This window comes from Ralstonia mannitolilytica, from assembly GCF_905397375.1.
GTDB classification, from domain to species: domain Bacteria; phylum Pseudomonadota; class Gammaproteobacteria; order Burkholderiales; family Burkholderiaceae; genus Ralstonia; species Ralstonia mannitolilytica.
In genome coordinates this window covers 55,167-110,831 of sequence record NZ_CAJPVG010000002.1, presented here as the reverse complement: position 1 = coordinate 110,831, position 55,665 = coordinate 55,167, and the positions used below count along the sequence as shown (strand labels likewise).

50 protein-coding genes, 1 tRNA gene and 2 pseudogenes (2 of these 53 running past the window's edge) are annotated in these 55,665 nt (G+C 65.2%); 21 read left to right on the top strand and 32 right to left on the bottom strand.

The genetic code is table 11. The features are described from left to right. From ribD to KHN96_RS06070, 6 genes are all read left to right on the top strand, one after another. A protein-coding gene (gene ribD / locus KHN96_RS06095) for a bifunctional diaminohydroxyphosphoribosylaminopyrimidine deaminase/5-amino-6-(5-phosphoribosylamino)uracil reductase RibD (protein WP_045786243.1) crosses the window boundary here: on the top strand, nucleotides 1-1,017 show its 3' portion. The gene continues 96 nt to the left of window position 1, outside the view; the window shows 1,017 of its 1,113 coding nt (coding positions 97-1,113); its start codon lies off the left edge, out of view; it ends in the stop codon at nucleotides 1,015-1,017. A 5-nt stretch (nucleotides 1,018-1,022) separates the two neighbouring features. Then, nucleotides 1,023-1,658, top strand: coding sequence for a riboflavin synthase (locus KHN96_RS06090; protein ID WP_045786242.1), 636 nt, complete (start codon nucleotides 1,023-1,025; stop codon nucleotides 1,656-1,658). A gap of 131 nt (nucleotides 1,659-1,789) precedes the next feature. Next, complete coding sequence (gene ribBA, locus KHN96_RS06085) at nucleotides 1,790-2,920, top strand: bifunctional 3,4-dihydroxy-2-butanone-4-phosphate synthase/GTP cyclohydrolase II (protein WP_045786241.1); 1,131 nt, start codon at nucleotides 1,790-1,792, stop codon at nucleotides 2,918-2,920. 92 nt (nucleotides 2,921-3,012) lie between these two features. Further along, complete coding sequence (gene ribH / locus KHN96_RS06080) at nucleotides 3,013-3,507, top strand: 6,7-dimethyl-8-ribityllumazine synthase (RefSeq protein ID WP_045786240.1); 495 nt, start codon at nucleotides 3,013-3,015, stop codon at nucleotides 3,505-3,507. A gap of 29 nt (nucleotides 3,508-3,536) precedes the next feature. After that, entirely contained in the window at nucleotides 3,537-4,004 is a 468-nt protein-coding gene (gene nusB, locus KHN96_RS06075; RefSeq protein ID WP_045786239.1) for a transcription antitermination factor NusB, read from the top strand. Between the two features lie 47 nt (nucleotides 4,005-4,051). Further along, complete coding sequence (locus KHN96_RS06070) at nucleotides 4,052-5,236, top strand: pyridoxal phosphate-dependent aminotransferase (protein WP_062737760.1); 1,185 nt, start codon at nucleotides 4,052-4,054, stop codon at nucleotides 5,234-5,236. Nucleotides 5,237-5,316: 80 nt separating this feature from the next. Here KHN96_RS06070 and KHN96_RS06065 read toward each other — a convergent pair whose 3' ends face one another. Continuing rightward, on the bottom strand, nucleotides 5,317-6,498 hold the full coding sequence (locus KHN96_RS06065; protein ID WP_045786237.1) for a lytic transglycosylase domain-containing protein: 1,182 nt from the start codon (nucleotides 6,496-6,498) through the stop codon (nucleotides 5,317-5,319). Nucleotides 6,499-7,037: 539 nt separating this feature from the next. Here KHN96_RS06065 and ubiD point away from each other — a divergent pair. The 3 genes from ubiD (at nucleotide 7,038) to KHN96_RS06050 (ending at nucleotide 12,325) form a co-directional block, all read left to right on the top strand. Beyond that, complete coding sequence (gene ubiD, locus KHN96_RS06060) at nucleotides 7,038-8,549, top strand: 4-hydroxy-3-polyprenylbenzoate decarboxylase (RefSeq protein ID WP_062737761.1); 1,512 nt, start codon at nucleotides 7,038-7,040, stop codon at nucleotides 8,547-8,549. 129 nt (nucleotides 8,550-8,678) lie between these two features. Then, entirely contained in the window at nucleotides 8,679-10,190 is a 1,512-nt protein-coding gene (locus KHN96_RS06055; protein ID WP_062737762.1) for an NAD-dependent succinate-semialdehyde dehydrogenase, read from the top strand. Nucleotides 10,191-10,270: 80 nt separating this feature from the next. Then, nucleotides 10,271-12,325, top strand: a complete 2,055-nt coding sequence (locus KHN96_RS06050; protein WP_062737763.1) for an acetoacetate--CoA ligase — start codon at nucleotides 10,271-10,273, stop codon at nucleotides 12,323-12,325. Between the two features lie 282 nt (nucleotides 12,326-12,607). On the opposite strand, the gene KHN96_RS06045 is transcribed toward KHN96_RS06050, so the two are convergent. The 4 genes from KHN96_RS06045 to KHN96_RS06030 all read right to left on the bottom strand — a co-directional run bounded on the left by KHN96_RS06045 (nucleotide 12,608) and on the right by KHN96_RS06030 (nucleotide 18,262). Continuing rightward, nucleotides 12,608-12,805 (bottom strand): hypothetical protein, encoded by a 198-nt coding sequence (locus KHN96_RS06045; protein ID WP_062737764.1) that lies wholly within the window; start codon nucleotides 12,803-12,805, stop codon nucleotides 12,608-12,610. Nucleotides 12,806-12,945: 140 nt separating this feature from the next. After that, on the bottom strand, nucleotides 12,946-13,932 hold the full coding sequence (locus KHN96_RS06040) for a PoNe immunity protein domain-containing protein (protein WP_062737765.1): 987 nt from the start codon (nucleotides 13,930-13,932) through the stop codon (nucleotides 12,946-12,948). Nucleotides 13,933-13,943: 11 nt separating this feature from the next. Next, nucleotides 13,944-15,491 (bottom strand): hypothetical protein, encoded by a 1,548-nt coding sequence (locus KHN96_RS06035; RefSeq protein ID WP_062737766.1) that lies wholly within the window; start codon nucleotides 15,489-15,491, stop codon nucleotides 13,944-13,946. Further along, nucleotides 15,488-18,262 carry a type VI secretion system Vgr family protein gene (locus KHN96_RS06030; RefSeq protein ID WP_062737767.1) on the bottom strand — a complete coding sequence of 925 codons (2,775 nt, stop codon included), beginning with the start codon at nucleotides 18,260-18,262 and terminating at the stop codon, nucleotides 15,488-15,490. The genes KHN96_RS06035 and KHN96_RS06030 overlap by 4 nt, the downstream gene beginning before the upstream one ends. Before the next feature lie 484 nt (nucleotides 18,263-18,746). On the opposite strand from KHN96_RS06030, the gene KHN96_RS06025 reads away from it, so the two are divergent. From KHN96_RS06025 to KHN96_RS06015, 3 genes are all read left to right on the top strand, one after another. Continuing rightward, the gene (locus KHN96_RS06025) at nucleotides 18,747-19,460 is read left to right on the top strand and encodes a hypothetical protein (RefSeq protein WP_147282534.1); all 714 of its coding nucleotides are present in this window, start codon (nucleotides 18,747-18,749) and stop codon (nucleotides 19,458-19,460) included. Nucleotides 19,461-19,622: 162 nt separating this feature from the next. Then, nucleotides 19,623-19,696, top strand: a tRNA-Gly gene (locus tag KHN96_RS06020). Nucleotides 19,697-19,934: 238 nt separating this feature from the next. Continuing rightward, nucleotides 19,935-21,788 carry a tyrosine-type recombinase/integrase gene (locus tag KHN96_RS06015; protein ID WP_023085019.1) on the top strand — a complete coding sequence of 618 codons (1,854 nt, stop codon included), beginning with the start codon at nucleotides 19,935-19,937 and terminating at the stop codon, nucleotides 21,786-21,788. A 35-nt stretch (nucleotides 21,789-21,823) separates the two neighbouring features. Here KHN96_RS06015 and cadR read toward each other — a convergent pair whose 3' ends face one another. Beyond that, complete coding sequence (gene cadR / locus KHN96_RS06010) at nucleotides 21,824-22,267, bottom strand: Cd(II)/Pb(II)-responsive transcriptional regulator (RefSeq protein WP_013721909.1); 444 nt, start codon at nucleotides 22,265-22,267, stop codon at nucleotides 21,824-21,826. Nucleotides 22,268-22,348: 81 nt separating this feature from the next. On the opposite strand from cadR, the gene KHN96_RS06005 reads away from it, so the two are divergent. From KHN96_RS06005 to KHN96_RS05995, 3 genes and pseudogenes are all read left to right on the top strand, one after another. Beyond that, complete coding sequence (locus KHN96_RS06005) at nucleotides 22,349-24,751, top strand: heavy metal translocating P-type ATPase (protein WP_013721908.1); 2,403 nt, start codon at nucleotides 22,349-22,351, stop codon at nucleotides 24,749-24,751. Then, complete coding sequence (gene lspA / locus KHN96_RS06000) at nucleotides 24,748-25,827, top strand: signal peptidase II (RefSeq protein WP_013721907.1); 1,080 nt, start codon at nucleotides 24,748-24,750, stop codon at nucleotides 25,825-25,827. The genes KHN96_RS06005 and lspA overlap by 4 nt, the downstream gene beginning before the upstream one ends. A gap of 3 nt (nucleotides 25,828-25,830) precedes the next feature. Next, a pseudogene (locus KHN96_RS05995) lies at nucleotides 25,831-26,064 on the top strand (Tn3 family transposase); the annotation flags it as partial. Here KHN96_RS05995 and KHN96_RS05990 read toward each other — a convergent pair. Beyond that, on the bottom strand, nucleotides 26,009-26,635 hold the full coding sequence (locus KHN96_RS05990; protein WP_025991876.1) for a substrate-binding domain-containing protein: 627 nt from the start codon (nucleotides 26,633-26,635) through the stop codon (nucleotides 26,009-26,011). The pseudogene KHN96_RS05995 and the gene KHN96_RS05990 overlap by 56 nt on opposite strands. 106 nt (nucleotides 26,636-26,741) lie before the next feature. Between KHN96_RS05990 and KHN96_RS05985 the strand changes: the two genes are divergently transcribed. Further along, nucleotides 26,742-27,041, top strand: a complete 300-nt coding sequence (locus tag KHN96_RS05985; protein ID WP_003282197.1) for a helix-turn-helix domain-containing protein — start codon at nucleotides 26,742-26,744, stop codon at nucleotides 27,039-27,041. A gap of 26 nt (nucleotides 27,042-27,067) precedes the next feature. On the opposite strand, the gene mobH is transcribed toward KHN96_RS05985, so the two are convergent. The 3 genes from mobH to KHN96_RS05970 form a co-directional block, all read right to left on the bottom strand. Next, nucleotides 27,068-28,918, bottom strand: a complete 1,851-nt coding sequence (gene mobH / locus KHN96_RS05980; protein WP_115044019.1) for a MobH family relaxase — start codon at nucleotides 28,916-28,918, stop codon at nucleotides 27,068-27,070. A gap of 203 nt (nucleotides 28,919-29,121) precedes the next feature. Beyond that, entirely contained in the window at nucleotides 29,122-30,042 is a 921-nt protein-coding gene (locus KHN96_RS05975) for a nucleotidyl transferase AbiEii/AbiGii toxin family protein (protein ID WP_045786225.1), read from the bottom strand. After that, nucleotides 30,035-30,793 (bottom strand): type IV toxin-antitoxin system AbiEi family antitoxin domain-containing protein, encoded by a 759-nt coding sequence (locus KHN96_RS05970; protein ID WP_181817645.1) that lies wholly within the window; start codon nucleotides 30,791-30,793, stop codon nucleotides 30,035-30,037. The genes KHN96_RS05975 and KHN96_RS05970 overlap by 8 nt, the downstream gene beginning before the upstream one ends. A 229-nt stretch (nucleotides 30,794-31,022) precedes the next feature. On the opposite strand from KHN96_RS05970, the gene KHN96_RS05965 reads away from it, so the two are divergent. Beyond that, nucleotides 31,023-31,385 (top strand): DUF3742 family protein, encoded by a 363-nt coding sequence (locus tag KHN96_RS05965; RefSeq protein WP_425314432.1) that lies wholly within the window; start codon nucleotides 31,023-31,025, stop codon nucleotides 31,383-31,385. A gap of 28 nt (nucleotides 31,386-31,413) precedes the next feature. Here the strand turns inward: KHN96_RS05965 and KHN96_RS05960 are convergent, their stop codons facing one another. The 16 genes from KHN96_RS05960 to KHN96_RS05885 all read right to left on the bottom strand — a co-directional run bounded on the left by KHN96_RS05960 (nucleotide 31,414) and on the right by KHN96_RS05885 (nucleotide 45,478). Then, nucleotides 31,414-32,946 carry a conjugal transfer protein TraG N-terminal domain-containing protein gene (locus KHN96_RS05960; RefSeq protein ID WP_115044025.1) on the bottom strand — a complete coding sequence of 511 codons (1,533 nt, stop codon included), beginning with the start codon at nucleotides 32,944-32,946 and terminating at the stop codon, nucleotides 31,414-31,416. A gap of 15 nt (nucleotides 32,947-32,961) precedes the next feature. After that, nucleotides 32,962-33,315 (bottom strand): hypothetical protein, encoded by a 354-nt coding sequence (locus tag KHN96_RS05955; protein ID WP_003292115.1) that lies wholly within the window; start codon nucleotides 33,313-33,315, stop codon nucleotides 32,962-32,964. Then, nucleotides 33,312-34,718, bottom strand: coding sequence for an integrating conjugative element protein (locus tag KHN96_RS05950; RefSeq protein WP_115044027.1), 1,407 nt, complete (start codon nucleotides 34,716-34,718; stop codon nucleotides 33,312-33,314). The genes KHN96_RS05955 and KHN96_RS05950 overlap by 4 nt, the downstream gene beginning before the upstream one ends. A 10-nt stretch (nucleotides 34,719-34,728) precedes the next feature. Continuing rightward, nucleotides 34,729-35,673, bottom strand: coding sequence for a TIGR03756 family integrating conjugative element protein (locus KHN96_RS05945; RefSeq protein WP_016446146.1), 945 nt, complete (start codon nucleotides 35,671-35,673; stop codon nucleotides 34,729-34,731). After that, nucleotides 35,670-36,119 carry a TIGR03757 family integrating conjugative element protein gene (locus KHN96_RS05940; RefSeq protein WP_115044029.1) on the bottom strand — a complete coding sequence of 150 codons (450 nt, stop codon included), beginning with the start codon at nucleotides 36,117-36,119 and terminating at the stop codon, nucleotides 35,670-35,672. The genes KHN96_RS05945 and KHN96_RS05940 overlap by 4 nt, the downstream gene beginning before the upstream one ends. A gap of 164 nt (nucleotides 36,120-36,283) precedes the next feature. Continuing rightward, complete coding sequence (radC, locus tag KHN96_RS05935; RefSeq protein ID WP_003140985.1) at nucleotides 36,284-36,778, bottom strand: RadC family protein; 495 nt, start codon at nucleotides 36,776-36,778, stop codon at nucleotides 36,284-36,286. A gap of 195 nt (nucleotides 36,779-36,973) precedes the next feature. Beyond that, complete coding sequence (locus KHN96_RS05930) at nucleotides 36,974-37,717, bottom strand: DsbA family protein (RefSeq protein WP_115044031.1); 744 nt, start codon at nucleotides 37,715-37,717, stop codon at nucleotides 36,974-36,976. 13 nt (nucleotides 37,718-37,730) lie between these two features. Then, complete coding sequence (locus KHN96_RS05925) at nucleotides 37,731-40,619, bottom strand: conjugative transfer ATPase (protein ID WP_115044033.1); 2,889 nt, start codon at nucleotides 40,617-40,619, stop codon at nucleotides 37,731-37,733. Beyond that, the gene (locus tag KHN96_RS05920; protein ID WP_023083166.1) at nucleotides 40,619-41,053 is read right to left on the bottom strand and encodes a TIGR03751 family conjugal transfer lipoprotein; all 435 of its coding nucleotides are present in this window, start codon (nucleotides 41,051-41,053) and stop codon (nucleotides 40,619-40,621) included. The genes KHN96_RS05925 and KHN96_RS05920 overlap by 1 nt, the downstream gene beginning before the upstream one ends. Next, nucleotides 41,034-42,467, bottom strand: a complete 1,434-nt coding sequence (locus KHN96_RS05915) for a TIGR03752 family integrating conjugative element protein (protein ID WP_115044035.1) — start codon at nucleotides 42,465-42,467, stop codon at nucleotides 41,034-41,036. Before KHN96_RS05915 ends, KHN96_RS05920 begins: the two co-directional genes overlap by 20 nt. Next, nucleotides 42,457-43,371 (bottom strand): TIGR03749 family integrating conjugative element protein, encoded by a 915-nt coding sequence (locus KHN96_RS05910; RefSeq protein WP_073672131.1) that lies wholly within the window; start codon nucleotides 43,369-43,371, stop codon nucleotides 42,457-42,459. The genes KHN96_RS05915 and KHN96_RS05910 overlap by 11 nt, the downstream gene beginning before the upstream one ends. Then, on the bottom strand, nucleotides 43,368-44,060 hold the full coding sequence (locus tag KHN96_RS05905) for a PFL_4703 family integrating conjugative element protein (protein ID WP_010792125.1): 693 nt from the start codon (nucleotides 44,058-44,060) through the stop codon (nucleotides 43,368-43,370). The genes KHN96_RS05910 and KHN96_RS05905 overlap by 4 nt, the downstream gene beginning before the upstream one ends. After that, nucleotides 44,057-44,467: a TIGR03750 family conjugal transfer protein gene (locus tag KHN96_RS05900; protein ID WP_029133614.1), complete on the bottom strand. Its 411-nt coding sequence runs from the start codon at nucleotides 44,465-44,467 to the stop codon at nucleotides 44,057-44,059. Before KHN96_RS05900 ends, KHN96_RS05905 begins: the two co-directional genes overlap by 4 nt. Before the next feature lie 12 nt (nucleotides 44,468-44,479). Beyond that, complete coding sequence (locus tag KHN96_RS05895; RefSeq protein WP_017244833.1) at nucleotides 44,480-44,854, bottom strand: TIGR03745 family integrating conjugative element membrane protein; 375 nt, start codon at nucleotides 44,852-44,854, stop codon at nucleotides 44,480-44,482. A gap of 22 nt (nucleotides 44,855-44,876) precedes the next feature. Then, on the bottom strand, nucleotides 44,877-45,116 hold the full coding sequence (locus tag KHN96_RS05890) for a TIGR03758 family integrating conjugative element protein (protein WP_003294214.1): 240 nt from the start codon (nucleotides 45,114-45,116) through the stop codon (nucleotides 44,877-44,879). Next, nucleotides 45,113-45,478, bottom strand: a complete 366-nt coding sequence (locus KHN96_RS05885; RefSeq protein WP_115044037.1) for an integrative conjugative element protein, RAQPRD family — start codon at nucleotides 45,476-45,478, stop codon at nucleotides 45,113-45,115. The genes KHN96_RS05890 and KHN96_RS05885 overlap by 4 nt, the downstream gene beginning before the upstream one ends. 31 nt (nucleotides 45,479-45,509) lie before the next feature. Here KHN96_RS05885 and mads1 point away from each other — a divergent pair, with 31 nt between their 5' ends. Genes mads1 through KHN96_RS22750 form a run of 4 tightly spaced genes read left to right on the top strand, consistent with a single transcriptional unit; the run spans nucleotide 45,510 to nucleotide 51,193 of the window. Then, nucleotides 45,510-45,902, top strand: coding sequence for a methylation-associated defense system helix-turn-helix domain-containing protein MAD1 (gene mads1, locus KHN96_RS22995; protein WP_425314431.1), 393 nt, complete (start codon nucleotides 45,510-45,512; stop codon nucleotides 45,900-45,902). Nucleotides 45,903-45,960: 58 nt separating this feature from the next. Next, nucleotides 45,961-48,834 carry an SNF2-related protein gene (locus KHN96_RS05875; RefSeq protein ID WP_115044039.1) on the top strand — a complete coding sequence of 958 codons (2,874 nt, stop codon included), beginning with the start codon at nucleotides 45,961-45,963 and terminating at the stop codon, nucleotides 48,832-48,834. After that, nucleotides 48,831-50,222 carry an SIR2 family protein gene (locus tag KHN96_RS05870; protein WP_244855845.1) on the top strand — a complete coding sequence of 464 codons (1,392 nt, stop codon included), beginning with the start codon at nucleotides 48,831-48,833 and terminating at the stop codon, nucleotides 50,220-50,222. Before KHN96_RS05875 ends, KHN96_RS05870 begins: the two co-directional genes overlap by 4 nt. Further along, nucleotides 50,219-51,193 (top strand): helicase HerA domain-containing protein, encoded by a 975-nt coding sequence (locus KHN96_RS22750; RefSeq protein WP_342345732.1) that lies wholly within the window; start codon nucleotides 50,219-50,221, stop codon nucleotides 51,191-51,193. Before KHN96_RS05870 ends, KHN96_RS22750 begins: the two co-directional genes overlap by 4 nt. Here KHN96_RS22750 and KHN96_RS05860 read toward each other — a convergent pair. The 6 genes and pseudogenes from KHN96_RS05860 to KHN96_RS05835 form a co-directional block, all read right to left on the bottom strand. Continuing rightward, nucleotides 51,142-51,477: pseudogene (locus tag KHN96_RS05860) on the bottom strand (IncC plasmid conjugative DNA transfer DtrJ family protein); the annotation flags it as partial. The gene KHN96_RS22750 and the pseudogene KHN96_RS05860 overlap by 52 nt on opposite strands. After that, a complete protein-coding gene (traD, locus tag KHN96_RS05855; RefSeq protein WP_115044041.1) occupies nucleotides 51,474-53,630 on the bottom strand; it encodes a type IV conjugative transfer system coupling protein TraD in 2,157 nt (718 codons plus the stop codon). The pseudogene KHN96_RS05860 and the gene traD, both read right to left, overlap by 4 nt. A gap of 8 nt (nucleotides 53,631-53,638) precedes the next feature. Continuing rightward, on the bottom strand, nucleotides 53,639-54,172 hold the full coding sequence (locus tag KHN96_RS05850; protein WP_058130954.1) for an integrating conjugative element protein: 534 nt from the start codon (nucleotides 54,170-54,172) through the stop codon (nucleotides 53,639-53,641). Then, nucleotides 54,169-54,789, bottom strand: coding sequence for a lysozyme family protein (locus KHN96_RS05845; protein ID WP_058130953.1), 621 nt, complete (start codon nucleotides 54,787-54,789; stop codon nucleotides 54,169-54,171). Before KHN96_RS05845 ends, KHN96_RS05850 begins: the two co-directional genes overlap by 4 nt. Beyond that, a complete protein-coding gene (locus KHN96_RS05840; protein WP_115044043.1) occupies nucleotides 54,774-55,493 on the bottom strand; it encodes a TIGR03759 family integrating conjugative element protein in 720 nt (239 codons plus the stop codon). The genes KHN96_RS05845 and KHN96_RS05840 overlap by 16 nt, the downstream gene beginning before the upstream one ends. A 9-nt stretch (nucleotides 55,494-55,502) precedes the next feature. Then, nucleotides 55,503-55,665: the 3' portion of a hypothetical protein gene (locus tag KHN96_RS05835; protein WP_115044045.1), read on the bottom strand. Its footprint extends 485 nt past the window's final position; 163 of the gene's 648 nt are visible here — the last part of the coding sequence; its start codon lies off the right edge, out of view; it ends in the stop codon at nucleotides 55,503-55,505.

Below are 55,665 nucleotides of genomic sequence, written 5' to 3'. Positions count from 1 at the left end.
GTGATCGTGCGCGGCGACACCGTCATCGGCGAAGGCTATACGCAGCCCGCCGGCCAGGATCATGCAGAAATCCAGGCCATCAAGGATGCCCAATCGCGCGGCGAAGATGTGCGGGGTGCCACCGCCTATGTGACGCTGGAGCCCTGCAGCCATTTCGGCCGCACCCCGCCCTGCGCGGATCGGCTCGTCGAAGCGGGTATCGCCCGCGTGGTGGCCGCCATGGAGGATCCGAACCCCGCCGTCTCCGGGCGCGGCCTGCAAAGGCTGCGGGATGCCGGCATCGACGTGCGTTGCGGCCTGCTGGAGCGTGAGGCGCGCGAGTTGAACATCGGCTTCGTCTCGCGCATGACGCGCGGCACGCCGTGGGTCCGCGTGAAGGTCGGGGCATCGCTGGATGGCCGCACGGCGCTGGACAACGGCATCAGCCAATGGATCACCGAAACCGAAGCGCGTAACGACGGGCACCGCTGGCGCGCCCGTGCATGCGCCATCCTCACCGGCATCGGCACAGTGCGCGAAGACAATCCTCGCCTCACGGTGCGGGCCGTTTCCACCCCGCGCCAGCCACGCCGCGTGCTGATCGATTCCCAGCTGGACGTGCCGCTCGACGCGCACATCCTCACCACCGACGGCCACCACGAACCCACACTGATCTTTGCCGCCCACCCGGAAGCCGGCCGCATGCGCGCGCTGGCCGAACGCGGCGCAGAGGTCATCCTCCTGCCCAACGCCGACGGCAAGGTCGATCTGGCCGCCATGCTGCGCGAGCTCGGCCGCCGCGAGATCAACGAACTGCACGTCGAAGCCGGCTTCAAGCTCAACGGCTCATTGCTGCGCGAGGGGCTGGTCGACGAAATCCTGGTCTACCTGGCGCCCAAGGTTCTGGGTTCGGGCCAGGGCATGTTCAATATGGGGCCGCTGCAGACACTGGAAGGCGCGGCCGAGTTCTTCTTTCATGACATCTCGCGCATCGGGGGCGACCTCCGCATCCTGGCGCGCCGCAACCCTACAGACTGACCACCATGTTCACGGGAATCGTTGCCGCAGTTGGCCGTATTGAAACCGTCACGCCGCTGGGTGCCAACCCTGATGCGGGCGTGCGCCTGTCCATCGACGCCGGCGGCCTGCCGCTGGCGGACGTGGCGCTGGGCGATTCGATCGCCATCCAGGGCGCCTGCATGACGGTCGTGGCCAAGACCGACACCCGATTCGACGTCGACGTCTCGCGTGAATCGCTCTCCAAGACCGTCGGGCTGGAACGCCCCGGCGAGGTCAATCTGGAGAAGGCGCTGCGGCTGGCCGACCACATCGGCGGCCATCTGGTGTCTGGCCACGTCGACGGTCTTGGCACCGTTACACATTTCGCGCCGGTGGGCGAGTCTCACGAGCTGCGCGTGCGCGCGCCTGCGGAACTCGGCAAGTATCTGGCGTACAAGGGCTCTGTCGTGGTGAATGGCGTGTCCCTGACCGTCAACAGTGTGCGCGATGACGCCGACGGCTGCGAATTCTCCATCAACCTGATCCCGCATACGGTCGCCGTCACCACCCTCAAGCACCTGAAGGCTGGGAGCCAGGTCAACCTCGAGATCGACCTGATCGCCCGCTATGTCGAGCGCATGCTGAGCCAGACGACCCTGGCGCCGGCCGCGAGCGCCTAAGCCCCCGCCGCCGGGGCATTGCCTCGGCCGCCTTGGCGTACAATAGCGGGCTTCCCATTTATGCAGTCGCGCGGCGCCCCATCGATACGAATACGCGGGGGTCGGCCGGCGGCGCGCAGCCCTGCCACGCCATGTCGATCGCCACAGTTGAAGAAATCATTGCCGAAATCCGCGCCGGCCGGATGGTCATCCTGGTCGACGAGGAAGATCGCGAGAACGAAGGCGACCTGATCCTGGCGGCGGATTACGTCACGCCCGAGGCCATCAACTTCATGGCGCGCTTCGGCCGCGGGCTGATCTGCCTGACGCTCACCGCTGATCGCTGCCGCCAACTCGATCTGCCGCTGATGGTGAGCCGCAACGGTACGCCGCATGGCACCAACTTCACCGTGTCGATCGAAGCTGCCGAGGGCGTGACCACCGGCATTTCCGCCGCCGACCGCGCCCGCACCGTGCAGGCCGCCGTCGCCCGCGATGCCAAGCCCGAAGACCTGGTGCAGCCCGGCCACATCTTCCCGCTGATGGCCCAGCCCGGCGGCGTGCTGATGCGCGCCGGTCACACCGAAGCCGGTTGCGATCTGGCCGCGCTGGCTGGGCTGTCGCCCGCCTCGGTCATCTGCGAAATCATGAAGGACGACGGCACCATGGCGCGCCTGCCGGATCTGGTGGAGTTCGCCAAGGAGCATGGCCTGAAGATCGGCACGATTGCCGACCTGATCCAATACCGCAGCCGCACCGAGAGCATCGTCGAGCGCGTGGGTGAGCGCACGATGGAAACGCAGTTCGGTAACTTCCGCGCCGTTGCCTTCCGGGACCGTGCCGCCGGCCGCGCCCATCTGGCGCTGGTCAAGGGCACCCCAAGCCCCGGCACGGAGACGCTGGTGCGCGTGCACGAGCCGCTGTCGGTGCTCGATCTGCTCGAATGCCAGCGCACGACGCACTCGTGGAGTGTGCCGGCCGCCTTGCGTGCCGTGCAGGCGGCGCCGACCGGCGTGGTCGTGCTGCTCAATTGCGGCGACTCGCCCGAGCGGCTGTTTACGCAGTTCAGTGCCCTGGACGCCCCGCACGAGCGCCCACGCACCAAACCCGACCCGCGCATCTACGGCATCGGCGCGCAGATTCTCAAGGATGTGGGCGTGGGCAAGATGCGCGTGCTGGCTTCGCCGCTCAAGCTGCCCAGCATGACGGGCTACGACCTGGAGGTCACCGCGTATCAGTCGATGGCCGATACCCCGGAGACCGCCAACGCGGCGACGCATTGAGGATTTTCTGCGGCGGCCTCGGCTGCCGCGCTGGTTTTCTGCTTCTTGATCTCGTGACGTTGCCCCGGCGGCAACCCAAACCGGAATACACCATGGACCACGGCTTCTACCCGACCAATCTCAACGGCGAAGGCTTGCGCATCGGCATCGTCCAGGCGCGTTTCAACGAGCCCGTGTGCGAGGCACTGCGCGAAGCATGCGTCGACGAGCTCGAGCAACTCGGCGTGGCCGGCGAAGACGTGCTGCTCGTCACCGTGCCCGGCGCGCTGGAAGTGCCGCTTGCACTGCAAAAGATGGCCGAATCGGGCCAGTTCGATGCGCTGATCGCGCTCGGCGCCGTCATCCGCGGCGAGACGTACCACTTCGAGCTGGTGTCTAACGAGTCCGGCGCGGGCATCACGCGTGTCGGCCTGGATTTCAACATCGCCATCGCCAACGGCATCCTCACCACCGACACCGATGCCCAGGCCCACGCCCGCACCCGCGAGAAGGGCCGCGACTGCGCCCGTGCCGCTGTCGAGATGGCCAATCTGACCAATGCGTTGCATGGCCTGCAGGACCACGGCCAGGACGACGAGAACGAATAAGCGCGAGCATCCGCGCAAGGGCTTTTTTCATGACGCAAGACAATTCCCCAGCCAAGACCAAGGCGCCCGCCAAGAGCGCGCGCCGCCGTGCACGCGAACTGGCGCTGCAGGGGCTGTACCAATGGCTGCTCAACCGCAACGATCCGGGCGTGGTAGAAGCGCACCTGCACGACGCACAGGGCTTCAACAAGGCGGACCGCGCCCACTTTGATGCCCTGCTGCACGGCGCCATCCGCGAAGAAACGACGCTCACCGAGGCCTTCACGCCGTACCTCGACCGCCCGGTAGCCGAGCTCTCGCCGGTGGAGCGCGCTGCGCTGCTGGTCGGCGCATACGAACTGGTGCACTGCCTGGACATCCCGTACAAGGTCGTGATCAACGAGGCGGTCGAGTTGGCCAAGACCTTTGGCGGCGTGGAAGGCTACAAGTACGTCAACGGCGTGCTCGACAAGCTGGCCGCCCAGGTGCGTGCGGTCGAGGTGGCCGCCCGCCGGTAAATTCCGGCGTTCTGCTGTTCGTTTCCCCTTCCTCTGCTTCGCCCGAGATGGATGCCCACCGCCTGCACACGGCCGCCCGGCTGGCCAATATCCGCGCCTTCCATGTGATGGAGCTGGCCAAGCAGGCCCGCGAGCTGGAATTGGCCGGGCGCAGCATCATCCACATGGGCATCGGCGAGCCGGACTTCACGGCCGCCGAGCCCGTCGTGCAGGCCGCCGTCGATGCCATGCGGCGCGGCGTCACGCAATACACTGGGGCGCTCGGCATCCGCCCGCTGCGCGAGGCGATTGCGCGCTACTACCAGACCACGTACGGCCTCGACATTGCGCCCGAGCGGATCATCGTGACGGCCGGCGCGTCGGCAGCGCTGCTGCTGGCGTGCGCGGTGCTGGTGGAGATCGGCGGCGAAGTCCTGATGCCGGATCCGAGCTATCCGTGCAACCGGCATTTCGTTGCGGCCTTCGACGGCGTGGCCAAGCTGGTGCCGTCGGGGCCGGAAGACCGTTTCCAGCTGACGGCCGGACAGGTCGCCGCCCACTGGAGTGAGCGCACACAGGGCGTGCTGCTGGCTTCCCCGTCCAACCCGACCGGCACGTCGATCCTGCCCGACGAGTTGCAGCACATCGTGCAGACGGTGCGCGCGCGCGGCGGATTCACGATCGTCGATGAGATCTATCAGGGTCTGTCATACGACCAAGCGCCAGTTTCCGCCCTCTCTTTCGGCGACGATGTCGTCACGATCAACAGCTTTTCGAAGTACTTCAACATGACGGGCTGGCGCCTCGGCTGGCTCGTCGCGCCTGCTGAGCTGGTGCCCGAATTCGAGAAGGTCGCGCAGAACCTGTTCATCTGCGCTTCGGCGGTGGCGCAGCATGCGGCGCTGGCTTGCTTTGAGCCGCAGGCGCTGGCCATCTACGAAGACCGCAAGGCGGAATTCCGCCGCCGCCGCGATTTCATCGTGCCGGCACTGGAATCGCTGGGCTTCAAGGTACCCGTCAAGCCGGACGGTGCATTCTATGTGTATGCCGACTGCCGCGGCGTGCACCACCCGCACGCCGGCAATGCTGACGCACTCACGCAGTCGATGCTGCATGACGCCGGGGTCGTGCTCGTGCCGGGGCTGGACTTCGGCCCGCACACGGCGCAGCACTACATCCGCCTGTCATACGCCACCGCAATAGACCATCTGGAAGAAGCCGTTTCGAGGCTTGGCCGACTGTTCAGCCAATAGAAATCGCTGGTGCGTTCGCCCAAACAAGAAGGCCGTCCCTCAAGACGGCCTTTCTTATATAGCGTGGCAAGAATCGTCGATCAGGCCTGGCCCTGCGACTTGTCTTCCAGGCGGGCCTCCTCCTGCTGACCGCTGAGCGGCTGCTTGTCGGCCGGCTTGGCCTGCGCCTTGGCTTCGGCCTGCGTCACCGGTGCGGCAACGGCCTTCACCGGCTCGCGCTCCGCCGCCATCGTCACGGGCGAGCGGCGCCCCGTCGCCACCATGCGCAAGCGCGAACGTTCGGCGAGCACCTTGCCGCCGTAGCCGCCGTCACCCTGCGTCACCGCGCCGACGTACAGCTTCAGGCCGCCCTCGATCGAACCGGCACGGGCGATGCAATCCTTGAGCACCAGCGCACCCACCTTGATGTTGGCGTACGGGTTCAGTGCGGCACCCACGCCGCCCATCACTTCGTACTTGTCCTGGTGGACCTTGGTCATGACCTGCATCAGGCCCTGCGCACCCATGCCGCTCTCGGCGAACGGGTTGAAGCTGGACTCGATGGCCATCACGCCCAGGATCAGCAGCGGATCGAGGCCGACTTCCTTGCCGGTCTGATACGCCGCCTTGACGAGCTGGCCGGTGGCGGTCGCCGCCACGCGGTACTTGCGGGCGATGTATTCGGCCACGGCAGCCTGCTCGCGCGGGGTACCGGCGGTTGCCGACTCACGTGCCTCGCGAACGACCTGCGTGTTCGGGATCTGTGCGGCCAGTTCGGCGACGGACGGCACCTTCGAGAGCGTGTCCCACCCGGCCGCAACGACTGCGGCGCCCTGCGAGCCAGCCCCTTCGACCACGGGCGGCGCTAAACCCGCGCCGGCTGCCGGAGCGGCAGGCGCAAATGCAACCGGCTCCAAGCCGGCCGTAGCACTACGCGACGGCGCGGCCGAAGCCGCGCTGGCATTCGCACCTGGCGCGAACTTGAGCACCCGCTGAGCCACCATGGCACGCCATTCGCTGTTCAGCGAGAGCGCGACGGCAGCCACCACCGCCAGCACGCCGATGCTGTTGAGCACGACATGCCCGCTGCGGAACACCAGCAGCACCCCCGGATGCATTTCATTGCGGGACGCGACGGCGCCCCCTGCGTTCAACTCCATGCGCAGCTTACGAGGCAGCGCAACTTGGCCTGCACGCGCGAGGCGGCGGCCAACCGGGGCGACGAGTCGACGTTGCAGCGCCGAACCGATCCCGGAAGAATGAAGGGTTTTCCAACCGTTCATACTTACCTCCGTCCGCTGCGCAGATCCGGTGGGCGCCTTTCTTTTGCATGGCGCCGTGCGTTTCGAATCGCAACGGTTTTTAGTAAGGATGCCGCGCTGTTGCAGTCAGCCGGCATCTGTTGGGGGCACTCCCCTTGTGCCCAGACAAATGCGGGGCGTGTCCTTGGGGAGGTCACGTCCCGCAGCGATGATGAAGTGCTCTGGCATCGCCCCTCATACGAGCGAGAGAATGGGCGAGGGCACTAGCCGAAGATATGTTGCGACGCAACAATTGCCAGATCGATTTGGATTGTAGGAAGCGCGTTATTCCAAGTCAATCATAAAGAAATCGATTTTCATATCAAAAGGTTATGAAAAGGGTCGCGTTGTTCGGCGTCGCCGACCTGCGGTTCGTTCTGTCATCAGGGTGCCATGGGGTTTTGGCCTTACAATCGCGGCCACCCTGCCTACACCAAAAAAACCGCGGCCCGACCACCATTTGGCGGGCCCGGGTCTCCGCGTGATAGACGATCCACCTTACCTTTGGTTACAAAATTTCCATGCAATACAGGGACTTACGTGACTTTCTCGCCCAACTGGAACGCACCGGCGAGTTGCGCCGCGTGCGCCAGCCGGTGTCGCCGCGCCTGGAAATGACGGAAGTCTGTGACCGCCTGCTGCGCGCGGAGGGCCCGGCGGTCGTCTTCGAACGGCCGGCGGACGGTGCGCGCAAGTACGACATGCCCGTGCTCGCCAACCTGTTCGGCACCACGCGGCGCGTGGCGCTGGGCATGGGCGCGGAGTCGCTCGATGAACTGCGGGACGTCGGTCGCCTGCTCTCGGCGTTGAAAGAGCCCGAACCGCCGCGCGGTCTGCGTGAAGCCGGCAAGCTGTGGACGATGGCCAAGGCCGTGTGGGATATGGCACCGCGCAAGGTGTCGTCGCCGGCGTGCCAGGAGATCGTGTGGGAAGGAAATGACGTTGATCTCTCGCGCATTCCCGTACAGACGTGCTGGCCCGGCGATGCGGCGCCGCTCGTCACATGGGGGCTGGTCATCACGCGCGGGCCGCACAAGAAGCGGCAGAACCTGGGTATCTACCGGCAGCAGGTCATCAGTCGCAACCAGGTCATCATGCGTTGGCTGGCGCACCGGGGCGGCGCGCTGGATTTCCGCGAGCACGCCATCGCGAATCCGGGCCAGCCGTTTCCGATTGCGGTGGCGCTGGGCGCCGACCCGGCCACCATCCTCGGCGCGGTGACCCCGGTGCCGGATACGCTATCTGAGTACCAGTTTGCGGGGCTGCTGCGCGGCAGCCGGACCGAGCTTGCGACCTGTCTGACGCCTTCGCTGGCGCAGGCACAACTGCAGGTACCGGCCGGCGCCGAGATCATCCTCGAAGGCCACATCCAGCCGGACCCAACGCACCCGAGCGGCTACCAGCACGCGCTCGAAGGCCCCTTCGGCGATCACACCGGCTATTACAACGAGCAGGACTGGTTCCCCGTGTTCACGGTCGAGCGCATCACGATGCGCCGCGACCCGATCTATCACTCCACGTATACAGGCAAGCCGCCCGATGAGCCGGCCGTGCTGGGCGTGGCGCTCAATGAAGTGTTCGTGCCGCTGCTGCAGAAGCAGTTTCCGGAGATTGCGGATTTCTACCTGCCGCCCGAAGGCTGCAGCTATCGCATGGCGCTGGTCAGCATGAAGAAGCAATACGCCGGCCACGCCAAGCGCGTGATGTTTGGCGTGTGGAGCTTCCTGCGGCAGTTCATGTATACGAAGTTCATCGTGGTGGTGGACGACGACGTGAACCTGCGCGACTGGAAGGAAGTGATCTGGGCAATCACCACGCGCGTGGATCCGGCGCGCGACACGGTCATGGTCGAGAACACGCCGATCGATTACCTAGATTTCGCGTCCCCGGTGTCAGGCTTGGGCTCCAAGATGGGCATCGACGCCACCAACAAATGGCCTGGCGAAACCACGCGGGAATGGGGCCAGCCCATCGTCATGGAGACCGCTGTCAAAGCCCGCGTCGACGCCATGTGGGACACGCTCTTCCACTAACCACAAGGCTTGGCGGCGTGGCCTGCGAGCGAACGATCGTTCGGTTATTCTTAGCGAGTTAAGCGACTGCTGCATCTAAAAGGCGGGCCCTCTTTGTCGACTGGGCCCGCCTTCCTTATGGAGAACGCCATGGCCGAAGCACTCGACGCATCCCGCACCGCCGCCAACGCGCTGGAGCGCATCACAGACCGCACCCTCGTCAAAACGCAGTCCTATGTCGACGGGGCCTGGGTGGGCGCGGCAGACGGCGCCACCTTCCCCGTCTACGACCCTGCCACCAACGCACACCTGACCGATGTCGCCAATCTCGGGCACGCAGAAACGCTGCGCGCCATCGACGCGGCCAATGCGGCGTGGCCCGCGTGGCGCGAGCTGACCGGCAAGGAGCGCGCCGGCCTGATGCGCCGCTGGTTCGACCTGCTGATCGCCAACGCCGACGACCTCGCCGCCCTGATGACGGCTGAACAAGGCAAGCCGCTGGCCGAAGCCAAGGGCGAAATCGTCTACGGTGCGTCGTTTATCGAATGGTTTGCCGAGGAGGCCAAGCGCGTCTCCGGCGACGTCATGGCCAGCACCTGGCGCGACAAGCGCATGGTGGTGCTCAAGCAGCCGGTGGGCGTGTGCGCCTCCATCACGCCGTGGAACTTCCCGCTGGCGATGATCACCCGCAAAGTTGCGCCGGCCATGGCGGCAGGCTGCACCATCGTCATCAAGCCGGCCGAGCAGACGCCGCTGTCTGCGCTCGCGATGGCCGAACTGGCGCACCGCGCTGGCATTCCGAAGGGCGTCGTCAACGTGGTGACGGGCGATGCGGATCGCTCGATCGCCATCGGCAAGGCCTTGTGCGAATCGCCGATCGTGCGGCATCTGTCGTTCACGGGCTCGACGCCGGTGGGCCGCATCCTGATGCAGCAGTGCTCACCGACGGTGAAGAAGGTCGCGCTGGAGCTTGGCGGCCATGCGCCGTTCATCGTGTTCGACGACGCCGACATCGACGCCGCCGTGGAGGGCGCGGTGCAGTCGAAGTACCGCAACGCCGGCCAGACGTGCGTGTGTACGAACCGCTTCTACGTGCATGCCTCGGTGTATGACACGTTTGTCGAGAAGCTCTCGGCCAAGGTCAAGGGCATCAAGGTCGGCAACGGCTTCGAGTCCGGCGTGGTGCAAGGCCCGCTGATCGACGACCAGGCCGTGGAGAAAGTGCAGCGCCACATCAGCGACGCGACGCAAAAGGGCGCGCGCCTGACCGCCGGCGGCAAGCTGATGCAGGGCTTCGGTTCGCAGCGCTTTGTCGAGCCGACCGTGCTGGCCGACGCCACACCCGACATGCTGATCGCGCGCGAAGAAACTTTCGGCCCGGTCTCCGCCATCTTCAAGTTCCAGGACGAAGCGGAAGTCGTGCGCCTGGCCAACGACACCGAATTTGGCCTGGCGTCGTACTTCTTCAGCCGCGACATCGGCCGCATCTGGCGCGTGGCCGAGCAGCTCGAATACGGCATGGTCGGCATCAACACGGGGCTGATCTCGAACGAGGTGGCGCCGTTCGGCGGCATCAAGCAATCGGGCCTGGGCCGCGAAGGCTCGGTCTACGGCATCGACGAGTATCTCGAACTCAAGTATCTGTGCATGGGCGGCATCTGAAACGCCATCCCCCCTTGGCCGACCTGCCACATCGATAGAGCGGGCGGCCTTCCCCCTTGCCTGACCGGCGGAGGAGACACATGAGCACCATCCAGGAAGGCGCCCTGCTCTGGACGCCATCGTCTGACTTCATCGCACGCGCGCGCCTGACGCATTACCTCGACTGGCTTGCGCGCGAACGCGGGCTGCGCTTCTCGGCCACCACGCCCGAGGGCTACGCGCAACTCTGGGACTGGTCCACCACTGAGCTGGAGGCGTTCTGGACGTCTGTCTGGGACTACCTCGACCTGCGCGCCTCGACACCGTTCACGCAGATGCTGGGCGACCGCACCATGCCGGGCGCGCAATGGCTGGTCGGCGCCAAGCTGAACTACGTCGATCAGGTCATGCGTCATGTGGAGGAAGGCGGCAGCCCTGACCGCACCGCCATCCGCTACGCCAGCGAGACCCAACCGCTGGCCGACCTGTCCTGGCGCGAACTGCGCCGCCGCGTCGCCTCGCTGGCTGCGGCGCTGCGCGAGATGGGCGTGGCGCCGGGCGACCGCGTGGCGGCATACCTGTCGAACACGCCGGACGCCATCGTCGCGTTCCTCGCCACGGCCAGCATCGGGGCGATCTGGTCAGTCTGCGCGCCGGACATGGGCCAGGTAGCCGTCACGGACCGCTTCCGCCAGATCGAACCGAAGGTGCTGATCGCGGTGGACGGCTACCACTACGGCGGCCGCGCGTTCGACCGCACCGGCGTGGTCGCCGAGATGATGGCCGCGCTGCCGACCGTCGAGCATCTCGTGCTGGTGCCGCAACTGCACGGCGACATCGACCGCACGCAGTTCCCGCACGCCCGCGACTGGCGCGACCTGACTGCCGACGACGTACCGCTCGTCATCACGCCCGTGGCGGCGGATCACCCGCTGTGGATCCTGTACTCGTCGGGCACCACCGGCATGCCCAAGCCCATCGTGCACGGCCACGGCGGCTTGCTGCTCGTGCAGACGATGATGGGCGCGCTGCATCTCGACCTTGGCCCTGACGACGTCTACCACTGGTACAGCAGCACCGGCTGGGTCATGTGGAATTCGCAGGCGAGCGGCCTGCTCGGCGGCGTGACCCTCGCCATCTACGACGGCAACCCCGGCACGCCCGATCTGAACACGTTGTGGCGTTTCGCACAGGACGCAGGCGTGACGTTCTTCGGCGCCGGCGCGGCGTTCTTCGCCAATTGCCTGAAAGCCGGCATCGAGCCCGGTCGCGACTTCGACCTGTCGAAGCTGCGTGCGATCGGCTCGACCGGTTCGCCGCTGTCGGCCGAGGCTTACGACTGGATCTACCGCCACGTCAAGGCCGACGTCTGGCTCAATCCGATCTCCGGCGGCACCGACTTTGCCGGCTGCTTCGTCGGCGGCGTGGCCACCCTGCCCGTCTACGCCGGCGAGATGCAATGCCGCAACCTCGGCTCGCGCGTGGAAGCGCTGGATGAAGCGGGCAACCCGCTCATCGATGCGGTGGGTGAACTCGTCTGCACGGCGCCCATCCCCTCGATGCCGCTCTTCTTCTGGGGCGACACCGACGGCAGCCGCTACCGCGACAGCTACTTCGACATGTACCCCGGCCAGTGGCGCCACGGCGACTGGATCAAGATCACTCCGCGCGGCGGCGCCATCATCTACGGGCGGTCCGACGCAACCATCAACCGCCACGGCATCCGCATGGGCACGGCCGAGCTGTATCGCGTGGTGGAAGACCTGCCGGAAGTGCTCGACAGCCTCGTTGTCGACCTGGAATTCCTCGGCCGGGAATCGTTCATGCCGCTGTTCGTCGTGCTGCGCGAAGGGGCCGTGCTCGACGACACGCTGCGTGGCACGATCAATGCGCGTATCAAGGCCGGGCTGTCGGCGCGGCATGTGCCCAACGTGATCGTGCAAGCGCCGGGCGTGCCGCGCACGCTGTCGGGCAAGAAAATGGAAGTGCCGATCAAGAAGCTGCTGCTGGGCGCGCCGCCGGAGCGTATCGCCAATCCCGATGCGATGGCCAACCCGGAGGTGCTGGCCTGGTATGTCGACTACGCGCACACGCTCGCCGCGCAAACCGCCGCTGCCGGCGGATCCGCGCCGGCATTGGAGTCCTGGCGAAGTTAGGCCGGCAAGCCGGCGGCGTCTCGATGGGAACGCGGTACGCGGGTCCCTACCCTGTACCGGCTTCAGCAGTTGAGGGATGCGCTGGACTGCACTGTGGACGCGCTTTTGCGGCGCGGATCACGGCACATTGACGATCAGAGTGCTGCGGTGTCTGACGTGCTCAAAGACTTGGACGAGGACGAACGGGCGCTGGTGAGCTTTGTCCAGCAGTTCACGGCCCTACTCCGGGCGAAGTATCCGCAACCTCGGCAACGCAAACAAACGCCATAGTCATATGTACGGTCAGCCTTGGCGCCAGACGTAGGCGGCCCATATACGCTGAACCACGTCGATGCTGGGACCAGCCTCGAACCCAGCGATGTCCTCGCAGATCATCGCCAGCGCATCCGCGAATCGCGCGAAGCCCATGGTCTTGCCGAACTGCTCGGCGACAACATCAGCGATAAAACTCTCCTGCTCTTGGGTGAGGGTCTGCGACATGTCGTTGAGGGCTGGAAGTCATACGCCAACCATCAACAGTCATCGCACGGCAGACAACAGGCACGCGAGGCATACCGAGTGGGTTATCTGCCGAGAGGGGCACCTCCGGTAATACGCAGGCACCCCGGCAAGAACTAAGGCTACAGCTTCGGTGCGGACTGATCGCTATCCCATTGCCAGAAGGTTGAGCCATAGTCGGATCGCACCTCCGGCATGATTTCGCCTTGCTTGAAATGCCGTCGTGAGCCAGCAGCGGCAGGAGTGAACCACCAGCCTTCCTTCGGGCATGGCTGGCCGGCTGGCTGGCGCGGTGGCGTGCTTGGCGCGGTGTAGCCATTGCCATGGGCTCGATACCAGTCCACCAAGTCCCTGGGATAGACGAGGTTGTCCCGGTAGCTGCTGTCGTCAATATCCCAGAGGACAGTGACAAGCGCTGCCTCGAAAGCCCAATAGCCGAAGTAAGACGTGCCTTCGGTATGCGTACCGTGCCAGTAGCACGGTTTCATGTGCTTGTACCAAGTCTCGACGAACTCTTTGACCAGCGCAGGGCGTTCTTCGGGCGCGTACACGGTGGCGCGACCCAGCGGTCGATATGGCTCGGGATGCAGCAAGACCTTCTCTGATTCGACATGATTACCTGTCAACGCCTGCACAACGTTCTCGAACAGGATATCCCGGCCCCGATTGAAGTCGAATGTCTTATCAACCCAACTCATGACCTTGGGAATCAGCGCCTCGTGCCGCAGCAGTTTGCATAGAGCAAGCAACCAGAACACATAGACGTAGGCTTCGAGCTGAGTGATTTCAAGCGTGTCCGCAACGGCGCGTGGAGGGTCTTGCAGACGCGGAGAAATTTCGTTTGCGATGTAGACATCGAAGTCGTCGATGACTGCGGGCAACTCATTCCTCAATTCATCGATCGGGCACCCACCGGTGTAGCGGAGAATCAAGCGTTCCAACCCCTCGGAGGCGATTGACCATCTATAGGAAGCAATAGCCTTCGGGGTCAACTCCTTAGTTGCCAGAGAGTGTCGAGCCGTTTCCGCCCAAGAAATAAGGCGGTCTAGGTACTCGACATACTCTTTCTCGCTCAGGAATTTCTGACGACGAACGTCTTTGAATGCCATAGATCAGGTTCCTACAATTCATTGCCGCTATTGGGACGCGGGGCTCTCGCTTTGGGAGCGCGACTCTCCAAGTCCAATCCGGTTGCGACCACATCAATCAATACAAACAGCTTCGATGGCTGGGCTGAGCCTACAGGGCCGGGTAGGCACACGAAGAGCCAACGCGCATATTCGGCATCGGTTATCTCCTGACGCTTCTGCTTTTGCTGAGCTGGATTGAGGCCGGAATCTTTGCGTGCAAGCGCCTGCGGAATTCGCTTCTCAGTCCATGGCTCGCTCATCTGCAACCCGTCACATGTGTTGCCCAGTCGCGCTTTGGCCTCTTTCGAAATTTTCTCAGGATCGGAGGGGTCAAGAGCTTTCGCAATGTGTTTGGCCTCAAGCACCACAAATTTTGGATACGTCGGCGCGGCGGGTTTTTTCAGCGCCGTCGCCACGTAGTCATACTCGGGCCGGGGCGGCTTCTTGTCCGTGGGGATGAACAGTAGCTTCCCCGGCTTGGGTACGGTCACGGTCTCAGGCATCGGCGCAGGCTGATCAAACGCCGGCAGCTTCTCAAACAGACCATCAAGCCCTCTACCCTTGGGCGGATTCACCAAGCGCTTGTACTGGAGTGCCGACTCCATCAGCACATAGCCGTCATTCTCGCAAACCGCACCATTCTTCTGGTTTTCTTTGATCTGAGCCTTGCACTCGTTGTTGGTCTGATCGGTCGTGGCCTCTGCCTTCTGCTGCGTGTCACGCACGACAAGCTTCTGTTGCCGCGCATACTGCTCGTGCAGCTTCCGCATGTCCTCGTCCTCGGTATTCTTCCTGAGGGCGTTAGCCGGGACTAAAAGAAGCAAGAGAGGCCATAGCGATATGGATGGAACCTTGGCGATTCGAATCAGCGAAGGCGCCAGCCTGCGCGCCATCTGCGCTTCGGGTTCCGGTGACGCGACAGGCACAGGAGGGCGTGGCGCGGGTAGAGGTCCACGAGCGGGCACATCCGTGACCGGCCCATTCGGCGTAGCGCTTGGCGGGGCAAATGCTAGTAGTACGGGTTCCCCCGTCATTGCCGTTTGGAGGCGGGTGTCTTGCTCTCTCAGGATGGCCAGCCACGCATCCACTTCAGCGTCGGCGCGCTTGCGTCCACTGGCCCAATCGAAGGTCTCGATGTACTCGCGAGCATTGCCGTAGGACTGGCTGTGCATGAACGCCTGCACCTCAGACCAAGGCAACCCGTCGGCGACCATGCCGAGCAGGATGCAGGCCGAGCCGTAGCTCGGCATGAATCCGGAGAAGTAATAGGCCAGTTGATCCGAGATACGCGAGTGCTCCCCACCGCTGAGCACATAGCTCAGGAAGTCGCGCACGAGGTGCAGGAAGTCGTCGTCCTCGTGGAAGCCCTTGACGCGTGACAGCCACTGGCCGGCGATGGCCTTTGCAGCGTGGGTCTGGTCGATCGCTTCGGCCGGGTAGAACATCGCCAGGAAACGTTCGATTTCCGCCACGGCCATGCGCAGCGAGTCCTTCAGGTCCGGCTTGACCTGGGTGATGGGAATGGTGCGAGCGATCATGACAACAAGCTTTTGACGAGGGCGATGGCAGAGTCAGCGTCGGCGGCAGCGCCAAAGCGGTCATTGGTGCGTTGCGACTCGGCTGCCCATTTGCGTGCGTCTTCACCCCATTCGACCTTGGCTTCACCTGGCGGGACGCCCTCATGGCGAGCGAAGCCGTTGCCATCCACCTTGCCGGAGATCGTGGTCCCGTCGCTGAAGTGCAGCTTGTAGGGCGCGCCTTTGACGGGCTCCAGATCGTCGTAGTGGTGGTTCAGTTCGATGAAGTGCGAGGGCTCACCCAAGGCTCCCACAGGCAACGCCGGCAATGTCGCAGCCTGCCCACCCGGCCCGATCAGCGGGTGCCCTGCCCCCTTCACGTCCAGCTTGGTCGTCTCGAAGGTGATGGCATTGCCCTCCAGCCGGATCATCGAATCCCCGCCATGCAACACGATGTTCTGCTGTGCCAGGATTTCGACCGAAGCCGCAGAGGAAGTCACGGTGACGGCTTTATCAGCGAGCACTGCCAGCGCATCGGTGTGGGCCTGAATGGAGACCGGCCCACCTTCGGCAATCACCCGAACCCCATTGCGCTGCGCAAACAGGCTCACACCTTTGGCCGCTGCAGCGGCAATGACATTGCCAGCGGCGAGATGCCAGTCTCCTTGAGCGGTGCCGTGCAAGTGTCGGCCTGCGTAGACGGTGGTGGTTGCCTGCGAGGCGAGCGCAATGCTGGTGGGCGACTCTGTCGCCAGCCAGGGTTGGCCGAAGCGTTCTACCGGTGCCTTGTTCGGCTGCGTTGCATCCTGCCCATTGACGTTGCTGTCGTAGTGGCCATCCTGGGCGGGGTCCAACGCCTGTGTGAGCGGGTCGAAGGCTTCGTTGGCCGCCAGCGGCAATGCCTGTTGGCTCGATGCGGCATCGGACAAGCGCTGCGCGGTCTTCTGCGCTGCTGTGAGCTGACCGCGTGCCTCGTGCGCGTCGAGCAATGTTCCGCCTGCCCGTGGTTGTGCCGTGGTCGAGAGCAGCAGCCCCCCGCCAGCGCGGACCACCGCCCACGCATCGGTGCGCAGTTCCGCCCCGGTGCCACGCCAGCTACCCCGCTCGCCACCGGTCGCGCCGTGCGACATCACATAGCCAAGGTTGAGTTGGCTGTTGGCGGTGGAGCTTGCCAGCCGCATCCGTAGCTGGCCGGGGTGGTCATCGACTACCCACTGGTTGTAGCCCTCCCCACCGAGCCCCTGCGAGTGCCAGCCGGAAAGGACCTGTCCCAGCGGCGCATCGGCAGCCGGCCACGGTAAGGCGTCCTGCTGGCTGTGCAACTGCATTGCCACCAGCGGCCTATCAGTATCCCCGTCGATGTAGGCCAGCAGCACCTGCGTTCCGGCGCGCGGCAAGTGGTTGGCACCCCAGTTTGGGCCAGCGCTCGCAGTGGCCACACGCACCCAGGCGGTGACTTGGCTGCGGTCGCTGCTGTCTGGGTCGCGGAAGGCGCTCGCATCTGGCGCGCGCAGCCATGGGAAACGGACACGCACGCGGTGATCGCGGTCCGTTGTGAGCGGTGCCCCATCGTCGGCAGTCACCACGGCAACTTGCCCTTCCGGTGCAGTGGGGCGACGACGATAGACAGGAACGATGGGAGCCTCAGCCGGCACGGCGGTGAAGCGGTTCCGGTAGCTGCCCGATTCGATTTCCGTGGTGCCCAACAGACGGGCAAGGTCGGCGCCGAGGTTGTTGGCGGCGTCATGCTCGACCTGGAGCGTCACGAACTCGCTGTGACCGCTATCGAAGTGCTGCGTGAGCTTGAATCGCTGACACGCGCCAAGCTGGCGCACACTGCCTTGGCCCTGATAGCGAAGGTAGCCGCCCTCATGGGCTTGCATGCGTAGACGCGCAGCGTGGTCAGCGCCTTTCGCATCCTTGAATCGATAGGGGCCGGAAGCCTCGAAACACTCCAGCGTCGGCAGTTCGCCACCGGGATCATCAGCACTCGCTTGTGCTGACGTTGCTGCCAGCGCCTTGTAGTCCCACGATGCGAGCGTCACCGCATTGGTGCCAACGGTATACGTGCGCGAAAGGCGCTCAATGGCGTCTTCCTGCTCGGTGGCATCCACGCGGTGAAAGCGAATCTCCGGCTGTGCGCAGGTCGGTCGTTCGGCGTCGTTGTCAAAAATCACCAGGCAGTGGCGGGATTGCGCCGCCTTGCCATCGCTGGATTGAGATGCATCGCCTTGCTGGTGCTCGAACCGGTAGGACAAGCCCTCTTCTGCTAGCAGGCGTTCCACAAACGCGAAGTCGGTTTCGCGGTACTGGCAGCAGATGGAGCGCTTCCTCATTGGCTGGCTCACCGCCAAACGGAAATGCGCGAGTGGATAGTCGGCGAAGACCTCTTCGATGATTTCCAGCGCGGTCTTGTTTTCGTAGACGTAGCAGTCCGTGCGCGTGCGCAGTCGGTCGAACCAAGAACCGACAGTCAACCGATAGCGTGCAAGACCCCCATCGCCGCCGAGCGCGGCACAGCCCACCACATAACCATGCCATGCACGCCGGTTGCCATCGGGCAGCATGAGACGCAGCGTGATTTCCTCGGTAGCCAGCTTAGCGGTATCGAGGTGGGCGGATGGGCTCAGGCAATCCACGTGCAGCACGAACGGCGCAGACACCGCTTCTTTCGCAGTGAAGCGCTCCACGACCAAGTTATCCGTGGTCAGTGCTGTCTCAATGGTGATTTGGCGGGTGTGCTGGCCGAGCAGGCCCGATAACGCCGACAGTGCGGATTGTGGCAGGTACATCGGCTCAGGGATGGTAGCGTTATGGGACACCACGCATCGATTTTTCAGAACCGATTATTTTAGGGGTACGAAGATTACGAACACAAACAGCAAATACTCACCAATGGTTACCAAACCTTAATAATAAGACTTGCGAAACACAGACTTTAGTGTTGCGAACATCCACCCGAATCATGCATAGCCCCACCCTCAAGGGATGGAAACAATAAATCAAACGATCAACATTCGAGCAGATAAGTCACGCATATAGCAATACAAATAACACAGTTATCTGCCAAACCCCTACCCACCACCGCCAAGTCTCCGCTGTAACGGACAACATTACTCACGCAGTTCTGCATATATCAAATGGAAACATGGGGAGGGCGGCACTCTTGCCGCGCACAAAAATTTGCCTGACAAAATAAAACACACACGACTCTCGCAATAGATTTTACCATCACATCAATCCAGCATTAATAATAGGCATGAACGAAACCACTTTATGAGAAAAAAGAGAAAGAAGAGAATTGGTAATACCGGCGCCGGCAGCAGCACTCAACCCCAACGAGATAATGAACGAAAAAGCAAAGGGTTTGCCGGCTCATGGAAGTTCCTTGTTGGCTCGGGTATCTCTGCCTTGCTGGCGACTGGGGCCTATCAGTATCTGGTAGGTGACGTGTCGCTTGAGTTCGTGCAGGCACTCAATCGCGGCTATGAATTTCAGCTCAAGAACGCCACTCCATCTGACAAAGTAGTCAAGCGCTTTCGCGTGAGCGCACCCTCGCAGCAGCTCGTTTACCACACAACCCAAGACCTATACGCGAATATCACGCCGGACGGTAAGGTTGAACTTCCCGGTGGGAACATAAATTACATTCCTGCGGCAGCGTACGAAGAGCTTGACGGACAAAAAATATTGGCAAACTCAGAGAAAAAGTTCCGCTTACCTCCACTGTCTGACCGCCCTTGGATGGAACCGGACGCCGCCATTTTTAGCATTCAATATGAAATCGAGTCCTCCAATCCAATACTGTCGTCACTCGAGCACGCTTTGACTTGGATCGGGCTTCGATCGACTCTGGTAACCGTCAAGTATTTGGTGGTAAGCAATTATTGGATTCCAACCACTTCGAACTCACCTGGCGAGGCAATGCGCATCTTTTGCAGAGACAACCATGGTCTCGCGAGCGCCAGCATCTGCAGGGGCTATGATTGAACTGCTCCTGCTACGCTACTTGCTAGCGAGCCAGGGGGTTTAGGGGGGAGACAGGCGCCAGCGAATGCAGCGAGCGGAGTGGCGGTGGCGCCACTTTTCACGCCACCCTCCACGCTCTCAGCTTGCCGAACCGCCGCAACCCCGCATAGAATGTGGGGCTACGCGGGCGTCGTATAATGGTAATACCCTAGCTTCCCAAGCTAGAGCCGTGGGTTCGATTCCCATCGCCCGCTCCACTGCATCATTCTGCGGACTTCCGCAGAAGTCCAAGAGAGTCTGCAAGTCGTTGCCACACAAGGACTTTTCCTCTCTTTGACGTTCTGCCGCGGTCCACTGCGATCCATCTACAGCCGGGACTTTTAAGTCCACAAACAAGTCCATTTTTGCGGGCGCGGCTGATTCCGGATTGTTGATGGAGGGGCGAGGTCGACGTGACCAGCATCTGGTTCCTGACTCATGTTCAGGAGCAAGAGCATGGCACTCTCAGACCTGGCCGTTCGACAGGCCAAGGCAACTGGCAAGGCATACACCCTCCCTGACTTGGATGGCCTCTCCCTGGCCGTCACGGCTGCAGGGGGCAGGACTTGGCACTTCCGCTACTACTGGGCGGGCAAGCAGAAGCGGATGTCGCTCGGCACCTACCCGGAGGTGACGCTTCGCGAGGCCCGCAGCCTGCGCGACGAAGCGCGCGCCCTGCTGGCCAAAGGCACCAATCCTCGCGTTCACCGCAAGCAGAAGCGCACCGCTGTCCGGCTCGCCGACGAAAACACCTTCGAGGCGGTGTATCGCAAGTGGCTCAAGCATCGCGGGCTCAGCCTCAAGGAAGGCCGGCAGACGACCCTCTCGATACTTCCGCGCATCTTCGACAAAGATGTGCTGCCCGCCCTGGGCAAGCGGTCGATCTATGAGATCAAGCGTCCCGACCTCTTGGAGGTGATCGCCAAGATCGAGAAGCGCAGGGCGCTCTCCGTCGCCGAGAAAGTCAGGACGTGGTTCAACCAACTGTTCCGCTACGCGCTGGTGATCGTGCCGGGCCTGGAGCAGAACCCCGCCTCCGATCTCGATGTGGTGGCGCTGCCGCTGCCACCCGTCAACCACAACCCGTTCCTGCGCATGGCCGAGCTGCCGAAGCTGTTGCAGCGGCTGCGCAGCTATCGCGGCAGGCGGCAGACCCAGCTCGGGCTGCGGCTATTGCTGCTGACCGGCGTGCGAACCGGCGAGCTGCGACAGGCGATGCCGGATCAATTCGATCTGGACCGTGGGTTGTGGATCATCCCGCCCGACGTCGTGAAGCAACTCCAGTTGGATATGCGCAAGAAGCGGCAGCAGGCGAAGGACATCCCGCCCTACATCGTGCCGCTGTCGATTCAGGCCATGGAGATCGTCCGGCACCTGCTCGATGAGTTCAAGCCGGCCCAGCGCCACCTGTTCCGGCACGACAGCGACTTGAAGAAGCGCATCAGCGAGAACACCCTCAATGGTGCCCTCAAGCGCATGGGCTATCAGGAACGCCTGACCGGACACGGCATCCGCGGCACGATGTCCACTGCGCTCAACGAGATCGGCTACCCGAAAGTCTGGGTGGATGCACAGCTCTCGCACGTCGATCCCAACAAGGTCAGCGCGACCTACAACCATGCCGAGTACGTGGAGCAGCGTCGCCGCATGATGCAGGACTGGGCCGATCGGCTCGACCTCTTCGAGCAGAACCAGGTCGAGGCGGCCAGCATGCCCCTCACCGTGCATCTGGAAGGCGTGCCCGCATTCCCGAGTGAGCAAACCGCAAACGCCCCCTCTACGCCGGTTGCTGCTTCGCCAATCCTGCTCGTGACAAAGCCGGGTGACGCCATGCCGTTGGTTTCTGCCGCCGCACATCGGCTGCCGGCGGTTCCGCCCCCTCGATCGGCCGCGCCGCTGGTGCCTTCGGACATTCAGCGCGAGCGGATGGAGCTGTTCGATGTCTTCGAAGCGCCGCACAACCTTCCCGTCGCTGCGTTTGCCAAGATGGCAGGCAAATCCCGCAGGTGGATCAGCTACGAGATCAAGGCGGGCAACTTGCTGGCTTTGAACGTAGGCAACCGCGGCCAGCGCGTGCCGGACTGGCACCTCGACCCGCTCAAGCACGAGCTGATCCAGTCCGTCCTGAAGCTGACCAGGGATGCGGACCCTTGGCAGATCTACCATGCACTGCTGCAACCGCGCTCGATGCTGCGGGGGCGTTCGGCACTGGAGGGCGTGACTGCCAGCAATCTCGACAAGCTCGCCATGGCAGTGAGCACGGCCGTGAAGGAAAGCGAATGGACCCCGCCGCGAGTCGGGGTCGCCTAGCAGGGGAAGCCACAGAATTTGGGAAAAATCGTACGCTAAACGCCAGCGCTGGCCTCGTCTCGGGTGCTGACGGTATGGCAAGAACAATTCACGAGCCCTTGAAGAATGCCGCACGCCTCGACGGGTCGTGCGCCGGCGCACTTTTCACGCAAGGCCGTCAAATGCAGCCTTAGCTGCAACAACGCCTCGACCCGCGCCTCCACCTGCCGGATATGGTCATCCAGCAGGGCATTCACTTTTCCGCAATCCTGGGTGGGGCTGTCCCACAGGTTCAGTAAGGTCCGAATCTCGCCCAGCGACATGTCCAGCGAACGGCAGTGGCGAATGAACTGCATGCGCTTGACTTGCTCCTCGCCGTACAGCCGATAGTTCCCGCTGCTTCGCGCCGGCTCAGGCAATAGCCCTTCCTTTTCGTAGTAACGAATGGTCACGACCTCGCATCCCGTGCGCTGCGCCAGTTCGCCGATCCTGATTTCCATGCTGGTCCTCCAATGCTTGACCCTATAGCCACTATAGGGATTTTAATGCATTTGAACGAATGACGACGCCGAGGAATTGCTATGAGTTGCGGATCAAGCGGGTACGGTTGTGCTGATGCTCCCGTTCTCAAATCAGAAACACAGACCAGCGCCACTACCGGGGTGGCGGTTGCCGTCTATCACATCGAGAACATGGACTGCCCCACGGAAGAAGCGCTGATCCGGGGCAAGCTGGGCGGCGTGCCCGGCGTGGTGGAGCTCGATTTCAACCTGATGCGGCGCACCTTGACCGTGCGGCACACCCTGGCGTCGTTGGCCCCCGTGGAACAAGCCTTGGCGGCTGTCGATATGCAGGCGGTGCGACAGGACGACCGCTCGGCGGTGCAGACCACCCGCCTTGCCATCGCCAAGATGGATTGTCCGTCCGAGGAGGCGCTGATCCGCAGCAATCTCGCCACGCTGGCCGGTGTGATCGATCTCGACTTCAACCTGATGCAACGCACGCTCACCGTGCGCCATGCCCCAGCCGTGCTGCCTGACGTGCTGGGTGCTCTGCAATCGCTCGGCTTCGAGGCCCAAGTGCTCGAAGAAGCCAACCGCACGCCTGCGTCATCAGCACCGGGGCAGACCACGACCCATTGGTGGCCGCTCGGCATCTCGCTAGTCGCCGCTGTTGCGGCGGAGGCCGTGTACTGGCTCCAAGGCGGCAATCATTGGTCGGTGATGGTTCTGGCTCTGGTCGCCATCCTCACCGGTGGCCTGTCCACCTACAAGAAAGGATGGATTGCCCTCAAGAACCGCAACCTCAACATGAACGCCCTGATGTCGATTGCCGTCACCGGGGCCATGTTGATCGGGCACTGGCCGGAGGCGGCGATGGTGATGGTGTTGTTCGCTTTGGCCGAGGTCATCGAGGCCAAGTCGCTGGACCGCGCCCGCAACGCCATCGCGGGGCTGCTCGATCTGGCCCCGGAGCGAGCCACGGTGCAACAGCCTGATGGCTCATGGCGCGAGGTGGATGCCAAGCAGGTTGCGATCGGCAGCCGGGTGCGAGTGCGGCCTGGCGAACGCATCGCCCTCGATGGGGAGGTCGTAGAAGGCCGCTCGACCGTGAACCAAGCGCCGATCACCGGGGAGAGTCTGCCCGTCGACAAGGGCCTAGGCGATCCCGTCTTTGCGGGTTCCCTCAACGAGTCAGGCTCGTTCGAGTACCGTGTCACGGCGCTGGCGAACAACTCCACGCTGGCCCGCATCATTCATGCGGTGGAGGCCGCACAAGGCAGCCGCGCGCCGACCCAGCGCTTCGTGGATCAGTTCGCGCGCTGGTACACGCCCGCCGTATTCGCCTTGGCCGTGGTCGTCGCACTGGTGCCGCCGCTCTTTGTGGGAGCGGCATGGCTGGATTGGATCTATCGGGCGCTGGTTTTGCTGGTGATCGCCTGCCCGTGCGCGCTGGTGATTTCGACACCCGTCAGCATCGTCAGCGGGTTGGCCGCAGCGGCACGCCACGGCATTCTCATCAAGGGCGGCGTGTATTTGGAAGAGGGCCGCAAGCTGCGCTGGCTGGCCTTGGACAAGACCGGCACCATCACCCACGGCAAGCCCGCGCAGACCGACTTCGTTGCCTTGGGTAACGCTTCGCCCCAGCACGCCCGTAGTCTCGCGGCCAGCCTGGCCAGCCGCTCCGACCATCCGGTGTCCAAGGCAATCGCGCAAGCCGCCCTTGCCGACGGCGTGGCGCTGCGCGAAGTCGCGGAATTCGCCGCATTGCCCGGCCGAGGCGTGCGCGGCGTGATCGACGGAGTGGCCTATCACCTCGGCAACCATCGGATGCTCGACGAGCTGGGACATTGCTCCCCCGCAATGGAACAACGCATCACCGCACTGGAAGCCGAGGGTAAGACGGCGGTGATGCTGGTGGAGCCCGAGGGCGTGCAGGCGCTCATGGCAGTGGCCGACACCATCAAGGACAGCAGCCGGAGCGCCGTGGCCGAACTGCACGCGCTGGGCATCCAGACCATGATGCTGACCGGCGACAACCCACACACCGCCAAGGCGATTGCCACACAGGCCGGGATCGACCGCGCACAAGGCAACCTGCTCCCCGATGACAAACTGCGCGAGATCGAAGCGCTTGCCCAGTCCGGCGGGGTCGGCATGGTCGGTGATGGAATCAACGACGCTCCGGCGTTGGCTCGTGCCGACATTGGCTTCGCGATGGGCGCGGCGGGCACCGACACGGCCATCGAGACGGCCGACGTGGCGCTGATGGACGATGACCTGCGCAAGATTCCGACCTTCGTGCGGCTGTCCCGCACCACGGCACAGGTGCTCACACAGAACATCGCGCTTGCGCTGGGCATCAAGGCCGTGTTCCTGGTGCTCACCTTCACCGGCCACGCGACCATGTGGATGGCGGTGTTCGCCGACATGGGAGCTAGCCTGCTGGTGGTGGGCAATGGCTTGAGGCTGCTGCGCCGATGAGTTGGAAATTCGTGCTGTATGACTGGGCCGGTCTGAATCTCGCGCTATTTCAAGCGATCAATGCTGGGACGCCCGCAGTGCTGTGGCCGCTGGCGTCGCTCTTCAGCCTAATCGGCAGCTACTGGACCGCGCCCCTAACCGTACTGGGCCTATGGGCATGGTCAAAGGCATCTTCCGATCCGGCCCGCGTTCGGCTAGTGCGGAGCCGTTTGTTGCACTTCGGCGTCGCGTTCTTGCTGGCCTTGGCGGCGGCGTCGGCCTTGAAGTGGTGGCTCGACTTTCCGCGCCCGCATGCGGTGCTGGGCGCAGCGGTGCATGTCATCGGCGCTGTGGAGCTGCATTACAGCCTGCCCAGCGGGCACGCGACCTACGCGGCGCTGGTGGCCGCTGCGTTGTGGCCGCTGCTGGCCTGGCGCGGTCGCGGTTGCCTGTTGATGTATGCCGCCCTGGTTGGCTGGTCACGCATGGCGGCAGGTATGCACTTCCCGGGCGACGTGCTGGCAGGCTGGGGGCTGGGCTTGGGCTGCACCGTGCTCTCGCGGTGGCTGATCTCGTTCGCCACTGCGGCGCGCGCAAAGGGGCTGCTCGCGCCGGCCTTGCCGTGGTACGGGGTGGCTGCGGCAGCGGTTGCTGCTGATCAGGCAGCCAAGCTCTCGATCGAACGGGCGTTCGTCTATGGCAAACAGGTCGAGATCACGCCGTTCTTCAACCTCGTGCATGTGCTCAATCCGGGCGCCGCGTTCAGCTTTTTGGCCGGAGCGAGTGGCTGGCAACGTTACTTCTTCATCACGTTAGGACTGCTCGTCGCGGTCTGGCTCATCCGACAACTGAAGCAGACGCTGCCGCGCTTCGAAGCCGTCGGCTACAGCCTCATTCTTGGCGGGGCACTTGGCAACGTGGTGGATCGCCTGCTGCGCGGTCAGGTTGTGGACTTCCTCGACTTCCACTGGCAGGGCATGCACTGGCCCGCGTTCAACCTCGCCGATGTTGCGATCTCCATCGGAGTCGGCTGTTTGATCGCTAGGTTCCTTGAAATTCGAGACAAGGGTAACAAGGGTAGATTGTTGTCAGGATGAGCTGCGACGCAGGCGCTGCGCGACTCCGGCAACGGGATCGACGACGGGTTGCTGCAATACCTGTCGCCGCTGGGCTGGGAGCACATCAATTTGATCGGCGACTACGTATGGCGGCAGAGCCGGAGGGCCGAAGACGTGCAGTTCCGGCCGTTACGCATCAATGGGAAGGCCAGCGCATCAGTCAGGACACCAAGCGCGCTCGTCGGGCGAATCTTGCCTGGGTGTCCGACAAGGTAGCGTTGCGGCGGAGCAGGTAAGCCATCACGATCATTGGTGCGCCGGCCAGCGGCCGTACGGCGATGCCTCGGCGTAGGTAGCTCGCCAGTCTCGCGGCAGGCGCAATGGCGATCCCGTACCCGGCAGCAACCAGCGTCATCGCCACATCGAATGTCTCCACCGTTTGCTCCCGCTCCTGCAGCGCGTTTTCGAACACGCGCTGCACGGTCACGCGCCATGGTTCATCGGCCGTGGACTGCGAGCAGATCAAGGGCTGCTTGAGCACTTCCTCGCACGGCACTTCACGGTAGGCCAGCAGGTGGGAGCGCTTGGCCACGGCGACCGCCAGCGTGTCATGCCACAGCGGCTCGCATATCCAGCCAGGCCACTGCCGGGCAGCCGCAGACAAGGCGAAGTCGAAGCCGTCGCCCGGCAGCTCCGCGCCTCGACCGGGATCTGTCCATCCGGCCAGGACGGCATGAGTCTCCGGCTCTTCGGCGCGCTGCAGGGCGAGCACGTCGGCGAGCTGGGGAGGCACCCATTCGCCGAGGACGGCCATGCGAATTTCGGCGGTGATGTCACTCGATTCCACGTCCAGCTCCCCCCAGGCGGTGAACTCGTGGCAACTGATCTCGAAGCCGTTGAATGAGTTAAGTTTAACGTGGTTTAAATCGTGACCGTGTTCGACGCTCTTGGCAATGCCAAAGCGTTCGATCCAAAGGGGCCGCCCCACCGGCACCACTACCTACGAAGCGGAACCAGCCATCGCGTTTGGGGCTGCCGTGCGGGAAGAAAGAACCAACCAGGGTATCGCTCAGGAAACGCTGGCCCACATGGCCGGCATCGAACGGTCGCACATGGGCAAGATCGAGCGCGGCGAGCATGTCCCCACGCTACCTCTCATCCTCAAGATTGCCCGTGCGCTGAAATGCAGTTCCGCCCACTTGATGACTCTGACCGAAGCCAAGCTGGCAGAGTCGGCCCCATCCGCGGATTGAAGCCGGCCCGCACAGCGGCCGCATGCCTACGCCTGATCGTCGTCCTTGCCCCCAAGGGCTGAATCTTCGCGCTTTGCGGCCTCGTTGACGAGCCGCAGGTATGGGTTGTCTGGCGGCGTCTCCTGGAACAGCGCATCCGGGCTGGCGAGCAGGTAGCCGTGCAGCCGGCGCGACTTGCGCGGCCCCGTGACTTCGCAGGTCCAGATGTTCAGCCCGCTCGGCTGCTTGCGGTGCTGTCCCAGCTTCTCGAAGCGTTTCTGCGCCCACTGCCACCCCTCCAGCTTCTCCTGCTTGGCTAGCGCGGCGACTTGAAGGTACTCCTGCGCGTAGCGCTGGAACACGCCGGGGCTGACGAGATAGGTCGTACCGGCGACGGTATGCACCAGGGCCTTGGCGTCGTTGATGATGAGCTTGCGCGTCTGGACGCTCTGACGCAGCCAGGCCATGAAGTGCGCCCCGGAGGGCTCCGTGCGATCCTGGGAAGGCGCGAGGCTCATCTGCGGCGGGGGCACGGTCGAAGGGGCCGGCTCGGGCTCGGCAACAGGGGAACTCGGGATCTCCGGTGCCGTGGGTGGAGCGGTGTCGCCCAGCAGGTCGAGTAGCGCGGCCACGCCGGTATCCGTGGCTGTGGATGCGATCGGCGCCGTGCTCGCGGATGCAGCTTCGATGCCTTCGGCGCGCGGCCCATCGGCCACCGTTGTCGCCTGCGGCGTCGGCTCCGCCTGTTCCTCTTCGACCTGCACACGGCCTGCGAACGGCGCCGGCCGGTCGGCGGCATCCCAGATCATCGCCGGCGAGAGTTTCAGGAAGGTGAAGGCGTGCGACCAGCCGGCGTCGCTGGTGACGGTAGCCTTCCAGATCGCCTTGCCATCCGGCGTCGGTTGCACGATGCCGTGATCCTGCAGCACGTTGAACACCGCCGTGTTGCTCGCCGGGATGCCGTCGATGCCCTGCGACAGCAGATGGGCGCGCAGCTTGTCGGAGACGGTCTTGCTCACCAGCCACAAGGCGTCTTGTGTCAGCCAGCCGTCCGCCGGGCCGGCCTGGTTCAACTTGAACGCTCCCTTGAGCAGGTAGCGCAAGCCGTCGAGCAATTTGCGTTGCAGCGCATGTTTGGGCGCCGCCAGCGCCTTGCTGGGATCGCCGCCGAGTTCCTGGGCGACCGATGCCTGGTCGGCCTGCACGACCAGCTCGCCGAGCGTGCCGGCGTGCTCGTACTGGCCGGCCAGCACGTAGAGCAGCGCGGCCCAGAGGTCGGGATAGCCGCTGAGCCAGTCGAAGATGTCCCGATCGAGAAGGCGCGCGTAGAGCAGCCCGGTGGCGGCGCTGTGCAGGCGGTACTCACGCTCCTTTCGGTAACGGAAGCGGTAGGGCTTTCGCAGCGGGCCGTGCCAGGGATGCCAAACGCTGCCGTCGGCATGCTCGACGTGCAGATCGACCGCAATCTTGCCGATGTCGTGCAGCAGGGCCGCGTAGGCCGTGCCTGCGGTCCAGGCTTCGGCCTGTGCCGCCTGTGCCTCCGGCGTGACGCCCGCAGGCAGCAGGTATGACTGCCGCAGCTTCAGCGCATAGGCGACGATCTCCAGGCCGTGGTCCAGCATGCCGCCCGGATAGGCATGGTGGTGGTTCTCGGAGGCCGGGAACTGCTGGACCAGCTCGGCGTAGCGCTCCAGTGGGGCGAGGTAGAGCGTGGCGAACTGCCGGCGCGAGAGCGATGTGCGCTGCCAGATGTGTTCCAGCAGTTTCTGCCGGCGCGGCGTGGCCAGCAGCGATGCGGCCGACTCCGGCCGCATCGACCCTTTCGGAGTTTCGATGGCGGAGGTGGGCGGCGTGCCGGCGGTGGGTGGCACCCTTTTGCGCTGGAACAGCGAGAGCATGGCGAACCCCGGATGACGGGCTGCTCGGGGGCGCCTTTTGGCCTTTTCAGGATAGGGCCTTTCCCCTTGGCGCCCTTCCTTTGCCCCTTCCCAGCCCTTTGGCCTTTGTCGGAAGCCTTTGGGTATAGGGCCGCTGCTGCGCGGGTGCCACGATGAATGCGGCATGGGGCAATCCCGGCAAGCCGGAAGCTGCGGGATGTTCGTCAGCTCTGGCCCAAGCCGGTGTCGAGGGCGGCGGATTGCGCTGCGAAGTCGTCGGGACGGCGCTTGCGGAAGGTTTCGAGATTGCTCAGCTTCCAGCGCAGTGCCGGCAGTTGAGCGGCGTGTTGGCATTGCACCAGCGACCAGTCCGGTTCTGCGCGCACCAGCCCGCTCAGAAACTGCTTGTGCGCGGTGCTCAGTCGCTGTGGCAGTTCGCGCCGCAGCCTGGCGCGAGCATCGAGCAGCATCTCCAGGGAGCAGTCCACTTCCGTCATGCCGACAAAGGCCCGCTCGTACTCGCCGGCGATGTCCTTGTCGTTGCCGAACAGCACTTCGTGGGGCGGCCGGTTGTGGCCCGCCAGATAGATCACGAAGCACTCGACCATGCCGTCGCTGATGTCGCCCGATTCGTAGAGCTGCCACACGTCGAACAGGTCGCGGGGGTGCTGTCGATCCAGCGCGGCCACCAGCTTGCTGGCGTACAGCTCGTCCGGTGCCAGAACCGGCAGCTCGAACTCGACGCCGAACAGATCGCTGGTCTTGGCGCTCAGCGGCCGCCGCTCGACGGGCAGCACGCTGCCGCGGAACACGACATTGACCTCGATCTTCACCTGGCTGGCGTCGTTCTCGACGATCAGCTTGGTGTCTCCCAGGTCCTTGGCGCGAACCAGGCGTGTCTGCACGCCCAGTGGTGCAACGCGCGTGGCGATGGCGGCCAGCTCCTGGTTGATGGCTTGCAGCGCTTCGTCGCGCGGCGTCTGCCACGGGAGGTACACCACGTCGATGTCCACCGACAGGCGCGGCATGTCCCGCACGAAGAGGTTGATGGCCGTGCCGCCCTTCATGGCGAAGATGTCGTTGGCGAACACGTCGGGCGCGACGGCCAGCAGCAGGCGAACGGTGTCCGCGTAGGTCTTATCCATGAGGTCTCAGGCTCAGCAAGGTGCCGTCATCGAGCCGGCTCATCCAGCGCGTGTTGCTGCCGGTGCGAACCGGGTACTGCTCCAGCAGGGCATCGACATCCACGAGGCTGGTCTCGCGCGCCCAGGTCAGGAACAGGCGCACGGCCTTCACGCTGGCGCAGCAGGACAGCAGTTGCCCGAGCAAGTCCTTGCGGGGGGAACGCAGTCCATCAAAGACGTTGCGGGCCTCTTCGAGGCTCTGCTTGACGCCGGCTTCGTACAGCAGCTCCAGAACGGCACGCTCGGAGGCAGCCACCCGCAGATCCTCGGGCAGGCCAGGCGGCGTGGTCAGGGTCTTGCTGGCCAGCGCCGTGTCCGGCCAGTCGAACAGGCGGGCGTGGACGTAGCGGGCCGGAAAGCGCGAGGTGAACCAGGCCGGCAACGCGAAACGACCGTCGCCCCACAGCACCAGCGCCTCCCGGCTGCCCAGGTTGTGCTGCACCCCCTGCAGGGCCAGGGCGCTCTTGCCGCCGACGTGCAGGCCGGGCACGCGCTGTTGCAGGAACTTCAGCGCACCGTAGACCCCGAACTCATCGTTCGGGAAGGCATAGACGCCATGGGCCAGGCGCACGAGCCACCCGCCGTCGGCATAGTGGGCGGCGAGCTGGGGCGACACCCCGAACTGGCTCAGGGTGGCAAGGTCGAACGGCGCCCCACGGGAGAGTCCCGCCTGCAGTCGCTTGATTACCTGGTGCCGAGAATTTCCATCCATGCTATAAAAATAACACAGAATCCAATCGACCCCTAGAGCCATTGCAAGAACGTGCATGGAAAGTAGCATAAGGTTTTATTTATCGTGCAGAATCTAATCGACCTACGACCCGAGCCAACCCGGCTCTGCCGGCCGCAACCCGCCCTCCTGATCGCGGTCTATGCTGGAGGGCAGGCCACGACCGGCCGCTCCGCGAGGTGAGGCACCACTGAAGCCGAGGCATATGAGCATGACCACCAACACGCACAACGGGCGCTGGAGCCACCGGCTGGGCCGGGGGGCTGGCCGTGCCTGGCGTGGATACCTGCGCCGCGAGCAGCGTGTCGCCGGCTGGCTGGTGACGCGCGGGGTGCCTGCGGGCGCGACCACGGCGGTGCTCTGGATCGTCAAGCTGGCCGTACTTGGCGTGCTGCTCTGCACCGTATCCTGGCTCGTCCTGCTGCTTGCCTTTGCGGTGGTCGCCGCATGGCTCGCGCGGAACGCCGATGCGGATGATGAGAACCAGCCAGAGTGGCGTGAAGGACACTCCGGCCATGGTCTGTACGACAAGAACGAGTGGCGCCACGACATGGGCGACTCTGACGAGTCGTAGCTGCCCCATCGGTGCGAAAGGATGCGCCTTACTTCGCGCCGCCTTTCGACGCAGCCGTCATCGCAAGGCGAGAGCCACTACCTCCAGCCGCCTTTGCGTCGCCGGTAGCGACGGTAAGCGCTCCAAGAATATTGCCTGCCCGTACACCAGCCCAGGCCAGTGCCATCACCCAAAACGTCGGCAGCACGATGAACATCATCGCCATGACGAAGTTGAGCAGCATGTCGCCAAAGGCGTTGTTCAAGCCGATCAGCGGATCGAAGTTCGTGTGCGGCCTGTCCGCGCCAAACCCCCAGCCGTAGAGCGCATCCAGGATCGTGCTGTCTATCCAGCGCGCGAGCTGGAACCAGAAGTCCACGAAGAACAGCGCGAACTGGACGCAGCTCACCGTCACCACCGTCTTCAGGTCGTAGGTGCCGATCAGCAGCACCAGCGGGATGCAGATGACGAGCGCCATCTTGAGCATCGTCAGCACCATCGGCAGCGCCTGGCGCACCACGTCCATCGCCGGAAAGAAGCCCAGCGAGCCGACGGTCAGCCCCAGGTCGCTCGCGCCGCGCGTGACGATGTTCGGCAGCGTCTTGTCGATCTGGCCGCCGTAGTCGGTGTAGACGGCGCCCTGGTTCATCTTCTGCTGCCTCGGTGAGACCACGGCGCGGATCACGGAGTCATTGACCTCGCTCGACGACAGGAAGCCCACCCAGCGCCCGATGCGGGTCAGCAGGTCCGGGTCGACCTGTGCCAGCAGCCGGCTGCGCAGTCCCTGGCCGCCATCGGCCCACCACTGCCGGCAGGACGGATAGCCGCCGCCGCTGTCCACCTGTGCCAACCCTGCATCGCGGGTCGCGTCGTAGGGCCAGGCCGTGCGTGGGGTCTTGGCGCGATAGGTGTCATAGAAGCCGGGCGTGTCGAGGAAGTAACTCGACCCGATCCAGGTGACGTCGTTCATTTGCTCGTCGGAGAGCGTCGGCCGGTTCATGAACAGCTTGGCGCGCGACGGCCCGTAGCAGTCGTGCGTGAAGTCGGCGACCTCCTGTGCCAGCACCGGATCGTCGATGCGCGTGGCATCCACATCCATGCGAATCTGACGCAGGTCCGTGCCGCAGGGAATCGCCGCCACCGCGGAGCCCGTCACGGCTTTCGACAGCGCGTGCATGAAGAACCACCACACCGGCACCAGCGCGCTCTGGTCGTTGAGCGCCGTGTAGACGTTGGACCAGCCCGTGTCGTTGGGCAGCGGGACACTGACCTGGCATTGCGCGGAGCGCGTGGTGTCGAACCTGATCGTGGCGAGATCCACCGGGATGAACGGGATGCCGGCGAACATGATGACCACGATCGCCACCCACACCCGGTTCTCGATGCGCATCGACGACAGCACGCCCTTGTTGCCCTCGTCCGCACCTTCGCTGCGGGCCTTGAGCCATTCCTGGATCACGATGGCCACGAACGGCAGCGCGAACACGCCGCTGGCCACGAGGATGCTCCAGATGCCGTTGTTGACCACCCAAGCCACCAGGGTCAGGTAATACTCCAGGTAGTCCGTGGTGTAGAGCGTCATGCCTGCCTCCCGGTCTCAGCCGTGCCGCAGCAGCTGGCTGGCTTCCAGCGCGACCACGGCGATGACGGCCGCGATCTCCGTGCGCAGCAGGCGCTGATGCGTCTCGCGGGACGGCTCCCGCCGCAACAGGCGCCGACGCATCCACCACCAGCCGTAAGCCGTCGCTCCGTAGAGGCACAGACGCCACACGAAGAAGTGGCCGGCGTGCGCCTGCAGCCAGTGCTGCCAGCCCTCGACGCCGCCGACCACGTGGATGCCGGCGATGTTCACCGCCACCGCGGCGGCGACCACCAGCAAGGTCCACAGCAGCGCCACGCCGACGCGGCGGTTGAACAGCCATGGCAGCCGCAGCCAGGCGAGCCGGCTCATGGCGTACCGCTCCGCGGCTTCTGGACTTCCCGCAGACGGTCGCGCGTGGTGTCGCCCTCGAAGACGCCGCGCGAGCCGGCAGCGCGGGTACTGTGGCGCTGGATGATCGCCATCGCCGAGTTGCCGGCCAGCGTGCGGCGCAGCTCCAGCTCGGTCTTGAGGTTGTTGATCTCCTGCTCCAGCGCGCTGTTCTCCTGGTCCACCGCCTGCACGGCGAGCTCGTTGGCGGCGACGTTCGGCTCCTTCTTGCCGGTCAGCAACGTGCGTTGCAGCAGCAGGGCCTTCTCCAGCACGCTGGACAGCGCAGCCTCGGACGCGAGGCGCCGGCCCAGCACGTCCTGGTCGGGCTCGTCACGCAGGGCCTCGATCACGCCGCGGGTGATCGGCAGCGAGCTGCTGCCGGCCGCGTCGAGATTGGCCAGTGTCGTCGGCCGGGCGCCCGTCACCAGTTCCTGCAACACCTGCAGCTTGGTCTCGTACTCTTCCTGGATCACTGGCGTGAGCCCGACGCCAGGCGTGGTCTGGGTCTTCGTGCAGTTTTCGCAGGTGCGTTGCTCGCGTTCGCCCAGCACGCGGTTCGCAAAGGCCGCGGCCGCGCCAGGCGACGACCAGGTCTGGCAGGTCAGGCGGTTGCCGCAGGCGCTGCGCGCGATCGACGAGGTATCGGTGGCGCTGCGCCCGTTGAGCAGGTTGTAGCCCGCGCGCGTCACGTCGCCGACCACCTTGATCGAACTCTGGCCGGAGCCGCCCGCGTTGCCGCCGCCGACCCAGGGCACGCCGTTGTTCCCCTTGTTGGACTCGGCCTGCTCGATGGCGGAGACGGCATCGGTGCTGCTGACCGCATCCCGCAGCGCCATCCCTTCGGCGAGCTGGTCCCAGCCGGCCTGGCCGCCGGCCATGTCCGCCATGCGATTGGCGATGGCCCGGCAGGTCATCTTCGAGCGGTCGAAATCCAGGCGCGCCTGCAGGATGCCGTTGGTCAGCAGGTTGTACAGGCCCGGGTCGGCGCGCTGGATGATCAGCGCCGGCAGCGAGGCCACGGCGCTGGTGGCGTTCTGGATCACGTTGCTCATGATCGTCTGGAAGCCGTTGGTGATGCCGTTGAGCTGGTTCTGCAGCGTCGTGGTGATGCTCATGTCGCCGCAGATCAGGTTGCTGTTCCAGCCGACGCCGACGCCGATGCTCTGCATGTTGCCGGCACCACCCATCGACACGGCCCGGCCGCCGCCGATGCTGTAGAGCACGTCGTCGCCGATCACGCTGCCGCTGACGTTCACGCCATTGGGGTCGATGCGGGTCTGCGCCCAGGCGACGCCGACGACCAGCGTGATGGCCGCCACGAGCAGCGTGGCCTGCAGGGGCGACTTCGCGCGGCGCAGGAAGTGAGGGAGGGAGGCGGTCATCGTGGGTTCCTCACATGAAATCGACGCTGCCGAGGAAGACCTGGCCACGGCGCCGGCAGCAGGAGTACGGCCGCCACAAGGCCCAGGCGTAGTCGCCCTGCTGGGCCTGCACGCGGGTGCGGCTGTGCGGGAAGACCACGCAACTGTTCGAGAGCGTGGGCGTCAGCTCCTGCCACTTGCCCGTCGAGGCGTCGGTCTCCATCAGCGCGCCGGCCGGCCAGTAGCCGTCGCGGGCGTTGGCCAGCAGGGGCTGATACACGTGAATCTGGTTGCGGCGCGTCACGATGTCGCCCGCGCGCTGCGCGACCACGGCGCCGCTCTTGTGGTCGTCGGTCTGGTGCAGGAAGCCACCGCGGGGATACACGTTGCCCCAGAGGTTCAGGCCGGTGCGCGTACCGATTTCGCGCCGGCCGGGGATGAGCGCTTCGGGGTAGAACGCTTCCGGGATGTTGTAGCGCCAGGCGATCGTGTCGAGCGTGCTCAGCAGATACGGCATGAAGGCCGTGCCAGCGCCTTCGCAGGTGTAGCCGGAGGCGCTGGCGAACTGGCTGAACACCAGCCCGGCCGGATGGCCGATGACATCGGCGTTCTTGAACTTGGCGAGGTTGTTCTCGTTGTCGTGATTGGTCGTGCCGTCACCGCCAGCCTTGGCGGTCGGGTTGGGCATGCTCATCGCCCTGACTTCCTGCCACGGGTTTTCTCCGGTGTTCGAGTAGCTCGACACCACCGCATCGGGGACGTAGTGGCGCACCTTGACGGAAGTGCGAACCGAGCAGCCGAAGGGCGTGCAGTACAGCCAGTAGCAGATACCGACCACGCGGTATTCGAGGCAGTCGGGGGACAGCGCCGACGAGACGATGGTGGCGGTGTCCAGGGCGAACGTCGACGTGGCCGTGCTCAGCAGCAGCGAGGCGACGGTGGCGCGCAGGCGCCGGGATGCCAGCAGGAGGCTCATGGCTGCGTGCTCCGGTAGGCGTTGATGCGCGCGACGGCGCGGGGCACGTCGGGCTCGCCGTAGACCACGTAGCGTCGATCGACCACCACGGCGGGAATCTTGGCGATGCCCAGTCCCCAGGCATCCGCGACACCTTGGTAGGCATGGCCGATGCGGCGCTGCAGCGCCTCGCCGCCGTCATGCAACCGCTGCCGCACCGCCGCTGCGGCCTGTTGCGGGTCGGCCGGCAGGTGCGCGGCGAGTTCGACCTCGATGCGCGTGGCGTGGTCCAGCTCGATGACCCGCACGCCGGCCGGGGCCTGCACCGAATGACGGCTGTCGGTGACGACGAGCACATCGGCGGCCGCCGCGATGGGACCGAGCAGCGCGGCGCACAGTCCAGCGGCCAGCCTGGCGGACAGGGGGCGCCGCGAGACAGCAGGAAGGTTGAGGGAATGAGCCGGCATGTCGCGCCTCCGCGGAGTCGATGCAGACTCGTAGTCGAGCGCAACGCAGTTCAGGGAACGACAAAGAAACCGAAACCGGTCAGTCCCGATTTCCTGCGCACCGGCGAAAGGAAACGGGAGCCAATGGCTCCCGTGGTGATGAAATGAATGCGCGTGGGGTGCTGCTACAACAAGCCGGCTTCGGCGAACGAGTACGGGCTGCCCTTGCCGACGATGAAGTGATCCAGCACCCGGACATCGACGGTGGCCAGGGCGCTCTTCAGCCGCTCGGTGATCACACGATCAGCGGCCGAGGGCTCGGTGTTCCCCGAGGGATGCTGATGCGCCAGGATCAGCGCCGAAGCGTTGAGCGCCAGCGCACGCTGGACCACCACCCTCGGATACACCGAAGTCTGGTCGACCGTGCCCTTGAACAGCGGCTCGTAGGCGAGCACCTGGTGCTGGTTGTCGAGAAACACGACGGCGAAGATTTCGTTCGGCTCCGCGACCAGTTTCAGGCGCAGGTAGTCGCGCACGGCGGCGGGACTGCCCAGCGCCGGACCGGCCTTGAACACGCGGTTCTCCAGCAGGGTGATGGCCTGCTGGATGATCCAGTCTTCGTGCTGGGCGGCGATCAGGGTGAGCGACTCCGGGCGGGAGTCGGCGATGGCAAGAGACATGGCGAACCTCCAATGGATGAGATCGGAGGGCGCCTGCCCCAGGAGGGCAAACCCTCCGGGGGACGATGGGGATGGAACAGGTGACGAGCGGGCATCCACCACCGCGGATGCGGTGGCTGTTCGCGTCAAGGGATGCGATGCGAACGGGTTTCGATCAACGCGGACGAGCCGCGCCGCAGCCTTGAAGATCGATGGCTACCTGGGCATGTCACCGGCGACGCCGGCGGGCATGTCTGGGGAATGGGCAGGTTCGGCTGCGGTCGTGCTGCCGGCAGCGAGCAGGTCGATGGCCGACAGCAAGGCATCGCCTTCGACGGGGCCGTGCAGCAGGAGGGTCTTGCCGGACTCGCGGTCGCGCAGTTGCAGGGCCGGCGTGGCCGCGATGCCCTGCTCTGCGGCTTCCACCGCCTGGGCGCGGATGACGGCATCGGGGCGATCGCTGTCGAGACAACCCTGCATGGCTGGCGTGAGGTCGGGATAGCGCAGGCCCTCCGGCAGGCCGTGGCCGTCGCCGCGGGTGTTCGAGTAGAGCCACGCCACGGCCTGCCAGAACGTGGCATGTCCGCCCGTCTCGCCCGCGCACTCGACCAGGCGTGCCCCGGCAGTCGCGGCCGGCTCGTGCATGGACAGCGGCAGGTGGTGCCACTGCCAGTTCACCTCGGGATGGGCGTCGATCCAGCGCTTGAGCGCGGGGAAGTAGGCCCGGCAGTACGGACACTCCAGGTCGGCGTACCCGACCACCGTGAAGCGCGCATCGGCACGGCCATACAGCCAGGGCGGGCCGGCCGGTTTCGGCGCTTCGGACCCGGCGGCGGCCAGGGACATGGGCTCGGTCGCCGGATGCGGCGCGCGCAGCAGCATCCACGAGGCCACCGCAATCGTCACCACGATCAGCAGACCGATCCGGGGATGACGGCGGGCGAATGAAGGCATGCGCATCGTGTTGCTCCCGTCAGGCCAACGTATCCAGCGCCAGCGGTTCGATGCCCCGCGCACGGTCGATCTTCTCGGCCACGCGGAAGGCGGCATCCAGCTCGCTGATGCCGTGCTGCTGCATCAACTGGAAGCGTTCGGCCTTCTCCTCGGGCTCGGTCATCGCCATCGCCAGGTAGAGGCTGGGCGGCACGGCGCGGAACAGCACTTCCATCGACTTGGACAGGATGACGCCCTCGCTGAACTTGCCGGCCTCCTTGCGTGCCGAGAGCATCAGCGCCTTCTGCGAAGCGTTGAGTTCGCGGAAGCGCGCGATCTTCTCGACTTCATCGGGCGGCATCGACAGGCAGATCCACCACTCGATCATGTTGAGCATGGGCTCGGCCGCTTTCGGCAGGTCGTCCAGGTTCTGCGTGGCGAGCCAGAACCAGGCGCCGAGCTTGCGCCACATCTTGGTGATCTTGACCACGTAGGGCGCGAGCAGTGGGTTCTTCGTGATGATGTGGCCTTCGTCCGTCACGTTGATGATCGGGCGGCCCAGGAACTGGTCGCGCTCGGCGATGTTGTTGACGGTGTTGATGAGCGAGATGTAGGCAATCGAGAGTTGGGCGTTGTAGCCCTCGCGCGCGAAGGTGGCCAGGTCCACGATGGTGATGTCCGCCTCGGGCCACGGCGTGCCGGACCGGTCGAACATCTCGCCGTCCACGCCCTGGCAGAACATATCCATGGCGTCGGCCATCTCCAGCAGCCGTGCGCGCCGCATCTCCGGCAGCGTGGCGTCGCGGGCGCGCTCGCGCAGCGCGTCGCGCACATCGCGCGTGAGCACCGTGCGTTCGTCCGCCACGCAATGCTGGGCCGCATCGAGAATGCACTGGCGGATCAGGCTGCGGTCGGCGCGCGTCATGCGCGCTTCTTCTTTGTCCTCGCCGCCGGTGATCATCAGTCGTGCAGTGATCTCCAGCTCCCCGAGGACGTCGCGCTGCTCGTCGCCTTCCACGGCCATGCCGGCATCGGTCTGGTCTTCGTCGAGCGCATCGGCGTCCAGCGTCTGTACCTGGCTCGGCGTATCGACCAGGCGCCAGGCGTCGGCGAACGGCGCCAGACTGACGCCCGCGCCGGGCGCGAGCTTCACGCGATGCACGGTGAGGCCCAAACGTGCCGCGAAGTCGCCGAACAGGCCGAAGCTGTTGCCCGCCTCGACGATGAACAGGCGCGGCCGATAGATCGCCGTCACCTGATTCAGGATATTGTTGAGCGTCGCGCTCTTGCCCGACCCCGTAGGGCCGAACAGGAACAGATGCGCGTTCATCTGCCGGTCGAGGCGGTTCAACGGATCGAAGGTGATCGGGCCGCCGCCGCGGTTGAAGAACGTGATGCCCGGATGCCCCGTGCCCTGACTGCGGCCCCAGACCGGCGCCAGGTTCGCCGCATGTTGCGCGAACATGAGCTGGGTGTACCACTGGCGCTTGTCGGCAGCCGGATCGAACACGCACGGCAGCCAGCGCAGATAGCTGTTCAGCGGCGCCACCTCGTCCTCTTCGCGTACCGGCTGCAGGCCGGCGTTGAGCATCACGTTGACGAGCTGCAGGCCGCGCGCATCGAGCTGGGCCAGGTCGCGGCCGCGCAGGTAGAACGCCAGCGCGCCGCGGTAGAGCTTGTGCGCGCTGCCGATCAGGCCGCGCGCCTGCTGCACGTCCTGCCGGGTCTGCTCCGAGGCCAGGGTCTCGCCGACGGCCTTCCTGGCGAGGTGGTTGAGGTGCGCCTCCAGCACGTCCTGGGGCGTGGCGACCAGCGTCAGGCACATCACCGTGTCTTCGGGCATCTGATCGAACAGCGCGTTCATGGCATCGCCGCCTTTGCGCGTCTCGCCCGTCAGATGACCCGTCACGGGTGGCGTGCGCAGGCGATCCATCACGATCACCCGATGCGGCATGCCGTCGAAGAACCACAGCCCGTTGGGCACGTCCGAACGTGGCTGGCCGAAGAACAGGCGCTGCGCGAAGTCGGTGCCGCTGGCGAGCTCGATCTCGCCCTCCTCCCGCTCTTCCGGGTAGCGGGTCAGCGCGTAGAAGCGTTCCCGATCTTCGGCCGTGGCGCCGAGCAAAGTCGGATTCGGGTTGAACCAGCGCAGCAGCCAGGCGTGGATGTCCGCCGCGCCGAGACGCCGCGCTTTCACGCCCGCATTTCCCAGCCCGCCGGCGAGGCGGTCACAGATCGTGGTCAGCGCCTGCTCGGGCGACTGGCCGCGCCGCAGGGTCGGGGTCGCGGGCGTGCGGCGGTAGACGACCATGCGCACGCGCCGGACCTGGCCGCGCCAAGGCAGGCGCGTCACGGCAGTATCCTCGAACAGGCCACCCGGCTTGGCGATGGCCCGCAGGTGATGGGCGAAGAAACGCAGGTAGAAGTCGCTGAATGCGCTGCCTTGCGCACGCGGCTGCAGATAGTTCGCCAGGGAGCGCAGATAGTTGTCCCAGTTGGCCTCGTCCTGGGCGTAGAGCTGCACCACCCAGGGGTTGTCGTCCAACTCGTCGAAGGAGTCCTGCAGGGCGTTCTCCAGCGCATCGCGCGCCTGCCACAGCCAGGCCATCTCGCGGCCCTCGGTGCCGACCGGCGCCAGCTCGAAGAAGGCCGCCACCGACTGGCCATCTTCCAGCAACATGCACTTGCTGCCGGGCAGGTACTCGACCCAGGGCAGCAAGTCCGCGAACGACGGCGCGACGCCATAGAGCGCATCGTGGTCGGCCTGGGTGGCCGGCCTGCGCCGGCCCCGGCCGAGCGCGCTGCCCGGCTCGGCGACACCCTGTGCCACCAAGGCCGCCACGTGCCGTGCCCAGGCATCATCGGTCGCATCCACGGCGTCAGCAGGCGATGCGTCGGGCTTGCGTGACCACGGCAGCGACCAGGCCATCAGTAGTCCTCCACGCGTTCACCCGGCATCGCGTACTGCACGCGCTGGTAGAGCGGGAACACCGTGCTGTAGCCGGGCACCGGCACCGGGTCGGTGCCCGCCAGGTGCGGGAACACGTACATCACCAGGTCGGGATTCGGCAGGCGGTGGAACTGGCGGTAGATCTCGTTCTGCGCGGTACGGGTGTAGCGCGCCTGCACGCCGGGCGCCGCCTGCACATCGGCATCGGCCAGCGGCCGGCGCAGGCCCTGGCGCGCATCGAGCAGTTGCCGCGCGGCCTGGCCGCCGCCCGCGCTGCCGCCGGTCTCCTGATGCCAGATGTCGAGCATGGTGCTGTCGCCGTGTGGCAGCAGCTTCTCCTTGCTGGTGGCGCAGCCGCCGAGCAGGGTGGCCGCCAGCAGCACGGCGGCCGCGTCAATCCAGATCCGAGGCATGGGCTTCTCCGGTGCGGTGGTGGACCCGACGCCCCTTGGCGTCGTAGTCGATGTCGAGCGGCTGCTCCAGATGCACGGCCACCCTGGCGCCGGGCTGCACGTAGACCGCCGCGAAGGCCTGGCCGTAGAGCTTGTTGACCCAATCGGCCATGTCGCGCACGCCGCCCGCGAGGATGCGGCCCATCGCTTCGTTGCCGCTGATGCCGACGGTGCCCAGCGAGCCGTTGCTGTTGGCGACCACGGCCACGCTGCCGTTGTCGGACTTGATGAGCGAGGCCGCGCCGGCGCCGGCTGCGGTGATGAGCGCCTGGCTGCCCAGGTACTGCTGGGCGTTGCTGCGTCGCTCGCCGCTGACGCACGGAATGCCGTAGGGGTCGCTGATCCAGCCCAGGCCGCCCTGGATGCTGGCGCCGTTGTGCCCCGAGTTGCCGCTGTTGCTGCCGTCCTTGCTGCGGTCCTCCGGCACCGTGCGGATGGTGCCGTCCTGGAACACGAACGTGACCGAGCGGATTTGCCCGCGCACGCACGAGAGCGTCCAGTCGCCCGAGGCCGTGCCGCTGACCACGGCGCCGGCCACGTCGGGGATGTCGATGCCGTTGGCCGTGAGGTTGTCCAGGCCGATCAACACCTTGAACGGGTACGGGTCGTTGACGGTTCCGTCGATCGGCACGCGCCCGATCAGCGCCGTCATGGCAATCGACCCCATGAGCGTCGAGTTCGACGGCACGGTGTAGACCGCCTTCGTGGATGCGCCCACCGCGCGGCTGCCGACGTCGGCGACGGATTCCACTGCGGCCGACAGGCTTTTCTGGGCCGGCCCGAAGCTCAGGGGAAAGCTCGGCTCCTTGCTGGCGTTCTTGGCGTCGACCTTGGCATCGTCGGGCTCGACCCACTGCGTGCCACCGACGCCGCGGTTGAAGCGCTGGCCGTCACCCTCTTCCAGCCCCAGCCCGACGGGCAGATCGGACCGGCCACCCTTGCCGGAAAGGCCGTCCAGTTGCCGCTGCAGATCCTGCAGCAGCCCCTGGGTCTGCTGCCTGTCGCTGGCCACCTGATTGCGCTCCTGCTCCAGGCGGCTGCGTTCGCCTTCCAGCGCGCTCTGGATGCGTTGGTCGATCGCGCTTTCCCGGGCACGCAGGCGCTCGTTCTCGGCCTTGTGCTGCTTGTTGTCGCCGAGCGCGCTCTGCAGCTCGGTGCGCAACTGCTTCACCTGGGCCACCAGCGTGGCGACGGTATCGCGCGGCGTGTCGCCTGCGATGCCCAGGGCTTTCATCTCCTCGGGCGTGAGCGTACTGGCCGCGCCCTTGGGGGCGGGCTGGCCGCCGGGGGCGCCGGAGAACAGTTTGACGCCGACGAACACCAGCAGCAGCGCCATCGGGATCAGCAGCCACTTGAGCAGCGGATTACTTTTCATCGCGCGCTCCTCCGGTCGAGCCGGCCGCGGCGGCCGGCGGCAGGTTCGCGGTGGCATCGATCGGGCTCAGCGCCGGCAGCAGCGACTCGGCCAGGCCGTGGCCGCGCGTGACCAGGTAGAGCACCGTGGTGTCGGACGGGGTGCCGGCCGGCCCCAGGTTCGGATGCTGGAAGGTCGCCGCCACGAAGTTCCCCTGCAGGGCGCGCGGGTCGAGGTCGAGCCAACGCGCCGAGGTGTTGGTGAGGCGCACGGCCGTCACCCACTGGTCTTCCAGGCGCCACGCGGCCAATGCCCGCGCGTGCACCGGCAGCGTCGGCAGCAAGGTGTCCAGTGCGAGGCCACGGCGCAGGTTCACGCGCCCGATGCCGGCGACCGGCTCGACGGTGCGCAGCGGCGCGTACAGGTTCTGTGCGGCATGGCGCGTCAGCACGACCGGTACCGGCGTCTCGCGCCGGGGAACGGATTTGTCTGCGGGCGCGTCGGCCTGCTCGTCCGCGCCGCTTGCCGCACCGCCGCCGTAGCGCTTCGCGGGGGCTTCCGCTTCCACGATGCGCACCGGCTCCAGCGGCGCCTGACCGTCCTTCGCCGGCTCGGCGGCGATGTCGAGCAGGATCAGCGCGCCGGATTCCACGTCCTGCAGTTGCAGCCGCGTGGGCGGAATCGGCTCGCTCGCCCGCAGGTAGATCGCGCCGCCGGCACTCTGCACGCGCAGGTGATCGCCGACGCTGGCCGGCACGCCGACGCGCACATTGCGGTCGATGAAGACCACGCGCTCCTGGCCGACCACCAGCGGCACCGGCAGGGGCAGGCGCTCCCAGCGCAGGATTTCCACGGCCTGGCTGGCCGGCACGACACCGAGGATCAGCAGGACGCCGGCCAGGGCCGACAAGGCAATGGGCTTCATGGGGAGTCTCCCTGCAGATGGCCGGAGGCGTTGGCGGGCGCGCCGGCCTGGGTCGGCGTCGGCGGCGGTTCGATGCGCTGGGGTGCGCCGGCGTAGCAGTCCAGCGCCAGGCCGAAGGGGTTGTGCTCCGGGTCGATGTCCAGCCGGACGACCTTGATGGGGTAGCGCACCAGGGCGCGCTTGACCTGCTCGGAGCCGTAGTATTCGTCCGCGCTCACGTCGAGCGTGACGATCCAATCGCGGTCGGAGACCACCTTGACGCGCGTGGCCGGATCATCGCCGTAGCCGCGGCCGGGAATCTCGTAGATGCCACGCACGCGCTGACGCAGCTCGCCACTGGCGCGCCGGTACTCGTAGTCCTGTTGCAGGAAGGCCCGGCAGCTCGGCGTCAGGTAGGCCGACAGCGCGCGCAGGTTGCGCGGATAGTCTTCTTCGCCGTTCGTGGGCCAGCGCTGTACCTGCTGCCAGATGTAGAACGAGAAGGCATACACGCTCTCGGGCGGCACGTCCCACCACTTGCGCGTGCTGCCCGAGCGCAGATCCGGCGGCACATGGATGGTGAGACTCTTCGGCGCACTCCACCAACCGAAGCCGAGCAGCAGCGCCACCACGAACAGCGCGCCGGCCCCCAGACGCAACGTCTTCACGTGCGCCTGCAGGTGCGCAACCTCGTTCTTGAAACGGCTCATGGCGCCCCTCGATCGGTGTTGCGCCGGGTAGTCCAGTAGCCCGAGCGGGTGATGAGGCGCTGCCCGCCCAGGAGCGCCGCCAGCGCCGGATGCCGCAGGGCCAACCGCCATTGGAGCTGCCGGTACAGCCAGGTGTCGGGCCGGCCGCGCTTCTGCGCGCGCAGGAAGCCTCCGCCGACAAAGACGCCCAACGCGATGCCGGCGACGATCAGCGTGGGCACCATGGCGATGCTGTGCGTGAGCCAGGCCAAGGGCAGGCCGAGCGCGAACCCGGCTGCGGCCGACAGGCCGGCGCAGATCCACAACTCGTCGGCGGTCAGCCCGCGCACGACCACCGGCTGGCGATTCAGTCGGTGCGGCAGGAAGGTCACCAGCGTGTCGTGCGGGCTCTCCGAAGAGACAGTCATCGCTTGCCGCCCTTACAGCACGCCGGTGGCCTTGGTGAGCAGCCAGATGCCGACCACCAGCAGGATCGCGCCCACGGCGACCGTCAGGCCGAACTGGCCCCAGGTGGCGCGGCCGGTGTGGATCTCCGAGTAGCGGGTGTAGGCGTGATAGCAGACACCGACGAACATCGAGGCGACCACGAGCAGCGCGATCAGCAGCACGATGTCGTAGCCGTAGTTCTGCAAGGTCTGCAGGATGCCGCTGCCCTGGCCGCGTGATGGGTCTTCCATGGTCGGCAGGCCCTGCGCGAAGGCCGACAGCGGCAGGCCCGCGAGCGCGAGCGTCAGCGGCAGCAGCGGAGCGGCGATGCGGGACGGAATGCGATGGGATGTCAGTGGCGTGTTCATGGCGTATGGCCTTTCGTGACGGTCAGGAGAGGAGGAAGAAGGTCAGTACGAGGTACATCGCCACGAAGCGCACGACGACGGCGAGGAACTGACGTTCAGTGATGCGGTGCTCGGCCCAGCCGACGTAGGCGGTGCGCATGGCCCACACGCCCCACAGCAGCAACACGGCGAACACGAAGCCCAGCACCACGGCAGCGACGGCCGAAGGCGCAAAGCCGCCGTTGGCCTGGAAGGCGGCGACCTGATCGGCAGAGGGCGTCATGGCGACGGCTCCTCGTCGTCGGCGCGGTCGCGGCGGACGTAGTCGCCGGCCAGCGGGACGGGATCGCGCGGCTGGGCGCGCTGGGGCACGAGGTAGTCCTGCAGGCCGGCGCGGACGCGATTCAGGTCTGCGCGCAGTCGGGCGTAGTCGAAGTGGTAGCGGGCGCGTTCCTGCGGAGCGGCGCTGGTGGCGTGCTCGGCGAGGCGATCGATCAGGTCGAGCTGGCGGGCGAGCGCGGCGATCTGCTCACGCTCCGAGGCGAGGCTGTCGGCGGCGAAGGCAGGCTGCAGCGCCGAGAACGACACAGCCAACACCACGGCAAGCGCAGGCCATGCGGATGTGCGGCGGTTGGTCTGTCCCATCGTGCCATTCCCCGTTGAAGCGGATGGCCAGATGCTGTGGCGCGCTCTCGCTTTGCGCCGCAGGGAATGGGAACTACGGCATGACCGGATTTGTTGGTCGCGCTGGCCGGCATTCGCCGAATGCCTGGTGGATTTCTTGTTGGCTAGTGCCTACCACCCTTTGGTAGAATTGAGCAAACTTGGCAATCCAAAGTCACGAAAGACCAAACCAGATGGTTTTCAGATGAGTGAAGTCGAGAGCGAGATCCTGACGCTTGACGAAGTCGCCGCGTACCTCAAGGCGGGAAAACGGACGGTCTATCGCTTGGCTCAGAAGGGAGAGATTCCGGCGTTCAAGCTCGGAGGAACCTGGCGCTTTCGCCGTTCGGAGCTGGATCGGTGGATTGCCGAAAGCATCAACAAGAAGAAGCCGGAGGCCGAGTGAGCGCGGACCATGCCAGCCGCCGAATCACGCTCGGTGAAGAACAAGGGGAGGATCGCCGTTGACGACACAGCAGCTTCTGACGCCGCACCAGAGCCAGTACTTTGCTTGGCTGCTGACCAGGCGTGCAGCAGGCGACTCCGTGGAGTCGCTGGCATCAACGCTGGTCGACTCGCAGGTTGATCTCAATCCGCATCAGGTCGATGCGGCCCTCTTCGCATGCCGCAATCCCCTTTCGCGCGGTGTGCTCCTCGCTGACGAAGTGGGTCTCGGCAAGACCATTGAAGCGGGCTTGGTGATCTCGCAACGCTGGGCGGAACGGCGGCGCAAGATTCTCATCATCGTCCCGGCCAACCTGCGCAAGCAGTGGCACCAGGAACTGCAAGACAAGTTCGGCCTGCAAGGATTGATTCTCGAAGCCAAAAGCTACAACGCAATCCGCAAGCAGGATCGACAAAACCCATTCCTGTTCGCTTCCGGTCCGGTCATCTGTTCCTACCAGTTCGCCAAGGCCAAGGCTGATGATGTCAAGGGCATCGACTGGGATCTGGTCGTCCTCGACGAAGCGCATCGCCTGCGCAACGTCTACAAGACCAGCAACGTCATTGCCAAGACCCTCAAGGATGCGCTGTCGAGGGTGCACTCCAAGGTGCTCCTGACCGCGACGCCCTTGCAGAATTCGTTGCTTGAACTCTACGGACTGGTCAGCTTCATCGACGACCGCGTGTTCGGAGACCTTGACAGTTTTCGCTCGCAATTCACTGGCCGGGAGCAGGCATTCAACGGCCTGCGTGACCGGCTGGCGCCCATCTGCAAGCGCACCTTGCGCAAACAGGTGCAGCCCTATGTTTCATATACGGCGCGCAAGGCCATCATCCAGGAGTTCACGCCGTCGAGCGAAGAACAGGAACTGTCCAGACTTGTTGCCGATTACTTGCGTCGTCCCAACCTGAAAGCCATGCCCGAGGGGCAGCGCCAACTGATTTCATTAGTGCTGTGGAAGTTGCTCGCGTCCAGCTCGCACGCGATCGCGGGTGCGTTGGAGACGATGGCCAAGCGCCTCCAGGGAGTGCTCGACGAAACCACTGAAGTTCCCGATCTGACCGAGGAACTCGACGAGGACTACGAGTCGCTGGACGAGACCGCCGAAGAATGGGAAGACCAGGAGCAGGGAACAAAGGCAGCGAGCCGCGCCGAGCGTGATGCTATCGCGCAGGAGATCGAGGAGCTGCGCCACTTCAGAACGCTGGCAACCAACATCCGCGACAACGCCAAGGGCAAGGCGCTGCTCACCGCGCTCGATCGCGCCTTCGCCGAACTGGATCGATTGGGCGCGGCGCGAAAGGCCATCATCTTCACCGAGTCCAAGCGCACGCAGGAATACCTGCTCAACTTGCTGGCTGACACGCCATACGGCGACGGCATCGTGCTCTTCAACGGCACAAATAGCGACCAGCGTGCGCAGGCGATCTACAAAGAGTGGCTCAAACGCCACGAAGGCACCGACCGCATCACCGGCTCCAAGACCGCCGACACCCGTGCGGCACTGGTTGAACACTTCAAGGAGCGGGGCAAGGTCATGATTGCCACCGAGGCCGGAGCCGAAGGCATCAACCTCCAATTTTGCTCGCTCGTCATCAATTACGACCTGCCCTGGAACCCGCAGCGCATCGAGCAGCGCATCGGGCGCTGCCACCGTTACGGCCAGAAGCACGACGTGGTTGTCGTGAACTTCGTCGATCTGAGCAACGAGGCGGACAAGCGCGTCTACGAACTGCTGTCGCAGAAGTTCCAGCTCTTCGAGGGCGTGTTCGGGGCGAGCGACGAAGTGCTGGGTGCCATCGGCTCCGGTGTCGATTTCGAGCGCCGCATCGCCGAGATCTACCAGAACTGCCGTGACCCGGACGAAATCAAAGCCAGCTTCGAGCAACTCCGGCTCGATCTTTCCGCCGAGATCAACGCGGCGATGGTCGAGACACGCCAGGTACTGCTGGAGAACTTCGACGAGGAAGTGCAAGAGAAGCTGCGCATACGGGCTGATGACAGCCGAAGCACCCGCAGCCGCTTCGAGCGCATGCTGATCGAGCTGAGCCGTGCGGAACTGGGTGATTGCGCCAGTTTCGACAATGACGGCTTCAGCCTGCATCGTTTGCCTCAAGGTCTGTCAGAGCCTGACGTCAGCCTGGGCCGCTACGAACTGCCGCGCCGCTCCGGCGAGGCGCACCTGTACCGTATCAATCACCCGCTGGCCCTATGGGCTGTGGAACGGGCCAAGTCCCGTCAGCTGGGGAGTGCCCGGCTGGTGTTCGACTACGACGGATATGGGACCAAGATCAGCACCTTGGAGCCCTATCGTGGCAAGACCGGGTGGCTCACCTGCAAGCTGATTTCAGTCGAAGCCTTGGGCAATCAGGAACAGCACCTTCTGGTCTCGGCCGTTACCACCGATGGGATCGCCCTGGCAGAGGACGACCCGGAAAAACTGCTGCGCCTGCCGGCCACCGAGCAGCCCGCAGAACTGATCAACAGCGCAAAGTCTCCTGCGTTGACCGCCGATATTGAAAGCAGGCGAACGTCAATCCTGCGGGAAATCAACCAGCGCAATCTCGGCTACTTCGAACAGGAAGTCCAGAAGCTGGACGCCTGGGCGGACGACCTGAAGCTCGGCTTGGAGCAGGAGATCAAGGAGATCGACCGCGAGATCAAGGAAGTGCGCCGCACCGCCGCGACCTCACCGACGCTGGAAGAAAAGCTGTCATGGCAGAAGAAGCAGCGCGAACTGGAAGGCAAGCGCAGCAAGCTGCGCCGCGAGCTGTTTGCCCGGCAGGACGAAGTCGAGGCGCAGCGCAATGAATTGATCAGTCAGCTTGAAGCGCAGCTCCAGCAGCAGGTCGAGGAGCGAAGGCTGTTCACTGTCGAATGGGAGCTGAAATGATGTCCGATAAGGCCGAGAAAATGCCCCCCAATATCTTGAAGGTCCGTGATGACCATCGACCAGTGTTTTTTGAAAAAGGGGCCGAAGGAGGCAGTTTCAAGATTTGCGACGGTTCCGACGCCCCATGGGCTGGTGAAAACTTTGGTCCCGAAGCACTGCGCCGCCAGATCGAGCCTTGGCTCACCGCACTCTTTCAGTCCGAGCATCTTTCGCTACTCGCAGGTGCCGGACTCACCCATGCCGTGCATCACCTCGCCGTGGGGGAAGGTGCTGCTGCCGGAATGGACAAACTGACGCTGAGCAATCACCAGGCCGAAATCGATCAAGCAGCAGAGAAAGCAGCGGAAGCGGCCGGGCGTAAGAAGGGTAACCTGGAAGATCAACTGCGCGTTGCCAACGAACTGCTGCGCGGCCTTGAGATTCTGCAGCAAGACAGCAAGGCCGACGCTCTGCGTAACGAACTGCAGAGCGGCATGCAGGCGTTTGCGCAGTCTATTTTGAGCAGCGAAGCGAGAATTGCCACGGCCGAGGAAAGAAAGCGCAAGCAGGCGTTCAATACCCTGGTCACCTTCCTGATGAGCTTTGCCAGCCGCACCGGGGTACGCGATCGTCTGAATATTTTCACTACCAACTATGACCGGCTGATCGAGGCTGGGGCGGAGTTGGCTGGCCTGCACCTACTGGACCGGTTTCTCGGCAACCTCATGCCGATCTTTCGCTCTTCGCGCTTGGATCTGGATATGCACTACAACCCGCCCGGTATTCGCGGCGAGCCGCGCTATCTGGAAGGCGTGGCTCGCTACACCAAGTTGCACGGTTCGGTGGACTGGGTGCAAGTGGGCAAGGACGTCCGCCGTATCGGCCTGCCGTTTGGAGCAGAGAACGTCGATCCCTATCTTAAGGTGCCGGGCATGGGCGCGGTCACAGCCCACCAACTGATGATCTACCCCAACGCTGCAAAGGATAGGGAAACCGCCGACTACCCCTACGTTGAGCTTTTTCGCGATCTAGCGGCCGCTGTGTGCCGCCCAAACAGCACATTGGTGACCTATGGCTACAGCTTTGGTGACGAGCATATCAACCGGGTGATCCGTGACATGCTCACCATCCCTTCGACGCATCTGGTGGTGATCTCATACGACGATCGTCTTGATCGCATCATGCAGACTTACGAGGAATTGAGCAGACCATCGCAGATCAGCTTGCTGATTGGCCCTGCCTTGGCCGACCTGACCACGCTGACCGAGAACTATCTGCCCAAGCCAGCCATCGACAAGACGACCTTCCGCATGAGCGAACTGCTCAAGCAGCGAATGGGGACAGAACTGCCGCCTGCCCCACGCCCTGCCGCAGAGGCTGGAGCCTTCGACGGGAGCGATCTGGTATGAGTTTGTCACCGCTGGCCTATGCCGACTCCTTGCGCATCGGCAGCATCGAGTTCGTCTCTCCCGACGAAATCAAGGTGCTGCTGGACATTGAGGCTCCCGACGGGGTGGCGCTCAATACTGGTACGCCGCGCTCGTTTCCGCGTATCAACGGTTATGTGCTGATCCCCAGCGACGAGGGGCACCTGGTTGCCCAGGTCGAATGGATCACCATCGAGCGGTCACAGTACCCCAAGCGCAAAGGGCTGCAGGACTTCGGCTTGGTGGACTTGCCTTATCCGCTACGCAAGATGAGCCTGAATCCGCTGGGTTGTCTCATCTGTGAAGGCAGCAATGAACAAGGTGAGGAGGTCTACCATTTCCGGCGCGGTGTCGAGAGCTACCCCACGGTCGGTGCTCCGGTGTTGTTGCCCACGCAAAACCAGTTGCGTGCAATCGTGGAATCGGGCGACAACCGGCAGGTGCTGATAGGCAGCAGTCCATTGGCCGCCAACGCCAAGGTGATGGTCGATCCAGATCGGCTTTTTGGGCGCCATCTGGCGGTACTGGGAAACACCGGCAGTGGCAAATCATGCTCAGTGGCAGGCCTGATCCGCTGGTCCATGGACGAAGCCCGAAAAGCTCGCGGGGGCGAAGACCCCAATGCACGCTTCATCGTGCTTGACCCCAACGGTGAGTACGCCAACACCTTCCGCGATATGAGCAAGGTACGCGTCTATGCCGTTGAGCCCGGCGATGGAATCGAGCAACTGCAGGTGCCTCTATGGTTCTGGAATAGCGCCGAGTGGAGTGCCTTCACCCAGGCGAGCGCAAAGGCCCAGCGGCCGACGCTGGTGCAGGCACTCAGATCAGTCCGTGATGGCGTGTTCACCGCAACAGTCACGCCAAGCCATGAAATGCGTCGCTACCCGCTGCAGAAGTTCGACTCGGATATCCAGTCCAGCAGACCGCTCTTCACGAACAGCCAGTCATAGCCCTGCTCGACCAGGCGGTGCGCGGTGCGCCCCGGCTCCTGCACCAGCGCGCTGCGCGTGAAATGCGTGGAGAGCTGATCCAGCTCGTAGTGCAGCATGCCCTGCGCGTGGCGCCAGCCCTGCTCGGGCCAGAAGAAGTGCATGCCGACGCACTCGATCAAGATGCACAGCAGCAGCGCGCCGCACAGCACGCCGAAGAAGCGGAACGGCAACGTGACCAGGCCGGCGATCAGCCCCTGCTGTCGTTGCTGCTGGCGCTGGGCCGCGACGGCCGGATCGCTCATGCTTCGGCCTCTTCAGCCGCGGCCATCTGCTTGAAGTCGTCCAGCAGGTCGTCGGGCAGCGCCTTGTCCTGCAGGCCGGGGATGCCTTGGGTCTCCCACCAGTCTCCTGCCTCGACGTAGTGCTGCCGCATGTAGCCGGCCAGCTCCTGCAGATCCTTCGGCATGGCTTCGTCGGGATCGGGTGCCGGCAGCGGCATGCGGACTTTCCAGAGGTTGCCGCCCTCGATCAGCGCGAAGCACTGCCCCTTGGGCAGCGCCACCACATGCGCGGGCTCGATCAACGGCACGCTGGTCGTGCTGATGCGGTCCTGGGTGTTGGACGTGAACGCGGTGTTGCCGTGCGGGTCGGAGCTGTCGGTGGCGCCGCTCATCAGTGCCGTGGCGTACACCTCGACCTTGGGCAGTTGTCGCGTCAGCAGCTCGGCGGTGGCGGTCTCGCGCACGCGCAGCATGAACAGGTTGTTGAAGTTCCCGACCACCTGGCCGGCCTTGGCGCGGTTGCCGATGCGCGCCTCGATGTCGCTCAAGGTCTGCGTGTAGGCCGTCACCTGCACGCCGGCACCGCCGCCCTTGTTGACCATCGGAATGAACTCGTCGCCCATGAGTTCATTGAATTCGTCGGCGTGGACGTTGATCGGAATCTTGGCGCCCACCGCGGCGCCGGGCAGCCCGTCGTCGATGCCGAACTTGTAGATGTGGCCGGCGACCGAGACCAGATCGCTGAACATCGAGTTGCCCACCGCCGCCGCGACTTCGGCGTCGGACAGTGCATCCAGCCCCACGTAGACCACCGCGCGTTTGCGGATGACCTGCATCCAGTCGAAGATCGGCCGCGGGTCGGACAGGTCGGAATAGTTCGGTGCGAGCAGTTGGGCGATCTTGCCGGTGGTGAGCTTCTCCAGCAGCGGCAGCAGCGAAGCGACGATCTTGTCGAAGTACGTCCGGTCATAGCGCACGGCGCTGCGCAGGCCGTCGAGCACCGAGTCATAGACGCGCACCTGCGACAGGTACTGTTCGAGGGCCACCACGCGCTTCTCGCGCCCGATCATGTTGCGCGGGATGTTCTTGTCGTTCAGCTTGGCTTCGAGCTGGACGATGACCTCCCAGGCCTTCGGCTCGTTTTTGGCGAAGTAGTGCTGGGCGTACTCGATGAACAGCGCGTCGATGTTGATGACGTGGCGCTGGATCAGCAGGTAGTCCGGCCGCTGCCCCAGCTCGACCAGGGCGCGCGCGATGATGTTGACGAAGCGCCAGGCGAATTCGCGGAACGCGGCGCTGTTGCCTTCGCCCGAGAGCTGTCCGGCGATGCGCGTGGCCACCTCGGAGATCCGCCCGAACCGGCCCACCGCGTTGTAGCGCGCCGAGATGTCCGGCCAGCCCAGATGAAAGACGTAGAACTCGCCTTCGCGCCCGGCGCGCTTGGCTTCGACGTACATGCGCTTCAACAGGTCGGCATCGCCCTTGGGGTCGAAGACGATGACCACCTCGTGCTCGCCGCGGACCTTGCGGCGGATGTCTTGCATGATGAACAACTCGGCCAGCCGCGTCTTGCCCACGCGCGTGGTGCCCAGCACCAGGGTGTGGCCGACGCGCTCGCCCAGCGGCAGGGTGACGTCGACCTCGTGCGGCTCGATGCCATGCAGGCGTGGCAGTCCGCCGACCGGCGGCAGCGGCCGCGCCGGGTTGAGCGGGCTGTCCCAGGCCAGCGCGCGCGCCAGCGTCGAGACGGGAAACGGCGCGAACTCCAGCCGCTCCTCCAGCCGCCGGGCGGCCCGGTAGATCGCCGTCGGCTCGACATAGCGGCGGAACTCCGGCCGGTAGGTCTGCATCAGCCGGTGCGTGTGCCGCTGCTCCCAGCGAAAGCCCCGGCCGACGAACAGCCGTTGCTGACTCACCGGTACGTCGCGGCTGGTCATCACGTAGCGCGGCAGGCGGCGGATGTTGCGGCGATAGCGCAGGATCGCCCAGGGATCGCGCAGGCGAATCGCGCCGAAGGTCAGGAAGGCCAGCGCCGCGCCCAGGCCGAGCAGCGGCTTCAGCGCGAGCGACCACGGTGCCACCAGGCACAGAATCGCGGCGCCGGTGCAGACCGCCACGGTATAAAGCTCCACCGCTGGCCGCAGCAGCACCTCGACCGCATGCGGTTGGGCCATTTGCGCACCTACTGCTCGACGCCGGTGGCGGTGATGAGCACCGGGTAGTGGCGCAGGCCCAGGCGCTGGGCCAGGTCGTCGCCGGAGGCCGGCGACAGGGTCAGGCCGGGAGCCAGCCTGCGCAGCGCCGTCAGCGCGGCCATCGACTCCACGTTGACCACCAGGCCCACGGCCTGCAGCTCGCGCAGCGCCGCCTGCCGCTGCCGCAGCCAGGCACGCGAACGCTCGTCGTCGCCGATCAGGAACAGCGCCGTCAGACCCGGCGCCCGGATGACGCGGCGCTGCACCTCACCCGGCGACAGTTGCGTCGAGCGCACCGGCAGCATGGCGGCTTCGGCGTCGGCCGCGTTGCCCACGCGCGGGGCTGGCATCGGGGCCGCCGGTGCGGCCTGATCCGGCTGGGGATTCAGCGGCCGGTAGTACGGCAGCGCGGAGTCGCCGCCGCGATCTTCGACGACGATCAGCGGCGCGGAGGCGGTCTGGGCGAAGACGGTGGTCGTGGACAGCAGCCCGATGGCGGCGATGAGGACGATGTGGTTCATGGCGTGGTGGCCTGGAGGGTTGGAACGGGAACGCCGGGGTCGAGCACGCGGGTCAGGTGCCGATGCACACTGCGCCGGTAGCGCGCCGCGGGTGCCCCGCCGGCGGGCCGGTGGTAGCGGCCGATGGCAAGCAGCCAGTCCTCGCCCGGCGTGTGCTGTTCGCGCAGGATTTCCGCAGCGATGGCGAGGTTGCGGTACGGGTCCAGCAGCTCGCAGGGGTGCGTGTAGCGATGAGTGTGGTAGCCGAGATTGACCTGGCCGAGGCCGGCGTCGATGCGATTGGCCGGCGTGTGGGCGAGCGCACGGTGCAGCCCCGCGCAGGCCTCGGCGCGGGTGGCGTAGCGCTGCGGCGTGCCGGCGACGTTGAGCGTCCACGGCCAGGGGATCAGGCGCCCGCGCAGCATGGCGCCGCTCTCCTGCAAGGCCACCGCGTAAAGCACCGCCGCCGGCACGTCTGCACGATGCGCCGCCAGTCGATAGGCCGGCGGCGGCACTTCCCGCGCCAGGGCGGCCAACGCCCAGCCGCCGGTGGCGAGCAGCAGCGCGACGCTGGCGCAGCGGATGGCGACGCGGGATGGCCGACGCTTCCGGCCCGGGGTACCTATTGCCGCTGCCATTGGCCGTTCACCTCGCGCACCACGGCCGCCAGATCGCCGGGCAGGCCGAGCGACAGCCAGCGCCCCGCATCGTGGTTGAGCGTGATGGTGCGGGCGCGCACCCTGGCCGGGTCGATGCGCGCCTGGGTGGCCCACTGCCGGATGCGCGCGTCGTCCTGACGGCTGCCGACCATGTAGAGATCGAAGGCCGTACCGGCCGCCTGCAACTGCTGCACGCGCTGCGCGCACGGTGCGCAGTCGGCCTTGACGAAGACCGCCAGGCGCCCGGAGCCGGTGTTGCTGGCACCCTGCGCCTTGGCGCCGGGCAGGCTCACGCGCGGCTGGCCGGGAAACAGGCGCTGCCACGCCGCGTCGTAGGCACGCTGGTAGGCCAGCGTCTTGCCGACGCGCCGGGCCTCGGCCTGCACCTGCAACTCCGCGTAGCGCCTGCGCTCCTCCTCGCTGCGGGCCTCGATGCCCAGCGCCGTGAGCGGATCGAGCTGGGGCGAATAGACCCCGAGCGGCCCCTGCATCAGTTGGCGGTAACGTGCCCACTCCTCGGGCTGAAGCCCCCACTCCCGCGCCTGTCTCTCGTCGAGCGCGGCATCAGCGCCCGGCTGCACCTGGGCGGGCACCATGCGCGAGTTCGTCACCGGGGCCGGCTGGGCGGATGCGCCGAAAGCGGCGAACAGAACGACGGTAGCGAGCAACGGCCGCAGGTTCATGGCGACCCCCTACGGCACCGCAACGCGCTGCGTCTGGCCGTTCACCTGGAACACGCCCGCCTGCGCCTCGATGGACTGCAGTTGCCAGCCGCCCTCGGCATCGCCCTGGCGCAGCAGCCGGGCGCCCGCGAGCGAGGCCGCGGCGGTGGAGGTGATCGACAGAAAGCGCTCG

Bases quoted from the DNA above. Each gene is read 5' to 3' on its own strand.
- KHN96_RS05895 (WP_017244833.1), bottom strand. From the start codon at position 44,854: ATGAACACGCCACTGACATCCCATCGCATTCCGTCCCGCATCGCCGCT.
- lspA (WP_013721907.1), top strand. From the start codon at position 24,748: ATGAGTTGGAAATTCGTGCTGTATGACTGGGCCGGTCTGAATCTCGCG.
- KHN96_RS05940 (WP_115044029.1), bottom strand. From the start codon at position 36,119: ATGCCGGCTCATTCCCTCAACCTTCCTGCTGTCTCGCGGCGCCCCCTG.
- KHN96_RS05985 (WP_003282197.1), top strand. From the start codon at position 26,742: ATGCCAAAGCGTTCGATCCAAAGGGGCCGCCCCACCGGCACCACTACC.
- KHN96_RS05840 (WP_115044043.1), bottom strand. From the start codon at position 55,493: ATGAACCTGCGGCCGTTGCTCGCTACCGTCGTTCTGTTCGCCGCTTTC.
- KHN96_RS05975 (WP_045786225.1), bottom strand. From the start codon at position 30,042: ATGGATAAGACCTACGCGGACACCGTTCGCCTGCTGCTGGCCGTCGCG.
- KHN96_RS06070 (WP_062737760.1), top strand. From the start codon at position 4,052: ATGGATGCCCACCGCCTGCACACGGCCGCCCGGCTGGCCAATATCCGC.
- KHN96_RS05905 (WP_010792125.1), bottom strand. From the start codon at position 44,060: ATGAGCCGTTTCAAGAACGAGGTTGCGCACCTGCAGGCGCACGTGAAG.
- KHN96_RS06045 (WP_062737764.1), bottom strand. From the start codon at position 12,805: ATGTCGCAGACCCTCACCCAAGAGCAGGAGAGTTTTATCGCTGATGTT.
- KHN96_RS06040 (WP_062737765.1), bottom strand. From the start codon at position 13,932: ATGGCATTCAAAGACGTTCGTCGTCAGAAATTCCTGAGCGAGAAAGAG.
- cadR (WP_013721909.1), bottom strand. From the start codon at position 22,267: ATGGAAATCAGGATCGGCGAACTGGCGCAGCGCACGGGATGCGAGGTC.
- KHN96_RS05845 (WP_058130953.1), bottom strand. From the start codon at position 54,789: ATGGCAGCGGCAATAGGTACCCCGGGCCGGAAGCGTCGGCCATCCCGC.
- KHN96_RS05910 (WP_073672131.1), bottom strand. From the start codon at position 43,371: ATGAAGCCCATTGCCTTGTCGGCCCTGGCCGGCGTCCTGCTGATCCTC.
- KHN96_RS05970 (WP_181817645.1), bottom strand. From the start codon at position 30,793: ATGGATGGAAATTCTCGGCACCAGGTAATCAAGCGACTGCAGGCGGGA.
- mads1 (WP_425314431.1), top strand. From the start codon at position 45,510: ATGCTGTGGCGCGCTCTCGCTTTGCGCCGCAGGGAATGGGAACTACGG.
- KHN96_RS06035 (WP_062737766.1), bottom strand. From the start codon at position 15,491: ATGATCGCTCGCACCATTCCCATCACCCAGGTCAAGCCGGACCTGAAG.
- KHN96_RS05925 (WP_115044033.1), bottom strand. From the start codon at position 40,619: ATGGCCTGGTCGCTGCCGTGGTCACGCAAGCCCGACGCATCGCCTGCT.
- KHN96_RS05850 (WP_058130954.1), bottom strand. From the start codon at position 54,172: ATGAACCACATCGTCCTCATCGCCGCCATCGGGCTGCTGTCCACGACC.
- KHN96_RS05890 (WP_003294214.1), bottom strand. From the start codon at position 45,116: ATGACGCCCTCTGCCGATCAGGTCGCCGCCTTCCAGGCCAACGGCGGC.
- radC (WP_003140985.1), bottom strand. From the start codon at position 36,778: ATGTCTCTTGCCATCGCCGACTCCCGCCCGGAGTCGCTCACCCTGATC.
- KHN96_RS06090 (WP_045786242.1), top strand. From the start codon at position 1,023: ATGTTCACGGGAATCGTTGCCGCAGTTGGCCGTATTGAAACCGTCACG.
- KHN96_RS05870 (WP_244855845.1), top strand. From the start codon at position 48,831: ATGATGTCCGATAAGGCCGAGAAAATGCCCCCCAATATCTTGAAGGTC.
- KHN96_RS05965 (WP_425314432.1), top strand. From the start codon at position 31,023: ATGACCACCAACACGCACAACGGGCGCTGGAGCCACCGGCTGGGCCGG.
- KHN96_RS05915 (WP_115044035.1), bottom strand. From the start codon at position 42,467: ATGAAAAGTAATCCGCTGCTCAAGTGGCTGCTGATCCCGATGGCGCTG.
- KHN96_RS05885 (WP_115044037.1), bottom strand. From the start codon at position 45,478: ATGGGACAGACCAACCGCCGCACATCCGCATGGCCTGCGCTTGCCGTG.
- KHN96_RS06025 (WP_147282534.1), top strand. From the start codon at position 18,747: ATGAGAAAAAAGAGAAAGAAGAGAATTGGTAATACCGGCGCCGGCAGC.
- ribH (WP_045786240.1), top strand. From the start codon at position 3,013: ATGGACCACGGCTTCTACCCGACCAATCTCAACGGCGAAGGCTTGCGC.
- KHN96_RS22750 (WP_342345732.1), top strand. From the start codon at position 50,219: ATGAGTTTGTCACCGCTGGCCTATGCCGACTCCTTGCGCATCGGCAGC.
- KHN96_RS05930 (WP_115044031.1), bottom strand. From the start codon at position 37,717: ATGCGCATGCCTTCATTCGCCCGCCGTCATCCCCGGATCGGTCTGCTG.
- nusB (WP_045786239.1), top strand. From the start codon at position 3,537: ATGACGCAAGACAATTCCCCAGCCAAGACCAAGGCGCCCGCCAAGAGC.
- KHN96_RS05900 (WP_029133614.1), bottom strand. From the start codon at position 44,467: ATGACTGTCTCTTCGGAGAGCCCGCACGACACGCTGGTGACCTTCCTG.
- KHN96_RS05920 (WP_023083166.1), bottom strand. From the start codon at position 41,053: ATGCCTCGGATCTGGATTGACGCGGCCGCCGTGCTGCTGGCGGCCACC.
- KHN96_RS06005 (WP_013721908.1), top strand. From the start codon at position 22,349: ATGAGTTGCGGATCAAGCGGGTACGGTTGTGCTGATGCTCCCGTTCTC.
- KHN96_RS06015 (WP_023085019.1), top strand. From the start codon at position 19,935: ATGGCACTCTCAGACCTGGCCGTTCGACAGGCCAAGGCAACTGGCAAG.
- KHN96_RS06055 (WP_062737762.1), top strand. From the start codon at position 8,679: ATGGCCGAAGCACTCGACGCATCCCGCACCGCCGCCAACGCGCTGGAG.
- ubiD (WP_062737761.1), top strand. From the start codon at position 7,038: ATGCAATACAGGGACTTACGTGACTTTCTCGCCCAACTGGAACGCACC.
- traD (WP_115044041.1), bottom strand. From the start codon at position 53,630: ATGGCCCAACCGCATGCGGTCGAGGTGCTGCTGCGGCCAGCGGTGGAG.
- KHN96_RS05955 (WP_003292115.1), bottom strand. From the start codon at position 33,315: ATGAGCCGGCTCGCCTGGCTGCGGCTGCCATGGCTGTTCAACCGCCGC.
- KHN96_RS06050 (WP_062737763.1), top strand. From the start codon at position 10,271: ATGAGCACCATCCAGGAAGGCGCCCTGCTCTGGACGCCATCGTCTGAC.
- KHN96_RS06030 (WP_062737767.1), bottom strand. From the start codon at position 18,262: ATGTACCTGCCACAATCCGCACTGTCGGCGTTATCGGGCCTGCTCGGC.
- KHN96_RS05945 (WP_016446146.1), bottom strand. From the start codon at position 35,673: ATGAGCCTCCTGCTGGCATCCCGGCGCCTGCGCGCCACCGTCGCCTCG.
- KHN96_RS06065 (WP_045786237.1), bottom strand. From the start codon at position 6,498: ATGAACGGTTGGAAAACCCTTCATTCTTCCGGGATCGGTTCGGCGCTG.
- KHN96_RS05950 (WP_115044027.1), bottom strand. From the start codon at position 34,718: ATGACCGCCTCCCTCCCTCACTTCCTGCGCCGCGCGAAGTCGCCCCTG.
- mobH (WP_115044019.1), bottom strand. From the start codon at position 28,918: ATGCTCTCGCTGTTCCAGCGCAAAAGGGTGCCACCCACCGCCGGCACG.
- ribBA (WP_045786241.1), top strand. From the start codon at position 1,790: ATGTCGATCGCCACAGTTGAAGAAATCATTGCCGAAATCCGCGCCGGC.
- KHN96_RS05960 (WP_115044025.1), bottom strand. From the start codon at position 32,946: ATGACGCTCTACACCACGGACTACCTGGAGTATTACCTGACCCTGGTG.